Raw genomic sequence first — 56953 nt, forward strand, 5'->3', positions numbered from 1 at the left:
CGAACCCGTGTTTGGGAACTTGCGCGGCAACAAACGCCTGCACCGCTTCACCTTGCGCAGCAAAGCCAAAGTGGACGGGCAATGGAAACTGTTTTGCCTGATGCACAACCTCGAAAAGCTGGCACATTACGGGTATGTCGCATGAAGGGGGAAATGATGCTGCCAAACACGCAAAAATGCACCGTATTGAGCGTATCAGGTGGCATTCAGGGCGTTATGGGGAAGCAGGAAGTCGGCAACGCTGAAAAAAACGCCCGGTCGTTTGGGATGTTCAAAAAAATGACTGCCCGATCTGGATGGGATGATCAGATTCGGGTTTTTCTACACCCTCGTTATCTGGGGTGCGGTGCAGGCGATAGCGCAAATACAATAGGGCTACTGCCAGCGTCAATATAATGAGGAAGACATAAATCATGGGCTTGTTCCTTTATTTCATATCGTTTGGATTGTCCGCTTCAAACACCAGAATATCCCCCGGCTGGCAGTCCAGTACCTCGCAAATCTTTGCCAGTGTTTCAAAGCGGATGCCTTTGACCTTGCCGGATTTGAGCAGGGAGACGTTTTGTTCGGTAATGCCGATGCGTTCCGCTAACTCTTTCGAGCGCATTTTGCGTTTGGCGAGCATCACATCAAGGTTCACAATAATAGACATAGGGGTCACACGATCTGGCGGTTGTCTTCGGCGATGGCGGCGGCTTCTTGCAGGGCATGAGCCAGCATAACCATTAGCGTACCGATTAACACTACCAACACGTCATTCATGACGATACTGATCGCGATAGCCTGATGGCCTGCCGGATTTTCAAGCGTGACCGCCAACACCACCAATAAACGTACCAGTGGGTTAGTCGCCCCAACGACCAATAACACCAGACCAAAACGCCGCAATTGTGCCGCAACCTGCGGGTGGAAATATTCGCCTTGCGCCAATAAGCGAAACACACTCGCCATCGCCCAAATTCCACACGCCATAATGCACAGATGCAGGGTGGAAATTCCCCAACCCATCCACACGGCAAACGGCGTCATCTGAATGGTTTCAGTGGTCAATGTTGCAAAGTTTTTTACCACGATAGCTTGCCCATCTGGCAGCCACCACAGCAGGGCGTTGGACAAGAGCAGCAGTACTGCAATCCATTTCGCCACAGGGGCGAGCCAGTGTTTCAGACGAGTGGTAGTAAAGCGCATGAAGGTAACCTGAGATTCTTGTTGAAAGTGAAAATATTATCGTAATACAATCATTTTTTCAAATGAAACGGTATGCTCTCATGAAGAAACTATTTGCTGTCGGAGCCGCTTTATTGCTGGGTGCTTGCACCTCCATCCCCGTCAAAACCTTGTATAAACTGGCGACCGCTGATTTGATGACGGTTGACCCGAGCGTCTTGCGGGTAGCCGCACAAATGCCGGACTGGGTTGCGCCGCGCCCCGAGGGTGTGAAGCTGGAGCTGGGAATGAAGCGTGACGGCGAAACACCGATTAACGAACGTTTCAACCTCGAAGCCGTCCCATTGGCGTTGGAGGGCAAGACACTTACCGATGCCGCAAAATCGGACTACACCCTGTATGCGTATCGGCTTGCGTCGGTGGACATTCCGCGCTTGCAACACTTCCGCGACACACTGAAAGCGAAAAAAGCTGATGGTGGTAAGAAGCCGGAAAGCACGATGGGGGTGAGTGTGGATGCGTGTCGAAAAACTGAGTTACCAGCGGGGAAAATACTGGCAACGACTTACCTGCAATTGGATAGGGAGTCAGGTTATTTACCCTTGCTGGTGGATTACGACCTCAAGCAAGAGGTGGATGGCAAAGATTTGGCAGCATTAATTCCACCCTGCCAGCCGTCAGGAGGCAGCAGATGAAAGCGATAGTGTGTGAACAATACGGTGCACCCGATGTCCTGCAATTGCAACAGGTAGAGCAGGCTGTTCCGAAGGACAATGAAATTCTGGTGAAAATACACACCACGACAGTCACGTCAGTGGATTGTCGGGTGCGTGGTCTCAATACCCCCAAGGGTTTCAAGTTGCTTATGCGTTTGGCACTGGGCATCAACCGACCCAGGCAAGCGATTTTGGGAAGTGAGCTGGCCGGTACAGTTGCTGCTATCGGTGCTAACGTAAGTCAGTTTCAGGTGGGCGACCCCGTGTTTGCTTTTACTGATACCCGGATGGGTTGTTATGCAGAATACATCTGTGTACCCGCAACAGGGGCAGTGGTACGCAAGCCTGTTAACCTCAGCTTTGCGGAAGCTGCCGCCTTGTCTTTTGGTGGAACGACCGCTCTGTATTTCCTCCACAAAGCAAATTTGCAAGGCGGAGAAAAAATACTCATCAATGGCGCTTCCGGCAGTGTAGGTACGGCTGTGGTGCAACTGGCAAAACATATCGGTGCAGAAGTCACGGGTGTATGCAGTACCGCCAATACGGCTTTGGTGAAATCATTGGGTGCTGATCATGTTATTGATTATACGCAAGAAGATTTTACCCAGCAGGATGAAACTTACCATGTCATTTTCGACACCACAGGCAGGGTATCATACGCCCGCAGCAAACCCATACTCAGGGCAGGCGGTCGTCTTGTACTGGTGGCAGCGAGCTTGCCAGAGATGCTGGCGATTCCTTGGGTGGCGATGGGGGGCAACAGGAAAATCATTGCGGGGGCTGCATTCGGTGATGCCAAAGCCTTGCACTTTCTCGCGAATTTGGCTTTAACAGGGAAATATCGCCCGGTTATTGATCGGTGCTTTCCATTCGAGCAGATTGTAGCCGCGCATCGTTATGTGGAAAGCGGGCGTAAACGGGGCAATGTCGTCATCACAATGCCTGATTGCGCAGTTATTCCTAGCGGCGAAGCAGTTTTTGATGGCATGTAACTTGCACCGATTGGGAGATAACAACCATCACACAAGGTACACATGCACAAACTCATGCTGGTCGATCATGACCCCGACCGTTCCGCCAGCTTGGAAGCGGCACTGTTGGCAGTGGGTTACGCCCACATTATCCGCGTCGGGCAGCACGACAACCTGCTGAATGCGGTGCGCACTCACCAGCCGGACATTATCCTCATCGACATGCAAAGCCCTGACCGCGACACGCTGGAGTCGCTGCGCAATGTCAGTCGTGAAATGCCTAAGCCCATCGTGTTTTTCGCCGCGCAAAGTGACCTCGAAACCACCCGCGCGGCCATCAGTGCCGGGGTTAGCGCCTACATCGTTGATGATTTACCCGGTAAGCGCCTGAAGTCGGTGCTGGAAGTGGCGATTGCCCGCTTTCAGGATCACCAGAAATTGCGCGAAGAACTGGAAGATTACAAAGGCCGCCTGCAAGATCGCAAAGACGTGGACAAGGCCAAAGGCATCCTCATGCAGCACCGCAACCTGTCGGAAGATGAGGCATACCAACTGCTGCGCAAAATGGCGATGGATCGCAACATGAAAATTGGTGAAGCCGCTCGCAATTTCGTCGCCGCAATGGCCTTGCTGGGGGATAAACCATGAAGCAGGCATTACGCATTGGCTTCCTGCCGTTGACCGATTGCGCGGTATTGGTCGCGGCGCTGGAACGCGGTTTCTTCGAGAAACATGGCCTACAAGTGACCTTGCACCGTGAGGTCTCGTGGGCAAACATCCGTGACCGGGTAGCGTTTGGCGAACTGGATGCTGCACACATGCTTGCCCCGATGCCGCTAGCCGCGACGTTGGGCATTGATGGTTTGGGCATTCCTATGCAAGCAGCCTTCAGTCTGGGTTTGAATGGCAGCGCGATTACCCTCGCTAGTTCCCTGATGCAGGCGATTCGCGAACATTTTCCGCAAGATTTATGCACTACACCGATGCGGGCGCACGGTCTCAAGCGTCTTTTAAGTGCACAAACCTCGCGCAAACTGGTTTTCGGCTGTGTTTACCCTTTTTCGCAGCACCACTACCTGTTGCAGGCATGGTTGCAGGATGGTGGGCTGGTATTGGGGCAGGATGTGGAAATCCGTGTTATCCCCCCGCAGCAAATGGTCGAGTCCTTGGCGCAAGGGCAAATTGATGGTTATTGCGCGGGTGAACCGTGGAATCAGCAAGCCGTCAGCCGGGGTATCGGGCACGTCGCCGTCACCAGTTACGATCTGTGGAACAACGGCCCCGAAAAAGTACTGGGTGTGACGCAAGCTTGGGCAGAAGCCAATCCGAAAACGCATCAAGCCTTGCTGTGTGCCTTGCTCGAAGCCGCACAGTGGCTGGATAATGCTCACAATCGGCTGCGTATTGCCGAATTACTGGCACGCCCGGAATATTTGGATGTGCCCTTGAGCTTGGTGCAGCCGCCATTGCTGGGGCGTTATCGCTACGCCCCTGATGAGCCGGAACGTTTGCTGCCCGATTTTAATGTGTTTACGCGTTATGCCGCCAATTTCCCGTGGCATTCGCACGGCACGTATTTTTTGGCGCAAATGCACGCCACGGGGCAATTGCCAACACTGCCCGCCGACCCTGCGACATTATTGGCGAAGGTTTACCGCACGGATTTGTACCGTGTGGCTGCTGAAACCCTGAGCCTGCCGTACCCAACGGTGGATTATCTGCCCGCGCAGCAGTGCATGGCTCCGTGGGTATTGCGTGCTGCCAGCCAGCCGATGGCGATGGGGAATAATTACGTGGCGTTGCAGTGCCTCACTTCGCCAACGCATACAGCAAAGCCAGAATAAGCACGGCTTCCAGCGCCGCCAGCCCTTTCCAGAATGCCAACGGATTGCGCTCCAGCAAGGGGCGGCTGTGCTTGCTTGCCAATAAGCTATCGTTCGGTTTGGTTAAATCCGCAACAAATTCTGAGAGCACTTCGTAGCGTTTTTCGGGGTTGGGGTGCGTGGCTTTTTCCAGTGCAGCATCTACCCATTCTGGTACTTTGGCGTTGAATAGGCAGGCGGAAGTGTAGTTAAAGGTCTTCTTGTGGGCGCGTTCTGGCTCGATCTCACCGTAAGGCAGTTGCCCGGTGAACATTTCGTAAGCCATTACCCCTAGCGAAAAAATATCGGAACGGTTGGTGCCGCGTGCGCCCTGAAAATATTCAGGGGCGGAATAATTGGCTGTACCCACAATATGGTTGTGTTGTAACACGCTTTGAATTTCCATCAATCCGGCAATGCGGGTTGAGCCAAAGTCGATGATTTTCAGGGTATTGTGATGGTCTATCAGGATATTGTCGGGCTTGATGTCTTGATGAATCATTTCCAAACGGTGCATGGCGCGTAAGCCGCGTGCAATCTGGTCAACCGTGGCGCGTACTTGCGTCACGTTGGGGGCGGGGTTATCCAGCATCCATTGGCGCAGGGTTTGCCCTTCGACGTATTCCACCACGCTGTACAGAAAGGTGTGGTGGCGGGCGCTGCGTTCGTGCATCTTGATTAAGTGTGGGGAGTTCAGACGACGCGCCACCCATTCCTCGTGCAAAAACAGGTCGATGTAGGCGGGGTCATCGTTGAAGTTTTGCGACGGGGTTTTAATCACCACCTTGTCACTGCTGGGGTCGAGGGTGTCTTCGGCAAGGTAAACTTGGCTGCGTGAGGTGGCATTCAATTCGCGTAAAATCAAATAGCCATCCATGACTTGTCCTGCTTTCAAGTCGGGGGGGAAGGGCAGTTTGCCGAGCTGTTGGTAGAATTCTTCGCGGTTGACGCGGGGTAATTGGTCAATGCGTACCACTTGGCAGGTAATATTGTCCTGACTGCCTGCTTGCAGGGCAGCTTCCACGAGCTGTTCCGCACAGGTTTGTGGGTCGGGGTGTTCACGTAATAATTCGGCAATCCGCGTATCACTCAGTACGTCGTGGATGCCGTCGGTAGAGAGCATAAATATATCGCCTGGCTGCAACTCCAGCACTCGAAAGTCAATGTCGAGGCGGGTATCAATGCCCAAGGCGCGGGTTAAATAGGAACGTTCCCCACTGAATTGCACGCGATGGTCTTGCGTCAAACAGTCGAGCGTTTGCTGTTGCCAGCGGTAAATGCGGCTGTCCCCAATGTGGTAGATGTAAGCGGTATGCGATTTGAATATCAGTCCGCTAAAGGTGGTGGCCATGCCGCCTGACCCGCCATACTGGCGTTGTCCTTGGCTGCACAGCCACAAATTGAGTGCACCCACGACCTTGTTAATCGCCGTTTTGACCGACCATGAGTCGGGGGTGCTGTAGTAATCGTTGAGGAATTGCTTCACCGCGATTTCACTCGCTTCCTTGCCACCTTCACTGGCACTCACGCCGTCGGCAATCACTACCGCGATGCCTTGGCTGTCGAGGCTGGCTCCTTTAGGGGTCAGTGCGCCGTAAAAATCCTCATTCACGGGTTTGACACCCGCAATTGAGTGTTGGCCTAGCGTGATGGCAAGGGTGGTTTGCATTATTTTACCTCAATCATTTGCACCGTGCCGTCCGGCAGTACTTCGACCATATTACCGCTAGGCTCCCGCAGGAATAGCAGTACAAACGCCAATACCGCGATGGCTGTTGCGCCGATCACCATGAAAAAGCCTTGCGGTGAAGTGCTCGCCAATACAGTAAGAAAGACCACGCCGCCGACATTGCCATACGCGCCGGTCATGCCTGCGATTTGCCCGGTTAAACGGCGTTGAATCAGGGGTACCATTGCATATACAGCCCCTGAGCCTGCTTTGGAGAAAATCCCGCCAAGGGTGGCGGCCGTAATGACCATCAATACTGACCATTCCGGGCTGACTTGCCCCAGCAGCATGAAGCTTGCACCAATGCCGAGGAAGACGATAATCAGGGTAATCTTGCGCCCAAACTTGTCGCTGATCAAACCCCCAGCCGGACGTGCCACTAAGTTGATGACTGCGTAAGAACCCGCCAGCAAACCGGCCGTGACTTTATCCAGCCCAAACATATCCACGTAAAACATGGGCAGCATCGACACGACTGCTAGCTCGGTTCCAAACGTCACCATGTACGCCAGATCCAGAATCGCGACTTGGGTAAAGGAATAGCGTTGCAGTTCTGGCACGGGTTCTTTCAGTACATGCGAATTCAATTGCCAGATTTTCCAGACCTGAAACAAGTAAGTTGCCAGTAATACGATGTAAATGGTGGTGGTGGTGTTGGCTGATAACAATTTCATGCCAGTAGGGGAGAGCTTGTAGGTCAGCATGGCCAGCGCGGCATACATGGGGATGTTCATGATGATGTACAGCACTAAGTCGAAACCGCTGGTGACTTCCAACGCGCCGGTTTTCTTCGGCTTGAAGTAGGTCGAGCCTTTGGGAGTATTGCGGACGCGCCAGTAGAAAATCAAACCGTAAGCAATCGCAATCACCCCAGTCACCGCTACGGCGTAGCGCCAGCCATTATCGCCACCAATCGTGACCGCGATGAAAGGCAGTAGCCCTGCCGCACCTGCTGAGCCAAAGTTACCCCAACCACCGTAGATGCCTTGCGCTATCCCTGTTTGGCGTGCCGGAAACCATTCCGCAATTAGGCGAATCCCGACCACAAAGCCAGCACCGACGAAGCCTGACAGAAAGCGCATGAAAGCCAGTTGTTCATAGCCTTGTGCTAGTGAGAACCCAATGCTTACGATGCCGCCAATGATCAGAATGCCGCTGAACATAATACGTGGGCCGTAACGGTCAACCAGCATTCCCACCACGATACGCGCGGGAATAGTCAGCGCCACGTTCAAGGTCAGCAGGACTTTTGCCTGCAAATCGGTCAGTTGCAAGGCTTCCCGAATGAAAGGCATCAGCGGAGCATGGGCAAACCACACCATAAAGCTGATGAAAAAGGCAAACCATCCCAAGTGGAGGGTGCGGATATTCGCCTTCGATAGATCAAGCAGGTTAAACCGCTCGCTGGCTGTAGTGGCCATGTTTCACCTCAAATTTCCGTTTTCAAAAACAAAAAAGCCCCGCTAAACGTTGGTGGAGGAGGACTCCAACGTTTAGCGGGGCAACATTACCCAGTGGTGTAGCACAAGCGTTGTGCGGATTTTGTGGTGCATTCGCCGTTGAACACACCCCTTGATAGTGATTAAGCAAAAACTGTGCCACTGCGCAAAGCCCAGTCCTAGGGCAATTTGGCGTAAATGTCGGTAAAACTGTGCACCAGCGATAGGCTTAAGCTGTGTTTTCAGCACTGTGATGGGGATGTACCGCGATTTCTCATGCACTATGATGCGGCGCACCAAAAAAGATTATGGGGTAACAGCATTAGTGCAAATTAATATGGTTATATTCAGGGTGATATTATTAAGTATTTGATTTATATTGTTTTTATATGATTGGCACACTGTTTGCTTTACTGAGAGTAAGCAGTCAACGGCGACTGCGTAGTGATGAAGTGACTCCTCTCCTCCTAACCGTGCGATGTAGTACGGCATTTGGGTAAAGCTGCCCTGACCGCTGTTGGTTCCTCCTCCCCAACAGTTGTCAGGGCTTTTTTTTGGTTACGAAAAAGGTTTCAACGATGAGCAAGACACCAACAAGCGGACGCCGCACCTTCCTCAAGAAGGCCACGCTGGCACTGGCATTAAGTATGAGCATGAGCACTGGCCTGCTGATCAATACCACCGTACAAGCTGCTGCGGATACAGACAAAATTGGCAAACCGGAAAAAGCCGACCTGAAATTCGGCTTCATCAAACTGACTGACATGGCCCCCCTAGCCATCGCTTACGAAAAAGGCTTTTTTGAAGACGAAGGCTTGTACGTCAAGCTGGAAGCGCAAGCCAACTGGAAAGTATTGCTGGATGGTGTCATCGACGGCCAGCTTGACGGCGCACACATGCTGGCAGGCCAGCCGCTCGCCGCCACCATCGGTTTCGGCACCAAGGCTGACATCGTGACCCCGTTTTCGATGGATCTGAACGGCAACGGCATCACCGTTTCCAACGCCGTTTGGGAAGAAATGAAAAAGCACGTCGAAATGAAAGACGGCAAGCCTGTCCACCCGATCAAGGCCGATGCACTCAAGCCGGTGGTCGAGGACTTTAAGAAGGAAGGCAAGCCGTTCAACATGGGCATGGTTTTCCCGGTTTCTACCCACAATTATGAGCTGCGTTACTGGCTGGCAGCGGGCGGCATCCACCCCGGTTTCTATGCACCGAAAAAGGATGACATCAAGGGCACTATCAAGGCTGACGCGATTCTTTCCGTTACCCCGCCACCGCAAATGCCCTCCACCTTGGAAGCTGGCACTATCAACGGCTATTGCGTCGGCGAACCGTGGAACCAGCAGGCTGTGTTCAAGGGCATCGGCGTGCCGGTCATTACCGACTACGAAATCTGGAAAAACAACCCGGAAAAAGTGTTCGGCTTGACCAAAGAGTTCACCGAAAAGAACCCGAATACCACTGCCCGTATCGTCAAGGCACTGATTCGCGCCGCTTACTGGCTGGATGAAAACAATAACGCCAACCGTGCTGAGGCAGTGAAAATCCTTTCCAAACCGGAATACGTCGGGGCAGATGAAAAAGTCATCGCCAATTCCATGACCGGCACCTTCGAGTATGAGAAAGGCGACAAGCGTGACATACCGGACTTCAACGTGTTCTTCCGTCATAACGCGACTTACCCGTATTACTCTGATGCGGTCTGGTATCTGACCCAGATGCGCCGCTGGGGGCAGATTGCTGATAAGAAAGAGGATAAGTGGTACGACGAAACGGCGAAAAGCGTTTACCTGCCAGCCATCTACAAGAAAGCGGCTGAAGCCCTGATCGCCGAAGGAAAGATGAAGCAGGAAGACTTCCCTGATTTCGGTGCAGAAAGCGGTTACAAGCCTGCTACCAATGAGTTCATCGACGGCAAAACCTATGACGGTACGAAGCCGAATGATTATCTGGATGAGTTTGAGATTGGCTTGAAGAAAGACGCCGCCGTGTAAGCAACAGGAGGTGGGTATTCCCCACCTCCTCACCCATAGGATAATCCCATGAACACCAAACACATATTCCAGACCTATGCAGCGCCCTTCATCGGCATCTTGTTGTTTCTGGCGATCTGGCAGATAGGCGCACCCAAAATCGTGACCTCGCTCGGCGCTGTTCCCGGCCCGGTGCAGGTGTTCGATCAGTTTGAAGGCTTGGTGGCTGAACATCAGGCCGCCCGCCAGAAAGAGGCTGATTTTTATCAACGTCAGGAAGAACGTAACACCGAGGCGCTGAAAGAAGACCCGAAAGCTGATGTAACGATTCGCCCTTATACCGGCAAAGCGACGTTTTTTGACCAGATTTGGACGAGCATTTTCACTGTGATGACGGGCTTTGTGCTGGCGGGGTTGATTGCGATTCCACTCGGCATCGTCGCGGGGTTGAGTCAGACGGTGTATTCCGCCATCAATCCGCTGATCCAGTTATTCAAACCCGTTTCACCGCTGGCATGGTTGCCGATTGTGACCATTATCGTGAGCGCGGTTTATGTGTCGGATGATCCGATGTTTGCCAAATCATTCGTTACTTCGGCGCTGACGGTACTGCTGTGCTGCTTGTGGCCGACCATTATTAATACCACCGTCGGCGTAGCCAATATCAGCAAGGATTTGCAGAACGTCAGCAAGGTGCTGCGCCTGAGTTGGTGGACGCATGTACGCAAAATCGTGCTGCCTTCCGCCATTCCGATGATTTTCACCGGCCTGCGCCTGTCACTGGGCATTGCGTGGATGGTGTTGATTGCGGCGGAAATGCTCGCGCAAAACCCCGGTTTGGGCAAATTCGTGTGGGACGAGTTCCAGAACGGCAGTTCCAATTCCCTCGGGCGCATTATCGTGGCGGTGATTGTGATCGGCCTGATCGGTTTCGCGCTGGATCGTGGCATGTTGCTGCTGCAACGCCATTTTTCTTGGGATAAAAGCGCCGCGCTGCGTTAATGGATTGAAGGAGAATACACATGACAACCACGACAAACCAAGCAGATCATCTGTTGATTTCACAGGTATCCATCGACTTCCCAACGCCACAAGGGCCGTACCGGGCGCTGGATAAGGTAAATCTACGTATTAACAAAGGCGAATTCGTGTCCATCATCGGGCATTCCGGCTGCGGCAAGTCGACTGTGTTGAATATCGTTGCGGGGCTGTACAAAGCCACTGAGGGCGGTGTGATCCTCGACGGGCGCGAAGTGGATGAGCCGGGGCCAGAACGCGCCGTCGTGTTCCAGAACCATTCCCTACTGCCGTGGCTGACCGCGTATGAAAACGTTGAGTTGGCGGTGAAGCAGGTCTTCAAAGGCAAAAAGTCCAAGGCCGAAATGAAGGCATGGATCGAGCACAACCTGCACTTGGTACACATGGATCACGCCATGCACAAGCGCCCGGATGAAATTTCAGGGGGTATGAAGCAGCGTGTAGGCATTGCGCGTGCGTTGGCGATGGAACCACAGGTGCTGCTGCTGGACGAGCCTTTCGGCGCACTTGATGCCTTGACTCGCGCTCATTTGCAGGATTCTATGATGGAAATCCAAGCCGACTTGGGCAACACCGTGATCATGATTACCCATGATGTGGATGAAGCCGTGCTGCTTTCCGACCGTATCGTGATGATGACCAATGGCCCTGCGGCGTCTGTGGGTGATATTCTGGAAGTGAATCTGCCGCGCCCGCGTAATCGTGTGGAGATGGCGGAATTGCCTGAATACATTCGTTGCCGTCATGCGGTGCTGAAATTCCTCTACGAGCGCCACGGACGCAAAGAAGAGGCTATCCCTTCCACAAAGAAGGAAGAGGGTGAACTTGAGAAGGGGAATATTGTGGCGTTGAAGTCTGTATTAACTAAAGCTGCTTAAAAAAAACCACATTAAGTCTTGACATGAATGGGAATAATACGTAAAGTTCGCGCTCTTGATTGAAGAACAACACAACACTTGATTTGTTCTTTAAGCATCGGAATATAGCGCAGCCTGGTAGCGCACCTGTTTTGGGTACAGGGGGTCGGGGGTTCGAATCCCTCTATTCCGACCATTCGATTTTTACCTCTTACTTGCGCCCGTAGCTCAACGGATAGAGCAACGGCCTTCTAAGCCGTAGGTTGCAGGTTCGAGCCCTGCCGGGCGCGCCATTTTGTAGCCCAGCAGAAAATAAAGTTTTAGTGGTGACTGTAGCTCAGTTGGTAGAGCACTGGATTGTGATTCCGGTGGTCGTGGGTTCGAGTCCCATCAGCCACCCCACTTTTTCCCGCTTCAAATATTATACAAAAGCCTAAAGGCTGTGTATAATTGCCCCCTTCGTGATTCCCCACTGTTGCTGACGGGGCGGATTCCACGGTTAGTAGATACATGCGAAAATGGCGGAATTGGTAGACGCACTGGTTTTAGGTACCAGCGCCGCAAGGCGTGAGAGTTCGAGTCTCTCTTTTCGCACCACCCTTATCCCTTTGATTTTTAATGACAATCTGCCCTGAAAAGGTGGATGTCAGGCCCGTAACGAGGTTTTTACATGCAATTTTCTGTCGAAACAACCGGTAATATCGACCGCAAAATGACAGTGGCAGTTCCTGCCCAACAGATTGATCAAGAAGTCGAAAAGCGCCTAAAGGGGATGGCTGGTCGGGTCAAAATTGACGGTTTCCGTCCAGGTAAAGTCCCTTTTACTGTCGTGAAAAAACGTTATGCAGATTCCGTGCGTTACGAAGTGGTTGAGAAATTGCTGGGTTCCAGCTTTCAAGATGCGGCGAATCAAGAAAAATTACGTGTCGCTGGCTTACCAGAAATTGACCTGAAAACGATGGAAGAAGGCAAGGACTTAGAGTTCGTTGCTAGCTTCCAAGTCTATCCTGATGTGGTGATTGCGGGTGTGGAAACACTAAGCATTACTCGTCCCATTGCCGAAATTGCGGATGCAGATCTGGATAAGATGATCGATGTCATTCGCAAGCAAAATCAAGAGTGGAACGACGTTGAACGTGCTGCTGCTGTCGGCGATATGGTTAATGTTGACTTTGACGGTTCTGTTGATGGCGAAGCCTTTGAAGGTGGCGCTGCTCAAGATTACTCAGTAGAACTCGGTGCAGGCCGCATGTTGAAAGACTTTGAAGAAGGTCTGGTTGGCATGAAAGCTGGCGAAGAGAAAACCATTGATGTGGCATTCCCTGAAAGTTACCACGCTGAGAACCTGAAAGGCAAAACTGCCCAGTTCAAGCTTACCCTGAAAAAAGTACGTGAATCTGTACTGCCGGAAGTCAATGCTGACTTCATTACCAAGTTTGGTTTGGATGGCGGTTCTGTTGACGAATTTCGTGCTGAAGTGAAAAAGAATATGCAGCGTGAACTCGACAATGCTATCAAGTCACAGCTTAAGCAGCAGGTAATGGATGGTTTGTCTGACTTACATACCATCGATATTCCTAAAGCACTGGTGACGGATGAAATCCGCTACGTTCGTGATGAGTTCTCGCAAAACACTGGTTCTAAGCCTGATAATATCCCTGACGAGTTGTTTGCTCCACAAGCAGAGCGCCGCGTGAAGTTAGGTTTGATTGTCGGTGAAGTGATTCGCCAGAACAGCCTACAGCGTGACCCTGCACGCGTAGAAGCTATGTTGGAAACCGTAGCGGCCAGTTACGAAGACCCACAAGAGCTGAAAGACTACTACCGCAGCAACCGTCAAGCCATGCAGACCATTGAAGCCGCTGTCATGGAAGAAATGATTGTGGACTGGGTGATGGAAAAAGCCACTGTGACGGATGAACCCCGCGACTTCGATAGCGTCATGAACCCTAAAAAGCCAGAACAGGCACAAGCCTGAATTCCAGCACGCAAATAAGGTAGGTTGTAATGTTTGTAAGAAACCCAGATGAACCACGCGCCGTTGGCGTTCCAATGGTTATCGAGCAATCTGCTCGTGGCGAACGCGCATTTGACATTTACTCGCGCTTGTTGCGGGAACGGGTCATTTTCTGCGTGGGTGAAGTCGAAGATTACATGGCGAACCTCATTGTGGCGCAATTGTTATTCCTCGAATCCGAAAACCCAGAAAAAGATATTCATTTGTATATCAATTCTCCGGGTGGGGTGATTACCGCAGGTATGGCAATTTACGACACTATGAAGTTCATCAAGCCGCATGTCAGTACGTTATGTATTGGTCAGGCAGCCAGCATGGGCGCTGTGTTGTTGGCAGCGGGTGAACCCGGCAAGCGTTTCGCATTGCCACATTCCCGCGTCATGATTCACCAGCCATCGGGTGGTTCACGTGGCCAAGCATCAGATATTGAAATACAAGCGCGTGAAATTCTTAAAATGCGTGAAGTATTGAATAGAGTATTGGCTGGTCATACCGGGCAAACGGTCGAGCGTATCGAGCAAGATACCGATCGTGACAACTTTATGGATGCGGAAGCAGCACGTGCATACGGCTTGATTGATGAGGTCTTGATGGTTCGCACGTAGTCATTTTGGTGTTACTAACCACCATTTGTCAGAAAACAGCCTGTCTTTACAGGCTGTTTTCGTGTCTGGACAGGTGTTTTTCAGGAAAAGAAGCGTAAAATACTTGCGAAAGCCGAGTATTCTTGTCACCAGACAAGTTTATTAGAATAATAGCGCTTGAAAATAAGCATACGGACACAACATAGTCCTTTGGTTTACATCGTTGATGTGTCGAGAAACGGCACAGGATAGAGGTTCTGATGAGTAAAGATAGAAGAGGCGATCAAGATAGCGGCAAATTGCTGTATTGCTCTTTCTGCGGAAAAAGCCAGCATGAAGTGCGTAAATTGATCGCTGGCCCTTCGGTATTCATTTGCGATGAATGTGTCGATCTGTGTAATGACATCATTCAAGAGGAAATGCACACCGCCCAAGGGGCTGATGAACAATCTTCCCTGCCGACGCCGCGTGAGATCAAGGGAAATCTTGATGAATACGTTATTGGTCAGGAATTGGCGAAGCGGGTACTGTCCGTTGCAGTTTACAATCATTACAAGCGCCTGTATAAAAAATCCGGCGGTAAGGACGATGTTGAACTAGCAAAAAGTAATATTTTGCTGATTGGTCCAACTGGTAGCGGTAAGACCTTGCTGGCAGAAACCTTGGCGCGTTTACTGAATGTGCCCTTTACTATCGCCGATGCGACCACTCTGACCGAGGCGGGTTATGTAGGCGAGGATGTGGAAAACATCATCCAGAAACTGCTGCAAAAATGTGATTACGATGTGGAAAAAGCCCAGACTGGGATTGTTTACATCGATGAAATCGATAAAATTTCTCGCAAAGCAGATAACCCTTCCATCACACGTGATGTTTCCGGCGAAGGTGTGCAGCAAGCATTATTGAAGCTGATCGAAGGCACGATTGCTTCTGTTCCACCACAGGGTGGGCGTAAACATCCACAGCAAGAATTCCTGCAAGTGGATACCCGCAATATTCTGTTTATTGTGGGTGGAGCTTTCTCGGGAATGGATAAAGTCATTCGCCGTCGTACTGAAAAAGGCAGCATTGGTTTCTCTGCTAAAGTTAAGCCACCTGAAGAGGGGCGTAGTTTTGGTGAAGTGATCAAGGAAATCGAAGCAGAAGACTTGGTGCACTATGGGTTAATTCCTGAGTTCGTTGGGCGTCTTCCTGTGATTGCTACATTGGAAGAGTTGGATGAAACCGCGTTAGTGCAAATTCTGACTGAACCGCGTAATGCTTTGACCAAACAATACGGCAAGCTGTTTGAGATGGAAGGGGCAGAATTAGTCTTCCGTGATGATGCGCTGCATTCTATTGCCCGCAAGGCGATGGAGCGCAAGACTGGTGCACGTGGATTACGTTCTATTCTGGAAAAAATCTTGCTAGATACCATGTATGACCTACCATCAGAGCAAAATGTTAGCAAAGTAGTGGTAGATGAGTCAGTGGTTAAAGGTGAATCTCAACCTTACTTAATCTATGAAAATATCGAACCGCAGCAACAAATGGCTTCTGGCGAATAATTTCGCTCAGTAACATTTGTGGGTGTATCAGGGTTAGACACCCCGATACACCGCCCTTCTATCCTCCACAGTGAGTGCTTATTATGGCTGAATCAATCATCGTTCCTGTTTTACCTTTGCGTGATGTCGTGGTCTATCCACACATGGTTATTCCCCTGTTCGTAGGGCGCAATAAGTCCATCCAGGCGCTGGATATGGCCATGGATAGCAATAAGCAAATCCTGTTGGTTGCACAAAAAAGTGCTGAGGTTGACGCCCCAGATCTTGATGATGTGCATACCATGGGAACGTTAGCCACCATTCTGCAATTATTGAAGCTGCCAGATGGTACGCTGAAAGTATTGGTAGAAGGGTTGGAGCGTGCTGAAATTATCTCTATTGATAATGACGGTGATTTCTCTGCTGCACGGGTTAAGGTATGCGCTTCCGCAACAGGTGATAGTCGCAAGATTGATGTATTGAGTCGTTCACTGGTTAGCCTGTTTGAACAATACGTCAAACTGAATAAGAAAGTTCCACCGGAAATTTTATCTTCACTGTCGAGCATTGATGATCCTGTGCGTTTGGCGGATACCATTGCTGCCCACCTCGGTCTGAAAATTGCCGAAAAACAAAAGATTCTGGAAATGCTGGATGTGGAAGAACGCATTCAGTACTTGATGGAATTAGTCGAGGGTGAAATCGATTTATTGCAGGTAGAAAAGAAAATTCGTGGACGCGTTAAGCAGCAAATGGAGCGCAGCCAACGCGAGTACTACTTGAATGAGCAGATCAAGGCCATCCAGAAAGAACTCGGCGAGATGGATGATGCCGCGCCCAATGAAATGGAAGATTTGGCACGTAAAGTCGATGCTGCTGGTATGCCGAAAGAGGCGAAGGATAAAGCAGAAGCTGAGTTGAAAAAGCTCAAAATGATGTCGCCAATGTCAGCCGAAGCGACTGTTGTGCGCAATTACATCGACTGGTTAGTTAATCTGCCGTGGAAGAAAAAATCCAAAGTTAATAATAACTTGGGTGATGCAGAGAAAGTCCTCAATGAAGATCACTACGGTCTGGAAGAGGTCAAAGAACGCATCCTCGAGTTCCTTGCTGTGCAACAGCGAGTTAAAAAAATCAAAGGGCCAATTTTGTGTTTAGTTGGACCTCCCGGTGTAGGTAAAACTTCTTTAGGGCAATCCATTGCTCGTGCTACCGGGCGTAAATTTACCCGTATGGCATTGGGCGGCGTGCGTGATGAAGCGGAAATCCGTGGACATCGCCGTACTTATATCGGTTCATTGCCGGGCAAAATCGTTCAGAATTTAACCAAGGTGGGAACCCGTAATCCACTGTTCCTGTTGGATGAAATTGACAAAATGTCCACCGATTTCCGTGGCGACCCATCTTCGGCGTTGCTGGAAGTACTTGATCCTGAACAAAATCACACGTTTGCTGACCATTATCTAGAGGTGGATTTCGATCTGTCTGATGTGATGTTTGTGGCGACGTCTAACAGTATGCGTATTCCTGGTCCATTGCTGGATCGTATGGAAGTGATCCGCATCCCCGGTTATACCGAAGATGAAAAACTCAATATCGCCAAAAATTATCTGGTACCTAAACAGCTCAAAGCCAATGGCTTGAAAAAGGGTGAGTTGACGATCAGCGATAGTGCGATTATGGATGTTATCCGCCACTACACGCGTGAAGCAGGGGTACGGAATTTAGATCGTGAAATCTCCAAACTGTGCCGTAAAGCTGTTAAGGATCACTTGTTGAATGACAAGAAAAAGACTTCAGTTACTCCGCGTAATATCGAAAAATACCTTGGTGTGAAACGTTTTGACTATGGCCGTGCTGACAAGACCAACCAAGTGGGTCAAGTGACGGGTTTGGCATGGACATCCGTGGGCGGTGAATTATTAACGATTGAAAGTGCGCTGCTGCCGGGTAGTGGCATGATCAAAAGTACCGGGCGTTTGGGGGAGGTCATGAAAGAGTCCATCCATGCGGCTGAGACAGTGGTAAAAAGCCGGGCACGTTCATTGGGCATTACCCGCAAGTCTCTGCGAAAGAATAACGTTCATATTCATGTGCCAGAAGGTGCAACGCCTAAAGATGGCCCTAGTGCGGGTGTTGGTATGGTAACGGCTATGGTGTCAGCGATGACGCGCATTCCGGTACGTGCCGATGTGGCGATGACCGGCGAAATCACCTTACGTGGTGAAGTGTTGCCTATCGGTGGCCTGAAGGAAAAGTTGTTAGCAGCACACCGTGGTGGCATCAAGTTGGTACTCATTCCCAAGGAGAACGAAAAAGACCTTGCAGAAGTACCAGACAACGTTAAAAAAGGTTTGGAAATACGTCCAGTTAAGTGGATCGATGAGGTATTGGCACTTGCTTTAGAACATGCACCCATACCATTGGCCGCTGATGAAGACCTTGATGATGAGGATAATCCGCCTTCTGGTGTTGCTGCGAGTGCGGAAGATGAGGAAAATAGCGCTGCTCGGCAGCATTAATATGTTTACTTTGGACTTCAAATGCTTCTGTGTCGTTGAAGTCCGTCATTTTGTTGACATATTTTAGATGTCGCTGGTATAACTGTCGGGCGTATCCGCATGGGTGGCTCTGCTGACTGTTGTAGCAGGAGTGTTTTGGTTTTCCCCTATAATGAATTCATAAGGAAAGTTTCTATGAATAAATCAGAATTGATTGATGCAGTAGCAGAGAAGTCCGGTTTGACTAAAACTGATACTGATAAAGCATTCAAAGCGTTCGTTGAAGTCATCAGTGATACACTGAAAAATGACGACCAAGTGGCGTTGGTTGGCTTCGGTACGTTCCTCGTGCGTGAGCGCCAAGCGCGTTCTGGTCGTAATCCACGCACTGGCGAAACAATTTCTATCGCTTCTGCGAAAATTCCTTCATTTAAAGCTGGTAAAGCACTTAAAGATGCCGTAAACTAGGCGCTCTTTCAATGACGGGTAGTTAGCTCAGTTGGTAGAGCGTCGCCCTTACAAGGCGAATGTCGGGGGTTCGAGCCCCTCACTACCCACCATCATTGTTAACAGTTTTATCGCGGAGCGGTAGTTCAGTTGGTTAGAATACCGGCCTGTCACGCCGGGGGTCGCGGGTTCGAGTCCCGTCCGCTCCGCCAACTATTTAGATTAAGGATGCTCATGTAGCATCCTTTTTGTTTCCTTTTTCAAGTTGTTTACAACATCGCGGAGCGGTAGTTCAGTTGGTTAGAATACCGGCCTGTCACGCCGGGGGTCGCGGGTTCGAGTCCCGTCCGCTCCGCCAACTATTTCCATTTCATCCCCCTCTTTCTTCCTGTATGATTGCGTTCTTGCGTGCGTGGGGCGTGCGCATTAATCGTTCATCAATCAACACTAAACACAAAAACGTAAAAGACCATGCTGCAATCAATTCATGACAAAGCCAAAGGCTGGATTGCTTACGCTATCGTAGGCATTATCATCGTTCCATTCGCACTGACCGGCATTTATGATTACCTGCAAGGAGGTGGTGGTAAATTGTCTGCGGCAGTGGTTGACGGCGAAGAGATTCCGGTGAAAACCGTACAAAATGCTTTATTGCAAATAAAGCAACAATTTGGCGGCAAGTTACCGGAGGGTATGGATGAGGCATTGAAGGGTAATGCCCTAGACTCTGTGATCAATCAGACGCTCATCCAGCAAAAAATTCATCAAGGTGGTTACCGAGCCAGCAACCAAGAAGTTGCAGATGCTATTTCCAAGATAGAAGTTTTCCAAAAAGATGGAAAATTTGATCAAGTGACTTATGAAAATTTCCTCAAAATACAACGCCGTAGCCCGGTCGAGTTTGAAGCGCAAGTACGTACTGATTTGACTCAGCAGCAATTGCGTGGTGCTGTGATGAATACTGCTTTCCTGCCAAAAGCTGAGGCAGAGCAATATCAAGCATTGCGTAACCAACAACGTGATATTGAAGTATTTACGTTGAAACAGGCTGATTTTCAGGCGAAAGCACAAGTGACTGATGATCAGATTGCGAAGTACTACGAGCAAAACAAAGCTGCGTACATGACCGATGAACGTGCCCAGTTATCCTATGTAGAGCTTAAGCGTGATGATTTAGCGGCTAAGGCAACGGTTGATGATACAGCTTTGAAAACATGGTTTGATAACAATGCTGATCATTACGTACAGCCCGAAGAGCATATCACTAGCCATATTTTGGTGGCTGTTGATGATCCGGCCAAAGATGCCGATGCCAAAAAACGCATTGATGCACTCTATGCTGAAATCAAAGCTGGAACCCGTACCTTTGAAGCGATTGCTCGTGCGGATTCCGACGATAAAATTACTGCTGAGAAAGACGGTCAAATGGGTGCTGTTGTCGCAGGCGATTGGGGAGCTGAGTTTGAGAAAGCTGTTTTCGCTTTGAAAGCAGGTGAAATGTCTGAACCGGTGAAAACTGAAGCCGGTTATGAAATTATCCGTGTTGCTACGATTAACCCCAGCAAATCAAAGACGTTCGAAGAAGCACGTGCTGCGGTTGAAGATGATTATCGTAAAGATCAAGCAGAAAAAGCATTCCTCGATAAAGGTGAAGTATTGGGACGTCTGGCTTATGAGCAAGACGGTGATTTAGCTCCGGCAGCCAAAGAAACTGGCTTAACGCTGCAACAAACTGATTGGATCACACCAGTACAAGGTCAGGGTATTGCTGCTAATGATAAAGTGCGTGCTGCTGCTTTCAGCGAAGATGTGCTGAAGTCGGGTAAAAACTCTGATCTGCTAGAGCTTGAAGATGGTAGTGCAGTGGTTATTCGTGTGATCAATCATGAAGCGGCCGCCCAGAAGCCTTTGGATACTGTGCGGGAAGATATTCGCACCGCCTTAGTGGCACAGGAAGCCCGCAAGCTTACTGCTCAGAAGGGCGAAGAGTTGCTGAAAAAACTACAAGAGACTCAAGCCTGGGGCGCTGCTTTGGCAGCTACCGGTTTGGGTGCAGAAACAGCGGTTGAAAAATCTGGTTTGATAGGACGCACTGATACCAAGTTTTCCCCTGACATATTGGATCAAGCGTTCTCTTTGGATCATCCAGCTAAGGATAAGTTGACATGGGGAAGTGTCGCTTTAGCGAATGGTGATTATGCATTGCTTGCCGTTAAAGCCGTTAAAGTTGGTGATGCTAGCTTAGGTTCCGATGCTGGTGCTGTTTATAGTCAAAGTACCGGTACGCGTGAACTGGATGCCTTCTTTAAAGGCTTGCGGGAAACAGCTAAGGTTGAGACTCACCCTGAAAATTTGTAAAGTAGGTTCATGAAAGTCCATCTAAAAGCATTAGGATGCCGTCTGAATGAGGCGGAGTTGGAACAGTGGTCACAACAATTCCGCAGCGGTGGGCATGATATTGTCCCTGATGCGCTTGATGCTGATGTACTGGTGCTCAATACCTGTGCTGTGACCAATGAGGCGTCGAGTAAGTCTCGGCGTCTCATGCATCGCCTCTACCGTGAAAACCCTACTGCCAAATTGGTCGTGAGTGGTTGTTACGCTAGTCTGCAAGCCGCCGAGGTTGCCGAAACGCTGGGTGTTGATTTGGTTATCCCCAATACCGAAAAAGATCAACTTCCTCAAACCGTTATGCAACATTTTGAATTACCCGTTATGCCTGCTATTGCAACCGAGCCGGGTGAAGCACCGTTGTTCATTCGTGGGCGTCATCGTGCTTTTATCAAGATTCAGGACGGTTGTCGTTATCGCTGCACCTTTTGCATTGTCACGGTGGCACGGGGTGATGAGCGTAGTCGCACTGAAGACGATATTATTTCTGAAATCAATACACTGTATCAGCAGGGTATTCAGGAAGTCGTCTTAACTGGGGTGCATGTTGGTGGATATGGCAGCGATACAGGTACCTCTCTGTATGCCTTAGTGCAGGCGATTTTGCGAGAAACGGATATTCCTCGCATCCGCTTTGCTTCAGTCGAGCCATGGGACTTACCAGACGATTTCTTTGCCTTGTTTACCAACCCACGTTTGATGCCGCATATGCATTTACCGTTGCAAAGCGGTGCAGATTCGGTACTGCGACGTATGGCGCGGCGTTGTAAAACCACCGAGTTTGCGGCATTAGTGGCAGAAGCACGGCGCAGTGTACCCGGTTTTAATGTGACGACGGATATTATCGTGGGGTTCCCCGGTGAAACGGATGAGGAATGGGCGCAAACGTTGGCTTATGTTGAGTCGGTAGGCTTTGGTCATTTGCATATCTTTAGTTACTCCATTCGTGAAGGCACTAAGGCAGGGCGTTTGCCTGATCAAGTGGCGGAAACAGTCAAGAAAGCTCGCAGCCAAGCACTTCATAGTCTTGGTGAACGCTTAAAACACGATTGGTTGCAGCAGCAGATTGGTCAGACTGTCCCCGTATTGTGGGAGTATGGGCGGTCAAGTGATGATGGGCAGCAGATTTATACCGGTTACACGCCTAATTATTGTAAGGTGAGGGTATCTGTAGCGGATAATATCGCTTTGGAAAACACCGTCGGGCAAACTCTGTTGACGGGCGTTGATGATAATGCTGTGCTGACTGGAGTCTAAATCATGAATATCAAATACTGGTTTTCTATCGTCTATTTATTCACTGCTAGTATTTGTTTGTCTGGTTGTCTTTTTTCTTCAGAATCACAACAAGCACGCGAGGTCGTGAATCAGTTCTGGCAAGCTGTTCTTAATGATGACATGGATACAGCTAAAAATCTGACAACTTGGGACAGTACTCAATACTTGCAATTTCTCAATAGTAAAAGTGTTTTTGCTAAACGTTTTGAAACAGGTGAAATCAAGATTGATGGCACAATAGCTGAAGTAGCCACTTTATTATATGGTGGTGAAAAAGGTGACATGGCGATTCCTGTTCGAACAGTGTTAGTGCGTAATAAGGATGTCTGGCAGGTTGATGTGCAAAAGACGATGGGATCAATGGTCAGTGGTGCAATGGATGCTGTGGCAGATCAGTTAAATATTTTTATGGAAAATGGCTTGAAAGACTTAGATAGCGCACTCTCTAAAAGTGTGGATGAGTTAAATCAAAGCCTAAAACAGGGTATTGATGAGCTAAAAAATGAACTTTCCTCTCCCCCCAGTTCTCCTGTTAATCCCAGTCCTCCCTCTAATGGGCACGCCATTTAAGATTATAATTTAACCAAAAAGTCGTCTTCTCTGGTGACTTTGCTTATTTGTATTGCATTCATTGCATATTCAGGTTTATATAAGCCTTATATCCCGTATACACGTAAAAAGCCTCGTTTTGTCAGTCAGTCTCTGGCAGAAAAATAGAGAAATGTTATGTTGGTATCATGTTGTTACGGTAAGTCATGATCAACCAGATGGAATACCCCGATGTCAAAATTAGTTATTAAACAAGACCTTCCAGTGCCTTCCTTTCAGGAAAAACTGGAGGGTGTTTTGCGGGTTATTCTGCCATTATTATTATTGGGTATTGTAGTCATTACTGCATTGTCGCTTTATGTGGCAAGAGATTCGACGGTGCCAGAAGCTATTGTTCAGGATTCTCCATACAACATAAAAGTGCTGCCACTCGCCTATAAACAACAATATGAACGCCTAGATGTTTTGAGGCGTGAGTTTGATTCGCAAGATAAAACGGTGTTAGAAGGTTATGATAAACATTCTAGCTTAGTCGCTAAAGCGGAAGCTATTTTGTTACAGCTGTCTACCATGGATCGTTTGCTAGACAGTTTGGATTTGTCTTCTAAAAATCGTCAGGAATTGTTGGCTCGACATCAATATCAAAAGGATTATTGGGAGTCGAAACGTGTTTTTCAGAATTTACGTTTATCGCGTTTTAATGAAGGTAAGTCGCCACTTACTGTAGTGACAGAACCCCAACCAACATTGACCAATACCTCAGAACCTTTACCTGCGGTGGTTGATAATCATCAAGCGATGATCGATGCAGCAGCTAAAACTGCCCCAAAGATTGAATTACCCGCAGACTTTTGTCCATTGTTTGGACCCGGTGCAGCCGCTTGTAAACCAGACGCTGATGACAAAAAACCCTAGAGGTTGATCAAATCATTCTCGTGTAAGGATAGCCTGCCATTCATCAGTGGTCACTGGCATGATAGAAAGTCGGCAGCCTTTGCGTACCAGTGGCATATTTTCCAGAATAGTTTGCTCGCGCAATTCATGCAAACTGATGGTACGTGAAAGCTTGCGTATGAATTTTACATCGACTCGGTACCAACGTGGATTCGCTGGATCACTTTTTGGGTCAAAGTATTTAGCTTCGGGATTTACTGCTGTGTCGTCAGGATAGCCTTGAGTGACAATCTCGGCGATACCTACAATGCCGGGTACGTCACAGTTGGAATGGTAAAAAAAGACCTGATCGCCGACTTGCATTTGATCTCGCATCATATTGCGAGCTTGGTAATTACGCACTCCGTCCCACGGTTCGACAGTGACTCTTTTTAAGTCATCAATGCCGAACACATCAGGTTCTGATTTCATCAGCCAGTATTGCATGTATTTATCCTTTAGTCTGTCAGGTATTTTTTGCAGGCTTGATGTCAGTCACGGTGAAGTGCCCGTTGGCATCCGCCATTTGTTGGTGTAACCACGGTAATAGAGTTTGCATCTGTTTAGCCAATAACCACGGTGGATTGATGACGAACATGCCACTACCGCTCATGCCTAGCCCTGGACTATCGGCTACTGGGCAGAACTCAATCTGCAAGATGTCTGCAATACCCGTCTGCTGCAAGCCTTGAATCATTTGTTTGACCCGCTGGCGTTCAATCACCGGATACCATAGCAAGTAAGTGCCTGTCGCAAAGCGTTTGTAAGCTTTGGCAAGGGTGATTACAACATCGCTGTAATCTGTTTTTAGTTCGTAGGATGGGTCAATCAGGGTAACAGCACGTCGGCTAATCGGTGGTAATAAGCCTAGCAACCCCTTCAGACCATCCTGTTTGCTAATCTGGATGCGTTTATCATGCCCAAGATTGTTGTTTAGTGTGTTGAAATCGTTGGGGTGTAATTCAAACAGACGCAACTGATCCTGCTTGCGCAGTAACTGTGCCGCTAGCCACGGGGAGCCAGGGTAATAGTCGAGTGAGGGTTTCGGGTTGATTGAGCGAATCAGATTGACATAAGGCAGTAATGCGTCAGGCAAATCACTAGCATTCCACAGTGTCTGAATACCGTGGGCAAATTCTTGGGTTTTTTGAGACTCCGCACTGTTTAGCCGATAAAGGCCACTACCAGCGTGAGTATCAATGTACCAAAAGGGTTTATCTTTGCACTGGTAATAGTCTAGCGTTAACACTAACACCACATGTTTGATGACATCAGCGTGGTTTCCAGCGTGAAAGGCATGTCGGTAGCTTAGCAAGGTATTTCCTTCCTTGGAAAATAGAGGGCGTATTTATTTGCACGCCCTCAGTGTTACCGGGTTAGTGTGCAATAGGTCCGGGTGTGGATGTTGTGCTCGGTGCTGCTGTGGCAGGTGTTGCATCCAACAGAGGCATCGTCGGGATTGTCGCAGGAAAAGGTGCCGGAGGTGTTGGTGCACCGGAAACTTTACTCTCAGCTACTGGTTCTGAAGGTATGGCACTGGGAGCAATAGGTGCGACAGGTGGTGTAGGAGGAATCATGAATGGCGGTAAGCTATTATTCATAGTCATCCCATTCATAGGCTGCATTCCAATTGGTGCTGCTTGGTGCATGTAGCGCTGAGGGTTGTTATTGCTCCAACCCATGCCAGGGAAACTGGAACTGTTGAAGGATGGGCCATTATTCCAGTTAAAAGGCATACTTGGCCCGTTGTTCCAAAACGGCATACTGGAGCCATTATTCCAGCCGTTATTATTCCACGGCATACTATTGTTGCCCCATGATGGGCCATTGTTCCAGTTGAATGGCATATTGGAGCCGTTACCCCAGCCCATATTCGGGTTGCTACCCCATGATGGGCCGCCATTGCCCATGTTGAAACCATTGCTTGGGCTATTGCCCCATGATGGGTTGTTGCCCCAATTCATATTCGGGTTCATGTTAAAATTATCCATGCCCCAGCCGCCAGCATTGGCGCTACTGACGATGCCTGCCAAAACGATGCCTAAAATCATTTTTTTCATGGTTTTCCTCTTCCTTCTAGTGGGTCTTGCTAATACGCAAACAGGCCGGATAAACCGGCCTGTTTAGTATAACTGCTCTTGCTGGAATTAGTTAGCAGCAGGGCCAGGTGTTGCGCCCGGTGCGGTTGGCATTGGTTGCTGCATCTGTGGCATTGGCTGCATCATAGGTGCTTGCATTGGAGCCATTGGCATTGGTTGCATCATAGGTGCGCCATAACCCATCGGAGCGCCATAACCCATCGGAGCGCCATACCCATCGGAGCGCCATAACCCATCGGAGCGCCATAACCCATCGGAGCGCCATAACCCATTGGTGCGCCGTTACCCATCATTGGGAAGTTGTTATTCCCCATCATTGGGAAGTTATTATTGTTACCCATGAATGGCATACCACCCATGAAGCCGTTATCGTTATTATTGTCATCAAAGCTGTTCATCATTTCATCCATCCAATACATTGGAGTCCATTCTGGCCAGTCGCTTTCTTCATAATAAGGGCCGTAAGGACCCATTTTCCATTCGCCATTGTTACCGCCAAAAAAGTCGTTTGCACTTGCGGTAGCTGTCAGAGCCAACAGGCTCAAGCCAATTAATAATTTTTTCATTTCCATGATCTCCTATGCGGTTACTAGTATCAGGTCTTTGCTGATGATGAAAACACTATATCAGCATATTCTAATATATTCCAGTGCCAAACCGCAAAAAACTAGCATCAGAAGTGGCATCATCCAGTGGAATATCCCATCGTTGTCGTTCGATATGATCTATTTTTTGAAAGTCATAGGCAAATCCACACAAGCGAGGGCGCATTTGATGTCGTTGGGTGCGTTTGAATGCAAAGGTCCGATCATAGAAGCCCCCGCCCATACCCATGCGTGTGCCGTGCATATCAAAAGCAACCAGTGGCGTGATGACCATATCTAGCCAGCGGGCAGGGCGACTGTGTCGGTAATAAGGATAAGGTTCGGGAATACGAAACCGATTCAGGCGGAAGCGGGTCTGTGCATTCCAGCGTACAAACCATAGGCGATTATCATGAAAAGGTGACAACACAGGTAGGTAAAACTGTTGATGAGGTAAGGGGCGGTAACGTAACTGCCGGGGATCTGCTTCCCCTCTCACCGGTAAGTAGAGGGCAATATGTTTGGCATTACGAAAGGTAGGTTGTGTTTTGAGGTGTTGTACGGCCTGTAGCGATAGGGTTTTTTGTTGATGAGTGGAGAGAGAGGCACGTTGCTGTTGTAAAGCGCGTCGTGTGGAACGTTTAGCCTGATCACTCGTGGGGAGAGTGCTGCTTGTCATGAGTGTTTGACTCCTTCAGGCAAAATTGGAAGGTGGTGTCTTCCACTTTGAACAGATCTCCGGGGGAGAGATTTTGTGTGCGATGATTATTCATCGTACCATTTTCCCGCTTAATATAGTCTCCTGATGGTGTCCGCTCAACTAAGATTTGCCCAAGCGTTTGGTTACCCAACACGATGCGGGCTTCTTTTAAGGGAATAATATACCCTGCCTTATGGCCATCTCTGATCTGTAGCCATGCCTCGTACCCTGAGTCCATCAATTTTGGATGCAGGGTTAGTCGTTTGAGTTGTGCAGATAAGCCTTGCTCTGAACGAAACACAATATGGTACTTACCTAAACCAATAATATCCCCATCTTCCAGTAGATGGCGCTCCACTATGTGCTGATTGACGTAAGTGTTATTGGTGCTTTGTAGGTCTTCTAAAAAGCAGTCATCCCGTATCACCGTAATGCGGGCATGGTGAGCACTAATAGTGCGATCGGGAAGCGTAATGTCACTTTTATTATTGCGCCCCAAGGTAATACTGGTCGTTTTAAGGGTAACACGTTTAAGAATTTGCTTTTCCAGCATGACAATTAGCTGATTCATGATGCTCGCCGCTCGTTTGATAGTGTTGCTATGACTTCTAAGCGTTCTCCCTCTTTTACTTGGGATGAATGCTTGCTGTTATTTTGCATCAAGGCTTGTACTGTTGTGCCGTGTTTTTGCGCGATTGCCTGCAAGGTGTCACCTCTACGCACAGTGAGAATGGTCTTTTTGGTTTTTGCTTGGGCGTAGACGCGGCTCTTTTTCTTGATGCGAGTGGTGGCCAATTTATTGTAGTTGGTTGTCGATTTGCTGGCATAAACACCTTGTCGGTTAGCGGGGGGCAGCGCTTCGATCACTTGAGCGATGGTATTAGCATTTTGACGGGGTGTGACAATACGATTGGAATATTCTGGGGTAGTGATACCTCGGCGGAAGCAGGGATTTAAATCCAGAAGTGTCTCGGGTTCTAGTCCAGCTTGTATGGCCGCTTGACGCAAATCGACAGGCTTATTAACCCGTAATTGTGCAAGACGAGCGCGGTTAGGTGTGTTCGGAAGTGTGATGCCATAACGAGGGGCATTGCCGATCAGTTCTTTGAAAGCCAACAAGCGTGGAACATACTCACGGGTTTCCTTAGGTAATGATAGGTGCCAGAAGGTGGTGGGTAAGCCCTTAGCACGATTGCGATCAATTTCCCGCTGAACACGGTTTTCGCCGCAGTTATACGCGGCTAATGCTAGAAGCCAGTCGCCATTAAAGTCTGCATTGAGTTTTTGCAGGTAACTCAATGCCGCACCTGTAGCTGCAAAAGGATCCATTCTTGCATCGTAATACTTGGCTTGTTGCAGCCCGTAGCGTCGCCCGGTGTCTGGAATAAATTGCCAGAGACCCGCTGCTCCCGCATGAGAAAATACATCAGCGTCAAAAGCGCTCTCTACAAAGGGTAGTAAGGCCAGTTCGCTAGGCATTCCGCGCCGCTCTGTTTCATCAACAATCATGTGCAGAAAGACACTAGCGCGTTCCGACAATAGGTTGAGTTGTGCAGGATTGCGCCCGTAATAGTTCACGAAGCGTTGAACGGTAGGGTGTTTGCTGTACTGATTACTCAATTTGAACCCTTGAAAAACCCGATCCCATGTATCAAAGTCTTCATCTACCAAGGGCTTTTGAGTGTTTTCTAACGCTTCCTGTTCGGAGCTGGTGTGTAACGATGCTTTAAGTAGCATGGGTTTACTGCTGGCTTGATCCGCTTTCCCCAGCGTGCTGGAGCAACCTGACGTCGTTAATACTGCTATAGCAGACGCCGCAAGGAGCGTATATTTGCTTATTGTTATCATGTTTGAAACCCCGTGAACCTTTGTAATTCTTATATTGGTTCAGATTCATCGTTATAATGCTGCTGAGGATCACGTAGGAGCAAGCCACGTACTGCGTATAAGTTTTTATAATGAATAGAACTGACGCGAATATAATATGTATCATCCAGATGGACAAGGAAAAATCGCTGAACGTTACATCTACAACATCATTATCCCCAGCGGCTATCAATGCCTGTCGCGATTGGTATGCCAGCGCTGCTGGGCAGATTACCTTGGCGCGAGTACAACGTATTGTCAGTGGCATGAGTACGGATATCTTCGGCTACTATGCACTGGAAACCGGCGTATTGGCAGGTAAGCATTCCTTTTTGGAAGAGTCGCGTATCGCCAGTCAGTTCTCCTTGGGGGCAGTAGAAGGTGAGCCTGTCAGTGTCAGAGGGACCCCCGAGCATTTGCCTTTTTCTTTAAGTAATCTTGATTTGGTGATTGCTAGCCATGCGCTGGATTGTACGGATCATCCACATCAAGTATTGCGTGAAATTGAGCGGGTATTAGTGCCAGAAGGGCACTGTATCCTCATTGCCTTTAATCCGATAAGCTTCCGGGGCTTGGGGCAATTACGCTATCTATTTAAACCTCATGCTCGGCATTGTCAGTTTTATTCAACTTTTCGCGTGCGTGAATGGCTGAGTGTGCTGGGGTTTGAGGTGTGCGAAATCGTATCGACAGGTTTTTGCCCTGTATTCAATGGTCATTATGTTTTTAAACAGGATCGCTGGTTAGATCGTTTGGGCAGCAAGTTTCGCCTGATGACAGGGAATGTGACGATTATTCATGCCCAAAAGAAAGTTTCCAATATGACACCGCTTTTGCCTTCCCGTAAGGTCAAGCCCGTACTGAGATCGGGAATGGTCGTTAATCCGGGAGTAGGGCGTTTTGTCCGCAAAGAGAGTAATGATGCCAAGTAAGATAGTTGAGATTTTCACTGATGGTGCGTGCCGGGGGAATCCTGGGCCAGGTGGTTGGGGTGCGTTGCTGCGTTATAATGGCACAGAACGTGAACTCTATGGGTATCAGCCCGTTTCTACGAATAATCAGATGGAACTGATGGCGGCTATTCAGGCGTTGGAGACACTTACCCGTCCCTGTGATGTGATACTGACCACCGATTCACAATATGTGCGCCAAGGCATTACCGAGTGGATGGCAGGTTGGAAACGTAAAGGTTGGAAAACGGCCGCTGGGAAGCCTGTCAAAAATCAGGATCTTTGGCAGCGTTTGGATGCCGCAGCGGCTCAACATCAAATCGACTGGCGCTGGGTGAAAGGTCATAGTGGGCATGATGAAAATGAAAGGGTTGACCAACTGGCTAACAAAGCCATTGATGAGAAAAAATTATGAGCCGTCAGATTATTCTTGATACCGAAACCACTGGCCTCGACCCCAAAGATGGTCATCGCATTATTGAAATCGGTTGTGTGGAAATGGTGAATCGTCGTTTGACGGGCAGAAATTTCCATGAGTATTTACAGCCAGATCGTGAAATTGATGCTGGGGCTATTGAAGTCCATGGCATTACCAATGCTTTTCTTGCGGATAAACCGCGTTTTGACGAGATCATGGGTGATCTACTGGATTACTTGCGTGGGGCAGAGTTAATTATCCATAACGCGCCCTTCGATATCGGTTTTCTCAACCATGAACTGCGTTTGGTGAATGCCAAACACCAGCCGCTTACCGATTTATGTACCGTCACCGATACGTTGCGGATGGCGCGGCAACTGTTTCCAGGGCAGCGTGCTAGCTTAGATGCACTGTGTAAGCGCTACGAAATCAACAATGCCCATCGTACTTTGCACGGCGCTTTGCTGGATGCTGAGATATTGGCAGATGTCTATCTAGCTATGACAGGTGGGCAAGTCAATCTGCTACTCGGTGGTGAAGAAGATAACACTAGTGGCAGCGTTGGTGGAGCTGGCATACGTCGCGTGACGGCTGATGTGAGTCGCTTGCGTGTTATTTCAGCGAGTGGCGACGAATTAGCCGCACATGCCGAGCGCTTAAGCGCTATCACCAAAGCGGCAGGGGGCAAGTGTTTGTTTGCCCCTGATGCTTAGAAGTTAAAGGTTGCACCAACATAAACCATGTCTGTGTCTGTTTTTACGCTACGTAGATCAGCATAGTTTTTATTCTGATCTAGGTGTAGGAACTGGTTGCCTTTACCATTGTTAAAGGTGCGGTCCCAACCGACTTGAATGCTCACATGGTCCGTGATTTCATGCTCAAGACCGATGCCGAGTTTTGGGCTAACCCCCTCATCCTTGGTTTTGTAGGTTTCGCTAATACCATCAAGGTTGGTGTAATCCATTTGGTTTTTGTTTTCCCAAGCGAATGCCCCGGCTTTGCCGTAGACAGATGTTTTGCGGGTAACACGACGGTTAACCTTGGCACTCACGCCAATACCACGGGTTTTTTGCCAAGCATGTGCGCGTTCAGCGCGTCCATCCAGTGTTGGACGATACATGTCAGCATCGTAGGTTTTGCCTAAATCGGTGTAGTCTATTTCGACACCAATGTTTTGGGTGAGATTGGCTCCCCCATAAACCTTGTAACCTCGGTTATCCCTTTTATCGTTACGCATCTTGAACTGCGAGCCTTCACATGCCGGACAGAACTGGCTTTCGTTGCCGTTATTGCCTGTTGCACCAAGACCGGCACCAACGTAGTAGGGTGAGTATCCCGCTTCAGCCATGCCTGAGCCCAACAAGGCAGCAAGACCAGCATTTACAACCAGTAATTTTTTCATGAGAATAATTCCTGATGGCTTTTAACCAAAAATATTTTTATCAATATGGATTGTAAAGCTGATTAATCAGGATATGAATTTCTGATAGGGATGAATGGTTTGATCTGACTGATGAGGCGTATGGGGGCATTTCTTATCTTTGCCCCCTTGCTTTATTTTTCCAAAGATTTGGCGTTAACTTAAATCAGAGGCTACTTTCCGCGCCGATCCGAAGTCCGTCTTGCCACTCCCCAACTTCGGAATTTCCGCCAGACTGCGGATAGTCGATGGAATCATCAGCGGATTCATCCCACCCGCCAGCAACTGGCGTTTCACTGCTGCTTCATCATGTGCCCCAGCCATCAGCAACACGATCTTTTCGCCTTTTTTGTCATCTGGCAAATTGACCGCCACCATTTCCAGTTCCGCATCGCCCAGTATCTGCCGTACTTGCTGCTCCACTGCCGTTAAACTGACCATTTCCCCGCCCAGCTTGGCGAAGCGTGAATAACGGTCGACGATGGTGAGGAAGCCATCTTCATCCACATGCCCTTTGTCGCCGGTTTTGTACCAGCGTTGCCCGTCGATGTCGGCAATGGCTTGCGCGGTTTTTTCCGGCGCATCCAGATAGCCCTTCATGACTTGGGGGCCACCGATCAGGATCAATCCATCTGTTCCTGTTGGCAAGGTTTCCAGCGTGTCCGGGTCAACGATACGGAAACTAGTGCCGGGTAAGGGTAAACCTACCGTGCCTTCCTTGTTAGCAGATTGCACTTTCCAGTAGCGCATATCGAGCTGGTCGGGCAGGTTGACGGCAGCAACGGGCGAGGTTTCAGTCGCCCCATAGCCTTCCAGCAGCTTCTTGCCGAATTTGTCGAGGAACAGGCGGCGGACTTCCGGCGCAAGCTTTTCCGCACCCGCGACCACGTAGCGCAACGATTGGAACATCAGTGGGTGCACACGGGAATTTTTCGCGTATAAACGCAGGAATGTACCTGTGCCAAACAGTAAGGTCGCTTCGTAACGCGCCACGCCTTTGGCGATATTCACCGCATCGGTCGGGTCAGGGTGGCACACGACGGGGATGCCTTCTGATAGCGGCATCAGCGTACTCGCCAGCAAACCGAAGGCGTGGAAGGTTGGCAATGTGCCCATGATCACGTCGTTATCCAGCGTATTCAGCGCATCCGCCACCTGCCGCGCATTCACCGCCAAGTTGCGGTGTGAGAGTTCAATGCCTTTGGGCGCACCTTCACTGCCGCTGGAAAACAGAATGGCAGCCGTCGCTTCCAAATCAATGTTAGGAATGTACAGCCATTGCAGCAAACGGGTCGGCAATAACATAGACATCAAAAGTGTGAGCAGCAATTGGTGTTTAGGGATTTCGGCCTTCAAGTCTTCCAGAAAAGTCAGCGGGGTATTGGGCAGTATGGCCACAATATCAATGCCGCGTTCCTTGAGTTTGTCGAGGAAACGCTTGGAGGTGTAAACCCGTTGCAAACCAGCTTGTTGAACCGCGCTGTGTATCGACTCAGCGCTGGCTGTGTAATTCAAATTCACAATGGTTTTACCCAGGCTCAACACGGCCATATTCGCAATCGCCCCGCCCGCACTGGTAGGCAATAACAGGCCAATATTCTGTTCCGGGCTAAGTTTCTTGATCAGCACGGCAAAGCGGAACACGGCTGTCATGAAGCGGTGGTGGCTCAACGGCTCGCCGATCACATCCGCCGCTGCCATGCGGAAACTCTGCCGTTTGGCGGAGCGCAACCAGTTCACAGGGATAGGGTCGATCAGGTGTGAATAGGTATCCCATGACGTAAACGACAGGTCGAATACTTTTTGCTTCAACTCATGCGCTGGGATATTTTCAGGCAAGGCTTTGCCAAACGCCACCACGATGTCACGCTTGAACCCAGACTGACGGTTTTCGCGCAAAAAGCCGCTGGAACGTGAAAAGCGGCTGCCCCACAAACCGTGCAGGTAAAACGGCACAATCACCGCCCCGGTATTTTTCACCGCTTTCTCATAGCCGCGTTTGAAGTCGGACAATTGCCCGGTGCGGCTGATCGAACCTTCCGGGAACAAGCAAACCACTTCGCCTGCTTTCAGCATCTCGGTCACTTTTTCCAGCGAATCGGCGCTCGCACCGCTGCTGATGGGAATCACCCCGAACCAGTTGAGGAAACCTTTCAGATACCAGCGTTCGTAATAGCCTTTTTCAATCACAAAATGCAGTTGGCGCGGTGAAGCCATTTGCACCAGCGCCCAGTCGATAAAGCTGATGTGATTGCCCAAGAGCAAGACGCCACCCTTGGCAGGTAAATGTTCAAAACCCATCACTTTTAGGCGGTAACGCGCCCGGAACAGGCGGCTGAATACAAAGCGCAGTAAAGATTGTGGCATGTGATAGAGGGTATACACTGCACCTGCTACCGTGGTGGCGGTCAGTACCGTCATCAACAGCGTACTGCCCAAGTCTTGCCAAGAGAGCAGGGCAGCCGCCCCCACAAACCCCAGCATCACCACGCTTTGCGCCAGATGGTCAATAGGCGTGGCCTTGGGTAATTGTTCTTCTGGAACGTGGTAGCGCAGCAAGGCGTGTAACGGTGCAACAAACAGCCCGCCCATAATGCCCAAAAACAGCAGCACGGCCGCTTGCAAGGTGGCGGAAGATTGCCAGCCCAGTACGATAATACTGGCCATGATGCCCAATGCGCCCACCGGAATCAGCCCGGTTTCGATATGGGTGACGGACATACGTTGCGCAATTTGCATCCCGATCAACAGGCCAGCAGCCGTTAGCGCGAGTAATGCCCAGTGTGCCGGGTAAACTGCCAGCAGCGCCAGCATAATGCCCCAGAACACCGCTTTGCCCATAATGGTCAGCCACAGATCAGCGTGATGGCGCACCCCCTGCCAATCCTTACGGGTACAGCCTACCCGCCGATACTGAATGACGCTGAATAGGGCAAAGGGCAGGGTGATCAAGAGCACTGCGAGTGCTTGCCCCGTCCACTGTTGAAGAATGGGGGTGAAAAATAGTGCGGCAATAAAAACCATCAACCCGTAGACGCGCATAGCTGGCAACATGGGTTTGCTTCTCCTCTTCTGATGTTTGTTTCTGATGTCATTGTTATATGCTTGAACGATAGCGTTTAATGGATTTGTTATGCAAGGGAAACGCGGAAAGTTGCGTATGGCACAACGTGAAGTATCAACAGCAACCAAATACCAGCGGATAGCAAGACATTGTTTCAGTCGGCGACTTAATGGATACTATCGCAGTAGGTAATTTATTAAACAATATCTTCATAGGAGAATCGATCATGGCAGAATGGCGTAAAGTAGCAAAAGGCTTCGTACTGGGTGATGGTCACATCAGTACCAAGGAAGTTGATATGCTGCGTGAGCTAGTGCTGAAAGACGGTGCTGTCAGCAAAAGCGAACTGGATTTCCTGAAAGAAATCAAAGCAGAAGCCAAAACCGCAGTCAAAGTATTGGATGATTTGATCACTGAATGTGAAGCAATGGTTAAAAGCTAACGCTTGCCAATGTCCTGTGGAGGTGATGTTGCATTGCCTCCATAGGAAATATTTTCGTTAAAATTACCCCTCTCTGAAAATAAACGTTAGAATGATGGTCTATAAATAAACTTATAACTTGCTGGGGATCATCATGATGAAGCTTTCATTCATGCTGCGTGCTTTATTCTTGTTTCTGCTGTTGGCAGGGATAACAAGTTTGAGCGGTTGCAATACTGACACGCCCGCTGATACCGTCGCGGCCAAGCCTGATGCCGCTCTACAAGATCGCACGCGATTACTCACCGAATTGTTTAGCCAGCGCCCGCCCAGCATCCAACTGCGTCATCAGCCACTGGCGATTGGTTTTCGCCAAGCTGTGATTAGTGCTGATAAAGTGGGCAGCAGTGCAGCGGCTTACTTGCAACTCTCCCCAGATGTCGCAGGCAACGCACAATTCGACACCACCAGCAGCATCGTCTTTGTACCCGCCACGCCGTTGGCTTCTGGGCAAAGCTACACGCTCACCGTGAAACCGGCGGGTTTGCTGAATATCCCTGCTGATACCCCACCGATCGACTTCGCCTTCAAAACCGCTCCGCTGGAGTTGGATGTGCAAACTGAAGGGCTTGAACCCATCCCCGATCAGCCGACCCAAATGCGTTTGGCAGGCCGGGTATTCACCTCTGATTACGTCGCCCCAGAGATGCTGGAAAAAATCCTGCAAGCCACTTCTCAGAAGAAGCCGCTGTCACTGACGTGGGAACACAACGACAAGGGCACAGAACACCGTTTTACTGTCAACGCGATTCCGCGTGAAACCTTCGCCACCGATTTGCATCTGAGCTGGGAGGGTAAAAGCCTGAACGCGCAAGGTACTTCGAGTGGTTCTAAAGACATCGCTATCCCTAGCCAACAAACCTTCAGCATTACCCGCATCGACACCGCCAGCGAAGACACGGAAGGTAAGCCGCACATCACGGTGAGTTTTTCTGATGCACTTGATACCCAGCAAGACCTGAAGGGCTTGGTACAGCTCGGCAGTGGCGAAGTCAGTACCCAAATCGTCGGCAACCGCCTGTTGGTTTACCCCACCGGTGCACTGGAACCGGGCGAACAAAAACTCATTCTGCAAGCGGGTATCAAGGCCGCTGCCGCTTCTCTGGGCAAACTGGTCGAGCGTACTGAACAATCCATTACTCTCGGTGCTCCCAAACCTGCGGTGCGCTTTGTTGGCAAAGGCAGTATTTTGCCCGACAACCAACAGATGACCATTCCACTGGAAGCGCGTGGTGTGAATGCCGTACAAATCACCGCTATCGAAGTGTTCCCGGAGAATATCGAGCAATTCCTGCAAGTGAACGGGCTGGAGGGCGATCGTGAAATAGAACGGGTCGGACGTTACCTGTGGCGTAAAACCATCCCGCTCACCGCCGCCAACGCCAACCAGTGGAATCGTTACGACATTGATGCTAGCGAATTATTCAAAACCAAACCCGGCACACTCTACCGACTGGCATTATCGGTAGACCGTCGCCATTCCACCTACCCTTGCCCAGCGGGTACACCCGCGCCACAAATTACCGATAAACCCTTGGCGAGTGCCGAAGATGACGAGGGCACGCAAGCCAGCGGTTGGGATGGCATTGAAGAATACGCTGTCAACAGCGACGCCCCAGACTACGACTGGGATAAACGTGATGATGCTTGCAACGACAGTTATTTTGCCAACAGCGAACAAACCAAAGCGAGCCACAACTTCATGGCCAGCAACCTCGGCCTGATTGCCAAACAGGACGGCAACGGCAAAGTGCATGTGATCGCCACCGATTTGCGCACTGCCGAAACAGCCGTCGGTGTTAACCTGACCTTGCGTAATTTTCAGGGCAAAACCCTTGCCACCGCGATCACCGGCGGGGATGGCTTTGCGGAGCTTGATAGCCCCACTACCAGTTTTCTACTGGTCGCGGAAAAAGCGGGCGACCGTGCTTATCTCAAGCTCAACGCCAATACCGCACTCGAAACCAGTCAGTTCGATATTGGTGGCGAAACTGTGCAAAAAGGCTTAAAAGGTGTGCTCTACGGCGAGCGCGGTGTCTGGCGTCCCGGTGATGATATTCACCTCACCTTTGTTTTGCAGGATCGTGCTAACACCTTGCCACCTAAGCACCCGGTAACCGTGCAATTGTTTGACCCCACCGGCAAACTCAAGCAAACCGTCACCAACAACCAGCCGACGGGCGCTTTTTACCCCTTCACGCTGAAAACAGCGGACAGTGACCCCACCGGCGACTGGTTGGTGAAAGCGGTACTCGGCGGCAGTACGTTCGACAAAACCCTGAAAATCGAAACCGTGCGTCCCAACCGTCTCAAAGTCGAACTCAATTACGGCGTGGATACGTTGCACGGCTACCGCGAACTGCCGGAAGCAACCCTGTTTGCCCAATGGCTACACGGTGGCACGGCCAGCCATCTGAAAGCCGATGTCAGCGTGCGTTTGCGCGAAAAAACCACCGAATTCGGGCGTTATGCCGATTACACCTTCGACGACCCCACCCGCAAGCTGGACAGCGAAGAGCAGCAATTGCTGGAAGGGCGCACGGATGAGCAAGGCTATTTACGTTTTAATAAAGCTTTCCAACCGAAGCAGCCTGCACCGGGTATGCTCAGCGCCTGGTTTACCAGTCGCGTACACGAAGAAGGTGGCGGCTTCAGTATCAGTAAACAGGAGATTGATTATCACCCGTTTGAACACTACGTTGGCATGAAACTGCCCAAGGGCGATGACGAGCGTGGCATGTTGCTCACCGACACTGAACACACTGTCGACATTGCCAGCCTGAACGCGGAGGGTCAGGAAGTTTCCCTGCCGCAAGTTGAAGTCACCCTCTACAAAATCGAGTGGAAATGGTGGTGGGATAAAACCCCTGATTCGCTGGCCGAATACGCCGATTCCAGCCACAGCAGCAAATTGCAGCAGTCCATCGTCAACACCACTAACGGCAAAGGCGAGTGGAAATTTCAAATCAAATACCCGGAATGGGGGCGTTATTTGATCCGCGCCTGCGACTTGGAAGGCAAGCATTGCACCGGTAAAACCCTGTACGTCGATTGGCCGGGTTGGGCAGGTCGTGCGCAGGAAGAAGGCAGTGGTGCTGCTGCCATGTTGCGTTTCAGCAGCGACAAAACCAACTATCAGGTGGGCGAAACCGCGCAAATTCAATTGCCGGAAGCCCAAGCTGGGCGAGCCTTGTTCACGGTCGAAACCAGCAGCCAGATTCTGGAGCAACGCTGGATTGAGTTTAATGGCCAGCGCACTCAAATTCCGTTACCTATTACGGCGGCCATGGCACCGAACGCCTACGTTAGCGTGACGTTATTGCAGGCGCACCAGAACAAGCAAAATGACCGCCCGCTGCGTTTGTACGGCATCATTCCGCTCTTGGTCGAAGACCCTGCCACCAAGCTGCAACCCGTCTTGAAAGCAGCGGAAGAATGGAAGCCGGAAAGCACCCAAACCTTCAGTATCAGCGAACAATCTGGTCACGCTATGGATTACACCCTGGCGGTGGTCGACGAGGGTTTGCTCGGTTTAACCCGCTATGAAGCCCCCGATCTGCACAAGGCGTTCTACCGCAAAGAAGCCTTGGGGATCAAAACATGGGACTTGTTCGATAACGTGATAGGGGGATACAGCGGTAATCTGGAACGTATTCTGGCTATCGGTGGTGGTGACGAGGCACAAATCGACGATGCCGCCAACAAGCCGAAGCGTTTCCCGCCGGTGGTGCGTTTCCTTGGGGCTTTCCATCTGAATGCCGGGGAAACCAAGGAACACAGCGTTGAGTTGCCTTCCTATCTCGGTGCAGTGCGCATTATGGCGGTGGCCTCTGACGGCACGGCTTATGGCAAGGCGGAACAGCCTGTGTTCGTGCGCCAACCGTTGATGTTGTTATCGTCCTTGCCGCGTACCCTGAAAGTCGGTGAACGCATCGAAGTGCCCTTAACCGTGTTCGTTGCTGACCCAGCGGTTACATCGGTGCAAGTCAAGGTCGAGGCGGATGGCGCATTCGCCAGTGTTGGCCCCGCACTCACCGTGCCCTTCACGCAAGCGGGTGAAAAAGTGGTGACCCTGTTTGTGAAAGCAGGCGACAAGCCGATGCAAGGTAAGCTGACATTTACTGCGACCAGCGGCACACTCAGTAGCAGCCACGCAGTGGATTTGGCCATACAAGCGCCCAATTTACCCAGTTTGCGCACGGTGAGCCACACGTTGGAACCGAAAGCGGATTGGCAAACGGCGATTACTCCACACGGCATGGCCGGTACAAATCAGAGTATGCTGGAACTAGCCAGTATTCCTAATCTGAATCTGGAACAACATCTGGATTACCTGATCAACTACCCACACGGTTGCTTGGAACAAACCACATCGGCAGTCTTCCCGCAATTGTATTTGCCCAAGTTGCTCAAGCTTGACCCTGAGCGCCAGCAGAAAATTGAACATTATGTGAAACGTGCCATTGCTAAATTGGCTGATTTCCAAAGCAGTAATGGCAATTTGATGTACTGGCCGGGTTCGACTGAAGCCAACGATTGGGCGAGTTTGTACGCAGGGCACTTCCTGATTGAAGCGCAAAAGCAGGGTTACAGCGTGCCACTGGGGATGATGACCGCATGGCAAGCCTATCAAGTGAAACAGTCGCAAAACTGGACCGCCAGCACGGGCGAAGACACCAGTTCCACCCAAGCCTATCGCTTGTATGTGCTGGCCGTCGCCGGTAAACCACAGATGGGGGCGATGAACCGTTTGCGTGAGTCCGGCAAGGCTAACCCGCAGGCACGTTGGTTGCTTGCTGCCGCGTATGTGCTGGCGGGGCAACCCGAAGCGGCGCAACAAACCACGGCTGGATTGGTCGCCACTGAGCTGAATACACCCACTTCTGAGCAAACCTTCAGCCAGACACTGGGGCAACTCGGTTTGCAGTTGGAAACCTTGCTGGCACTGCAAAAAACGCAGGATGCCGATTTAGTGGTGCAGCAAATGGCGACAGAACTGGGCAGTACTACCGTGCAGAATACCCACGACATTAGCTGGGCATTGCTATCCGTCGCGCATTACCTGAGCACGAGTCAGCAGCCGCTGGCCGTGAGTTTTAGCCTGGATCAAGCCGCCGCAACGCCGTTGAACAGTGCTCAGCCGCTGCTGAGTCAGTTGCTCACTGTGCAGGATGCAGCCTTCCAGCTTGCCCTGCACAATGATGGCGACCGCAAGCTCTACGCCACGGTAACGCAACGCGGTATTGCTCCGGCAGGCAATGAACAGGCGGAAGCGCAGGGCATGAGCTTGCAAGCGGAGCTATTCGACAAGCAAGGTAACAAGGTTTGGGATACCGAGACACCGCTGACAGAAGCCTTGAAATTGCAGCAAGGTCAGGACTATGACCTGAATGTTAAGGTGACCAACGCCGACAGTGCAGCCCTGAAGCATGTGGCACTGTCTACGTTGCTGCCATCGGGTATGGAAATTGGAACAACCGTGACGACCTCAGAGGAAAAGCCCGCTGCCAATAACACGGCTGGATTGACCTATCAGGACGTGCGTGATGATCGCGTATTGAGTTATTTCGATTTGGCGGTGGGTGAAACCAGAACGGTCAACATCAAACTCAATGCTGCCTTCCTCGGCGAGTTTTATTTCCCAGCCATCAGTACCGAAGCCATGTATCAGCCTGCCATCCGGGCGCGGACAGCAGGGTTGGCCGTGAAAATCATGAAGGTCGTCCCCATGAGCGCACCCTTGGAGGTTAAGCCGGAGCTGACCAACTGAAGCTTGTATTGAAGGGGATTGTCCTTCTGGTCGTAACGGGGTTGGTGGGGTGGTGGTATTTCTACAGCCTTCCCACCGCGTTATTCCTTACTACCCACTCGCACTTGCTGTTGGATCGCCACGGCAAGTTGTTGAGTGCACACATTGCTGCCGATGGGCAGTGGCGTTTTCCTGAAATGGATAGCGTACCGGATAAATTTACCACCGCCTTGATTCAGTTTGAGGATAAGCGTTTTCAACAACACAGTGGCGTAGATTTTCTCGCCTTGGCACGTGCTACTTACGATAATCTGTACCAACAGCGTGTGGTCAGCGGTGCTAGCACCCTGAGTATGCAAGTGATTCGCCTATCACGTAGCAATCCCCCGCGTACCTTGAGCGAAAAAGTTGTGGAACTGTTACGGGCGTGGCGTCTGGAAAGTCGTTACAGCAAAGATGAGATCCTCAAACTCTACGCCAGTCACGCGCCGTTTGGCGGTAATGTGGTTGGACTGGAAGCCGCCGCGTGGCGCTATTTTGCTCGTAGTCCTGAGCAGTTGTCGTGGGCGGAAAGTGCGCTGTTGGCAGTATTACCCAACAATCCTGCCCTGATTCATCCCGGACGTAACCGTGAGCGTTTGCTGAGTAAGCGTAATCGTCTGCTTAAGCAATTGTTTACCCGGAATTTACTGTCCAAGCTGGATTATGAGTTGGCTGTCGCTGAACCGTTGCCTGATGCGCCCCATGTATTGCCCCGGCTTGCGCCGCATTTGTTGGATACGCTGGCAGCACAACATCCTACAGGGCAACGTTTCCGCACTACCTTGGATGTTAATGTACAGCAGCAACTCAATACGCTGGCACAACGCACGGGCGAACAGTTGGCGCTGGAGGGTGTGCAAAATCTGGCGGTGCTCGTGCTGGATAACCGTACCTTTGAGGTGGTGGCGTATGTGGGGAATCGTCCTGATATGGATTTCAGCACCGATCAAGGCCATGCGATTGACATGATTCAACGTCCACGCAGTACGGGCAGTACCCTCAAACCGTTGCTATTTGCCGATATGCTTGAGCAAGGGTTGATCACGCCCGATTCGCTGGTGGCAGATGTGCCGGTGAATTACAGTGGTTTTACCCCGCAGAATTACAATCGTCATTACCACGGTTCGGTGAGTGCGCGGGAAGCGTTGGCGCGTTCGCTGAATATTCCGCTTGTCAATTTGTTGAGCTTACGGGGTGTCGAGCCGTTTTTGATGCAATTGCGCCAATTGGGTTTCACGCACCTGACCCGTTCAGCGCAGGATTATGGTTTGAGCCTGATTCTGGGTGGGGGGGAGGCTTCCTTGTGGGATTTAAGTGTGGCCTACGCCAATCTTGCGCAGCGTGCGTCACAAGACCAGCAGCATCAGCAAACCTTTTGGCAGCAGGGCAGGGTGTTGTTGACAGACAAGGCCGACAGCGGGCGCATTGCCACCTTGTCCAGTGCCGCCGCTTGGTTGACGGTGGACGCACTGTTGGATGTTGCCCGCCCCGGTGATGATGGCTATTGGGAAAAATTCAGTAGTAGCCGTAAGGTCGCGTGGAAAACCGGCACGAGTTATGGGCAGCGCGATGCGTGGGCGATTGGCACAACCCCGGATTACACGGTGGGGGTGTGGGTGGGCAATGCGGCGGGTGAAGGCCGTGCCGGGTTGACCGGAACACAAAGTGCCGCCCCGATTTTATTTAATACTTTCAGCTTATTGCCGCCGAATCGTGGCTGGTTCCAACGCCCTGATTGGCAAATGAGTCAGGTCGATATTTGCCGTGATGATGGTTATCTTAGCAATGGTAGCTGTGTGACGAAGACGCTACATCTGCCGCTCAGTAGCCACTTTGCACGGATTACGCCTTATCACCAACTGATCCATCTGGATGCCAGCGGCCAATGGCGTGTCACCAGTGATTGCGAATCGGTGGCAAACATGCAAACCCGCGATTGGTTTGTATTGCCGCCGGATCAGGCCAGTTTCTATCAGCAATTTCATGCCGATTATTTGCCGTTACCGCCGTGGCGTGCTGATTGTCAAAGCAGTGAAAGTGGTCAACAGGAGGCGCTTAGTGTGGTTTACCCGCAAGAGGGAATGCAAATTTACCTGCCGCGTGAACTCGATGGTAAGTTGGGGCAAACTATTTTTCGTGCCGTTCCCAGTCATCAGGAAGCCCTGTTGTATTGGCATTTGGATAACCAGTTTATCGGTACGACGCAGACGTTCCATCAACAAGCGGTACAACCGTTGGCTGGCAAACATCGACTGACCGTGGTGGATGAGGCGGGCAATCGGGTGGAGCGGGCGTTTGAGGTGTTGGTGACGGCAGAGTCGGCGGGCAAGCGGCGTATTTCAAAATGATTCAGGAGATTGTATTATCGTATTCAATTGATGATGAGTTGTGCCAACCGTGGTACGAAGATGGCGGACAAGATCCGCGCTTTGCTGGAAGCCCATTTTAGCCCATGACCGAAAAAACAAAACGGGTGGTAAAATCACCATCAGCCACTACACCACCCAAACGTGGGGGTAAAGCCCCATCAGCTGCTACGCCACCCAAACGGGTGGTGAAATCGCCAAAACAGTTAACCAAGCCATTGTCCGCTAAGGCCAAACCAAAACCACGCCAACCACGCAAGCAGCAGGCTAGGGTGGATGAGGTGATGCTACTGAGTAAGACCCTGAGCTATCTGGGGCGCTACCTGTTGATCGTGTTGGTCTCAGCTGCTGTTGTGGGGTTGGCGTACTTGTTTATGGATGTTTTCAATGGGTGATGTTTGATCTAGCGTAACAATTCCTCTAGTTCTTTGCGGAGTTGATCACGTTGCTTTATTAACGTGTCTATGCTTGTTTTTTGTTTGTTATTAGATGAGGTTAAATGCTGTTCTTGTTTATCAAGTTTGGCTATTTCTTGATGCAGTCGTTGCTTCTCCTTGCTAGTAAAGTTTAATTGTTGTTCGATAACAGTGGTTGATTTTTTTAATTGTTGTTTTTTGTTATCTAAATTATCGATTTTAGGTATTAAATTTTCAGTTTTTTCCTGAAGAATTTGGTATTCTTTTTGGGTTCGGCTGAGTTTTTGTTTTTCAATGTCTTGTTGATTTTTAAGTGTTTCTAATTGGCTTCTTTTTGCCTCAATGCTTTTTTCGTAGTCATGGTTGTAGATATTGTTTAATGTGTCCACTAGCCCAGCATCTTCCTGCTTAGAGGAAGATACTGTACAGGCTGATAAAAATGTACTGATGATGGCAGACACTACCATCACCAGCGACTTCTGTGGTTTCACTGTGTATTAGCTGCAAACGTCTCTTTTATATCACGCAGAGACTTATTGTTTTCACGTAGTTTTTTGATATTGTCGATAAGTGATTTTATCTCATTGGTGAGCATGTCTATTTTTTCCTTCTCAAGTTTTGCTTGCTTTGCTTTATTGACGGTTTCTTGTTTGAATTGCCGTTCTTCTTGCATTTGTGTCAATAAGTACTGTTCTTTCTCCAGTTGTTCAGTAAGGGATTCTTGCATTTTTTGCAATGCGACTTTATCTGCGCTGGCTTTTTCTTTTGCCGTTAGCAATGCTTCTGCTTGAGCTTGTTGAAGCTTTAAGTTTAGGTCTTGCTCTATAAAGAATAATGCGAAAGTACCATTGGTTTTGCTGGTATGGGCAATTTCTCCATCCAGTTGATTGGCAATGTTTAGATAGCTACACTTTCTCTCTGCTACGCTATCCCCCAATACAAACCCAGCACCTCCACCGGCTACACACATCAGTGCGGCAGGGTTTTCTTGGCCTATTGCTTTCCAGAACACTAGGCTGGCTAAGCATCCGTATGTCACTGCTTCTTTTTTTATTTTTTTGCTACTGGGTAGGTTTGTTTTACAAGCTTGAATGTCTTTTTCTTGTTCAGGTGTGATTGTTGATTTTGTAGCATTCATGCTGCAACCGGCACTAACAGATAATGCCAAAATGATAGAAGTTATTTTACTAGCATGATTTAGTTTTTTGATCATGGTTTGATACTCTTAAGGTTAAGTTGTTTAAAGTAGTCGTGCTTGAGGTTTAATGTGATCTTCTCTGAAGATGTAGAGGGTTGGCATTGCTTTAAGTGAATAGTGAATATATCAAATGCAGCTTCTTCGATACCTAGACTTTGGCTGTTGATAGTATGGATAGACTTGAATGCTTTTTCTGTGTATGTATCTTTTATATAACAAATTTTTTCTAGTTGATTGGTATATTCAGTTGATGAGTCTTGCAGTTTTTTTTCTATGTCTAGCAGCTTTGATGAAATGATGTCTTTCTTCTTCTGATAAAAATTATCGTGACTTACTTTGGATAGTTCATTTAGTGAAGTGATTTCTTGTTCTTTTTTGAAGATTGAAAGGCTCATATAGCCTGCATCTATTGATGTAAAGATAGCGTCTTGCATAAGTTTAGTGGCGAGGATAACTGCTTTCTGATTCTCCTCTTCGATAGTATTTTTTGCAGGTGCAGGTGCAGGTGCAGGTGCAGGTGCAGGTGCAGGTGCAGGTGCAGGTGCAGGTGCAGGTTGTTTTAATTTGTTGGGAGTATTAACAATAAACATCAAGGTTATAGGGATAAGTGCGACTACTAAAAGTGCTGGGTATTTGTATTTACCAATAATATTAAATTGTGACCAAGTAGAATGCTTGCCGGTGATGGCGTAATTCCATGTGTCTTTAGCCCATGTTTGTTGCGTTCTGCTGGAAAAGAAAGGGCGTTGTAGTTTGGGAAAAGTGAAAATTTTTCTTGTACGATAAGCTTCTAGTGGTTGGCCTGCGAGTACGCCTTGAGCCAAAATTTTACATTCCTCACGGTATTGGCGTGGTAATTCAGTCAGTAGTGCAGTACATGACTTATGATTCAGCGTCAGATGGATGCCGCGCTTCAGGATTATATTGCGAAGCTCTTCATGCACAGCTTGCATAGATTGCGTACCACTCAATAATGAAGTTTTATGAAACTCCAGGCAACTTACGACAGTACAATCAGAATGGGGGCGTTCTAGTTGCACATTAATTATACAATATCAATGGTTTATCAAAAATGAGTCGTCAATCATCATAATTAGGTTCAATCATTCATCTGAATTTTATTTAAGTTGGTGTAGGGCTATTTCAATATTGACGCACTGGCACAGTGTTTGCTCTGTTAGTATGTCAGTGTCTTTATGATGGAAAGCAAGTATCCAGCCCATGCAGCCTTTGGAACAATTGGTCGGTCAATTACAACTTGCGCTGCATTATGTCAGTGAGGGTCGTTTGTGCCGGGTCAAGACCCTAACGATTAGTTCCACGCGCTTGCGCCTGAATTCAGGTTTACTGGCGGGAAAGCCTGTCGATCTGGCGCCTAAGCTTACTGGCGTATTGTTTAGCTTGTGCGGTACAGCACAAACCATTACCTCCACCCAAGCCTGTGAACAGGCCACGGGAAAACAGCCTGATGCGGTCATTGAGCAGCAGCGCATTCGCCAGATTGGTATCGAAACCCTGTTTGAACACCTGTTGCGCTTATCGCAAGACTGGCCTGTGGCGTTGGGCAATGAGTCACTTTCCGCCCACGAACTGCAAGCACTCTTTAAACTCAAACGTGAACTGCTGAAAGTGCCCAACCCCGCTGTAATGGATGACATCCAGCGCTGGTTTGAAGCCCGCCTACTGGGTTTGCCATTACAACGCTGGCTGGATTACTGCACCCGTGGCGATGCTAAGAAACTTTCCATTCGTGGACTGATTGGCAATCTGATGACCAATGTGTGTCGCCATGATTGGGAGCATCTGGGGGCTTGCCCTCAGCAACCTTTGCCCGAACAGTCCTTCGAATGGTGGCGGCAACGTTTGGCTGCTGCTGATGCGGAACACTTTATGGCAGTGCCTGATGTGGAGGGCAGGGCATGTGAAACGTCCAGTTTGACCCGCCAATGGGACAATCCCGCTTTGCAAGTCTGGCGCGAACGCTATGGCAGCGGTTTGATGACACGCCTGCTTGCACGGGTATTGGATATGCTGGCGTGTTGGCTTCGGCTACGTTCAGCCAGCGAGGCTGGCTTTTCCCTGCGTGGAGTCGAAGGGCATGCAGGGGAGGGAATTGCGCTGTTGCAAACGGCACGCGGTCTATTAGTCCATCGCGTCGTGCAGCAACATGGCTTGATTCTCGAATACCAGATTGTTGCGCCCACTGAGTGGAATTTTCACCCGCAGGGTTCGCTGTATCACATGCTATCCGGTCTGCACGCGACCAGTGAAGTGGCATTGCGCAATCAGGCTCAAGCCCTGATTGCCGCCCTTGATCCCTGTGTGACATACCAACTGGAGATTACCCGCGATGCATGAAATGTCCCTGTGCGAAGGTGTGTTGCAAATACTGGAAAGCGAAGCCAAACGTCAACATTTCACCAAAGTGAAAACCGTGTGGCTGGAAATCGGCACGATGTCAGGGGTAGACATTGAGGCGATGCGCTTTTGTTTTGACGTAATCGTGCGACATTCGCTGGCAGATGGGGCTAGACTGGAGATTATCGAAGTCCCCGCGCAGGCATGGTGTCTGGATTGTGCCCAAACCGTGACTGTGCAACAGCGTTACGATGCCTGCCCACAGTGCGGCAGCTATCAGCTACAAGTGACCAGCGGGGAGGAAATGCGTATTAAAGAACTGGAGGTGGAATAATGTGTACTGTCTGCGGCTGCGGCGAAGGCGAAGTCAAGATTGAAGGCCAACCTCAACGCCATACACTGATTCGCGGGTTACAGCCTGCACCTGAACATTCTCATGGACATACCCACGATTACGGGCAAGGTGCTGCTCACGCTCATGCACCCGGTATGACCCAATCCCGCATGGTGCAAATCGAGCAAGACATTCTTGGTAAAAACAACCAGTATGCTGCACAAAACCGCCAGTGGCTGGCTGAGCGTTCTATCCTTGCGCTCAATTTAGTATCCAGCCCCGGTTCGGGTAAAACCACTCTGCTGACTGAAACCCTCACGCGCTTGCAGGGTATCGTGCCAATGGCAGTGGTGGAAGGCGACCAGCAAACCAGCAATGATGCTGACCGTATCCGCGCTACGGGTGTTCCTGCGCTACAAATCAATACGGGTAAGGGCTGCCATCTGGATGCACACATGGTCGGACACGCACTCGAATCGTTGCCCATCGAACAAGGCGGTATTCTGTTCATCGAAAACGTTGGTAACCTGGTTTGCCCAGCTGCCTTCGATCTCGGTGAGGCGCACAAGGTCGTGATCCTTTCAGTGACTGAAGGCGAAGACAAGCCGATCAAATACCCCGATATGTTTCACGCGGCGGATTTGATGATCCTCAACAAGGTCGACTTGCTGCCGTATTTGCGCTTTGATGTGGCGAAATGTGAGGAATATGCCCGCCGGGTTAACCCGTCTATCCAGATCCTACATGTTTCAGCCACCAGTGGCGAAGGCATGGAGGGTTGGCTTGACTGGCTGCAACAGCAACGCCTCGGAAGAACTGATACAATTTTGCCATAACAACTGTCATAAGGAGTTTCCATGCAATCATCTCTTGTCCTCACTGTTCTTGGCTCTGACCGCGCAGGTCTGGTCAAATCCATTGCCGAAGCCGTCAAAGCCCACCAAGGTAACTGGCAGGAAAGCCGCATGGTGCACCTTGCCGGACAGTTCGCCGGGCTTGCCCATGTCACCCTGCCGGAAGAACAACTGGCTGGCCTGAAACAAGCCCTGCAAGCCTTGCAAAATAACGGCCTGCAAATTTTGGTGACGCACAGTGAAGTCAGTGTTCCGCGCACGATTACCCAGCTGACACTGGAACTCTTGGGGCTGGATCGCTCTGGCATTATCCATGACATTACCCGCCAGCTCGCCGCGCTCAACGTCAATATCGAAGAGCTGGAAAGTGAGCAACGTGCTGCGCCCATGTCCAGCGAAATGCTGTTCTATGCGAACTTGCGCCTCGGTTTGCCGGATGGCGTGACGGCAGATGATGTACGTGGCGTGTTTGAAGCCATGCCCGACCCACTTACCGTGGACATTACTTTCAGCTAACAGGAAATCATCATGTGCCTTGGAATCCCCGGACAAATCACCGAATTGGTCGACCTTGACCTCTTGGTTGCCAAGGTGGACATCGGCGGTGTGAAACGCGATGTGATCATCACCTGCGTGGTGGATGACGAACACCCAGCGGAAGAGTGCGTCGGCGCTTGGGTACTGGTTCACGCCGGTTTCGCCATGAGCCGTCTGGATGAGGATGAGGCCGCCCGCACCCTCGCTTATCTGGCGGCGATTGGCGATATGGATGCAGAGCTGGAAGCCATCCGCAACATTGCTGATGCGCTGGAACGTTCGGCATGAAATACATCGACGAATTCCGCGACCCTGCCACCGCCAAAAAGCTGGTGGAAGAAATCAACCGACTGACTTCGGGCATGTTCCCTTCGACTTCGCTCAGGGAACGGAGCTCCCCGCTGGCTGAGCGTAGCCGAAGCCAGCCTCTGCAAGTCATGGAATTCTGCGGCGGTCATACCCACACTTTGTTCAAATACGGCATCGAAGGCATGTTGCCCGCCGACATTGAAATGGTACACGGCCCCGGCTGCCCAGTGTGTGTGTTGCCGATGTCGCGGGTGGATGATTGCGTCACGATTGCGGAACAGCCCGGCGTGATCTTCACCACTTTTGGCGATGCGATGCGTGTACCCGGTACGCGCAAAAGCCTGTTGCAAGCCAAGGCTGACGGCTGCGATGTGCGCATGGTGTATTCGCCGATGGATGCGCTAACCATTGCCCGCAAAAATCCTGAGCGTGATGTGGTGTTTTTCGCGCTGGGGTTTGAAACCACCATGCCCAGCACCGCGCTCACCTTATTGCAGGCGCACCGCGAAGGGCTGCAAAACTTTTCGCTATTCTGCAATCACATTACTACGCCTGCGACCATGCGGGCGATCCTCACCGACCCCGACTTGAAACTTGACGGTTTCCTCGCGCCTGGACACGTCAGCATGGTGATCGGCGTACATCCGTATGATTTTGTGACCCGTGACTACCACAAGCCGCTGGTGATTACCGGCTTTGAACCGCTCGATATTTTGCACGCCCTGTGGATGCTGATGAAACAGCTTGCCGAAGGCCGTTGCGAAGTCGAAAACCAGTATGCGCGGATTGTGCCGGAAGCGGGTAATGTCGCAGGCTTGAAAGCCATTGCCGAAGTCTACGAAACGCGGGAACACAGCGAGTTTCGTGGCTTGGGGAATATCGGTGATGCTGGCGTGCAGATTCGATCAGCCTACGCGGCTTACGATGCCGAGAAGAGATTCAACCTACAAGCTGCGGCCAGTTCCCACGACCCGGAACACCTCAAGTGTGCCGAAGTATTGCGTGGGGTTATCAAACCGTGGGATTGCCCCGCGTTCGGCAAGGATTGCAACCCGCAACATCCGCTGGGGGCGCTGATGGTATCGCCGGAAGGTTCGTGTGCGGCGTATTACGCTTACGGCAAATTGGCAAAACGTAAGGAAACCGCATGAACCTCACCGGAACCATCACCCTCGCCCACGGCAGCGGCGGACGCGCCATGCACCAACTGGTCGACGACCTGATCCGCCGCACCTTCAGCAATCCGCTGTTGGAAGAGGGCGAAGATCAAGCCCGTATCCCGTTGGCAAAGTTGGTTACACAAGGCGATCGTTTGGCCTTCACCACCGATTCCTACGTCGTCACGCCGCTGGAATTTCCCGGCGGTAATATCGGCACACTCGCCATCAACGGCACGGTCAACGACCTCGCTGTCGGGGGCGCGAAACCCTTGTACCTGAGCTGCGGTTTCATCATCGAAGAAGGCTTACCGCTGGAAACGTTCGCCCGCATCCTGCAAGCCATGCGCTTGGCGGCGGATGAGGCAGGCGTGCAAATCGTGACCGGCGACACCAAGGTGGTGCAACGTGGTGGGGCGGATAAGCTGTTTATTAATACCGCTGGTGTGGGGGTGATTCCGGCAGGCTTCAACCCGTCCGCCGGAGGTGCACAGGTGGGCGATGTGGTCATCGTCAACGGTTGGTTGGGTGATCATGGTGCGGCGATTCTCAATGCCCGTGGTGATTTAGCGTTGGATGCCGACATTGAAACCGATTGCGCCCCGCTCAATCGGCTGGTGGAAGCCATGTTTGCCGCCTGCCCGGACATCCATTGCTTGCGCGATGCGACCCGTGGCGGCTTGGCGACGGTGCTGAATGAATTTGCGGAACGTTCCGGCGTCGATATGTTGCTCAAGGAAGCCGCATTGCCGATCCGCACGCCCGTGCGCGGCATGTGTGAAATCCTCGGCCTCGACCCGCTATACCTTGCCAACGAAGGCAAACTGGTGGCGGTGGTTCCGGCAGACGCAGCAGATGCCGTATTGGCAGCGATGCAACGTATCCCCGAAGGTTATCACGCCTGCATCATCGGCACGGTGGAAGAGGGCGATGGGCATGTTATCCTGAAAACAGCCTTCGGTGGGGAGCGGATTGTTGATATGCTACCGGGAGAGCAGTTACCCCGCATCTGCTGAATGCACCCCGGAGTCTGACATGAAAGCCAAGAAAGCCGCCTACGGCAAACCCCAACGCCTGAAATTTCCTGCCGAACAAGCCGCTAACCCTTGGTTGGCTTACGCCTTCGAGGCTTATTACCATGCTGATGTGGGCGTCGCCAAAGGTATCCAGCAAGAAGAGCATAATGGCAGGAAACTCGCCTGCGCCAAGGGTTGTTCCAATTGTTGCAAGAGCCACACCACCATCCCTATTTTTCCGCTGGAACTGTTGGGCTTGTATTGGTATGTGACCAAAATCATGCCTGCCGACACCCGTACCCGCCTCAAGCCGCAACTTGCTAATCATGTGGCGGGCACGCCTTGCCCGTTTTTGCTGGAGGGGGCGTGTTCGGTTCACCCGATGCGTCCGCTAGCGTGCCGCCATTTCAATGTGTTTGGCAAAACTTGCGCGGAGGGTGAAGATGCTTTTTACACGCGCCGTGAAGATGTGCTGACCCCGCTCAAGTTTCATCAGGATGCCGCTTATGCAGCCATGCTGCCGTTTCATGGAATGGTGACACCTGAGCAGAAACAAGCAGCTATGCAACAATCTTACGTGCAACAACAGGCGCGGGTCTTGCAGGAAATCGACTGGGCGCATCTGGCAGCGCGTATCGACACCTGAAAATGCTGTAACGCTTCCTTGATCTTTGCACAATCCGCGCATAATTGTTGCTTGATTGGCGCATAAAGTTACACCTGTCGAAAGGGGAAACCTTAAACGAAACCTAATAGAAATCAACAGGAGTAATATCATGAAAGCAACATCTATTTTTTCAGGCGCACTGGTTGCCAGCGTACTGTTTGCCTCTTCTGCGGCGATGGCTGCACCACAAGGCAACCATAACCGTATTGATGTGAATATTCCCAAGCTGGACATGCGCATTGATGCGGGTGTAAAAACCGGCAAACTGACTTCGACAGAAGAGCACCAATTGCGTACCGAACTGCGCCAACTGGGTGTTTCCATCAAGGCAGCGATGAAAGACCGTCAAGTCAGCAAGTGGGAACGTAATAGCCTGGAAAATAAAGAAGCAGCGTTGAACAAGCACATCACCAAGCTGACCAACAACAATGTGGTTGTTAAAAAGCAGGATCATGATCACAAAGGTTCAGACAAGCGCGATCAGAATGACCATAAAGCGCAATCCAAGTTCGATAACAACCAGAAAGCACCAAACGTACAATATAAGCATTAATTTTCGGCACAAAATAACAGGGCTAGGGGTCAACCTGCATTAGTGGGTTGGCCTTTTTTGTGTGCAGTGCGGTACTATCCCCTCAGTTTTATAAACGCTTAGGGGAATAATAGAATGGTAGCCTGCCACATTCGCATCACTGGTTTGGTTCAAGGCGTCGGCTTTCGCCCCAATGTTTGGCGCTTGGCGCAGGCGTGCGGTATTGTTGGAACAGTACGTAATGATGGCGCGGGTGTGCTCATTGATGCGTGGGGTAGTGAAGCTGCACTGGATGCTTTCCAGCAACAACTCCAGACAGATATTCCCCCCTTGGCGCGGTTGGATGCTCTGCACATTAGCCCGTTGGCAACGGTTTGCCCGCATCCTGATTTTCGTATTATCGCCAGTGCATCCGGCGAGATTCATACTGGTATTGTGGCGGATGCGGCGATGTGTCCGGCGTGTCGTGCCGATATTTTTGATCCAAAAAACCGCCGTTACCGCTATCCCTTTACCAATTGTACTCACTGTGGTCCACGCTTGAGTATTGTTCAGCGCATCCCCTATGACCGCGCTAATACCAGCATGGCAGATTTCTCGCAATGCCCGGAATGCTTGCACGAATACACTGACCCTGCCGAGCGCCGTTTTCATGCTCAACCCAATGCTTGTGCTAGTTGTGGCCCTCATGTTTGGCTGGAAAATAGTGCAGGGCAGGGCATTAGCCTCGCCATTACGGAGCGTGATTGCCTCGATACTGCCAGCCGTTTGTTACGCGAGGGCAATATTCTGGCGGTAATGGGTTTGGGGGGGGTACATCTAGTGTGTGATGCCAGTAATGAAACAGCCGTGGCGACGTTACGGCAGCGTAAACGCCGTTATCAGAAACCATTAGCACTGATGGCGCGTGATTTGGATGTGATCCAGCGTTATTGCCATGTCAGTGAAGCTGAAGCCATTTTGCTACAAAGCAAATACGCGCCGATTGTATTACTGGAGCGTAGGGTGAGTGGAGTGCAAGCGATACCCAGCGTTGCCTTATCCATCGCCCCTAAGCAACATTCCCTTGGCTTCATGCTCCCCTACACCCCACTCCACGCCCTGCTGCTGGAGTCGTGGGATACGCCCTTAGTCATGACCAGCGCCAACCTCAGCGAAGAGCCGCAATGCATCAGCGTCGCCGAAACCCGTGAGCGGATGCAGCCCATCGCCGATTATTTGCTGTTACATAATCGCCCGATCGTCAACCGCGTCGATGATTCCGTGACCCGTATTCTCGCCGGTAAACCGCGCTTGTTGCGCCGTGCCCGTGGTTATGCGCCGGAAACGCTGGCGTTACCTGCCGATTTCGCCACGGCTACCGCCCTCCTTGCGATGGGCGGCGAACTCAAAAATACCTTTGCGCTGCTACGTGATGGTCAAGCTATTCTTTCCCAGCATTTGGGTGATTTGGAAGAGGCTCGTACTTGGCGTGAGTATGAACACACCTTGCAGCTTTATCGCGATTTGTTTGAACACCAGCCGCAAGCGATCGTGGTGGATAAGCACCCCGGCTACCGTTCCACCCAATGGGGGCAGCAATGGGCAAAGCAGCAAGGTTTACCCCTGATCGAAGTGCAACACCACCATGCCCACGTCGCGGCGTGTCTGGCAGATAACGGCTGGGGGCGTGATGACGGCAAAGTGCTAGGCATCGTGCTCGATGGGCTGGGTTACGGGGATGACGGCACGCTGTGGGGCGGTGAATTCCTGTTGGCAGATTACGCCACTTACCAGCGGGTAGGGCATTTCAAACCGATGGCTATGCCCGGTGGTACGCAAGCCATTCTGCAACCGTGGCGCAATACGTGGGCGCATTTACATGCACTTGGCTGGCCTGAAGTTGTTGAGGAATTTGCCGATCTGGAGCTGATCCAATACCTGCAACAACAACCGCTGGCAACGTTGGAAACCATGCTGGCACGCGGCCTGAATGCGCCATTGAGCAGTTCGTGCGGGCGTTTGTTTGATGCAGTTGCCGCTGCGCTGGATTGCAACCGCGCTAGCATCAGCTACGAAGGGCAAGCGGCGATTGAACTTGAAGCGCTTGCCCCCGCTTGTTTGCTTAACATTGTTCCGGCTTACCCTTTTACCATCGCTAAGAATGCTGCTGACCGTTGGGAAATTGACCCTGCGCCGCTGTGGTATGCCTTGCTCAAGGACTTGCAAACCGGCTATTGCCGCGAAGCCATCGCCGCACAGTTTCACCAAGGTTTAATCCACGTTGTCGTGGATTTGGCACAGCGTGTGTGTGTGGAATACCCGGACATTCAGGCTGTTGCGCTGTCTGGAGGCGTGTTTCAGAACGCCCCATTATTCGTGGGGGTGCAACGGCGCTTGGAAAGTGCTGGTTTGCGGGTATTGACCCACCAACACGTACCGTCCAATGACGGGGGTATTGCCTTGGGTCAGGCCGTGATTGGCGCAACGACACAGATGTAGGCATACTAAGCAGCCCAATTCGCCACAGCCTGAGGAACCGCATGTTCGAGCGTATCCGTGAAGACATTAACTGCATTTTTGACCGCGACCCAGCGGCTCGTAATGTGTTTGAAATTGTTACGACTTACCCCGGCTTGCACGCCATTTTCATTCACCATCTTAGCCATTGGTTGTGGAAAAACGGTTTCAAATGGTTGGCGCGGGTATTGTCGAATGTGGCTCGTTTGTTCACAGGTATTGAAATTCACCCTGGCGCTACCGTCGGGCGGCGTTTTTTCATCGACCACGGCATGGGCGTGGTGATCGGTGAAACCGCTGAAATCGGTGATGATTGCACCCTCTACCACGGCGTTACCTTGGGCGGAACCAGTTGGCAAAAAGGCAAGCGCCACCCGACGTTGGGTAATGATGTGGTGGTTGGTGCGGGTGCAAAAATTCTGGGGCCGATTACGCTCGCAAGAGGGGCGCGGGTTGGTTCTAATGCCGTGGTGGTTAAAGATGTGCCAGAAGGTGCAACGGTCACGGGCATTCCGGGGCGCATTGTTACGCCGCGTAAGCAGCAAGAAAAACGCCGCGAGGAAATTGCCCAGAAGATGGGTTTTGACGCTTATGGGGCAACGCAGGATATGCCTGATCCAGTCTCCAATGCAGTTAACCGAATGCTGGATCACATCCACCTAATGGATGAACGCATGGATAAATTATGCGAAGAAGTTCACCGTTTGGGTGGCCAGTTGGACATTGTGCCATTGCCTGTATTACAAACGGAAGGGTTTGGTGGTATGAGTGGTGGTAATCAGGATTCCGCCAAAAGAGATAAATAAAACCTTAATACTTGACTAGTTTTGTCGGGTATTGGTAGGATGCACTCAGCTTGAATGGAGAGCATCAATATGAAACTGACTACCAAGGGTCGCTATGCGGTGACAGCCATGCTGGATCTGGCCTTGCATAATGGGGATCAGCCAGTGTCGCTGGCGGAGATTTCTGAACGGCAGGATATATCACTTTCCTATCTGGAACAACTGTTTGCCAAGTTGCGCAAAGCCGGTTTGGTGGTGAGTATGCGCGGCCCCGGTGGTGGCTATCAGTTGAACGGTGCACCGGAAGCCATCGTGATTGCTGACATCATCAGTGCTGTTGATGAAAGTGTCGATGCCACCCGTTGCGGTGGTATGGGTGATTGTCAGGACAACAAGCGTTGCCTGACCCACGATTTGTGGATGGACTTGAGTAACCAGATTCGTGTGTTCCTGTCGGAAATTACCCTAGCCGATATGACAGCGCGAATGGAGGTGCAAGAAACCGCCGCCCGCCAAAAAGACAAACGCATCGATTTCCGCTCCCATTCACATTCCCATTAATGCTAGTGCA

54 protein-coding genes and 7 tRNA genes are annotated in these 56953 nt (G+C 50.5%); 43 read left to right on the forward strand and 18 right to left on the reverse strand.

Features of this window, described 5'->3' with window-relative positions; all coding sequences use genetic code 11:
* The first annotated feature begins 7 nt into the window (after nucleotides 1–7).
* A complete protein-coding gene (locus Q394_RS23095) occupies nucleotides 8–145 on the forward strand; it encodes a transposase (RefSeq protein WP_084260302.1) in 138 nt (45 codons plus the stop codon).
* Between the two features lie 126 nt (nucleotides 146–271).
* On the opposite strand, the gene Q394_RS22475 is transcribed toward Q394_RS23095, so the two are convergent.
* Genes Q394_RS22475 through Q394_RS0113265 form a run of 3 tightly spaced genes read right to left on the reverse strand, consistent with a single transcriptional unit; the run spans nucleotide 272 to nucleotide 1188 of the window.
* Entirely contained in the window at nucleotides 272–415 is a 144-nt protein-coding gene (locus Q394_RS22475) for a hypothetical protein (RefSeq protein WP_156946872.1), read from the reverse strand.
* Nucleotides 416–427: 12 nt separating this feature from the next.
* Nucleotides 428–652, reverse strand: a complete 225-nt coding sequence (locus Q394_RS0113260; protein ID WP_028489699.1) for a helix-turn-helix domain-containing protein — start codon at nucleotides 650–652, stop codon at nucleotides 428–430.
* Between the two features lie 5 nt (nucleotides 653–657).
* Nucleotides 658–1188, reverse strand: coding sequence for a DUF2975 domain-containing protein (locus Q394_RS0113265; protein WP_028489700.1), 531 nt, complete (start codon nucleotides 1186–1188; stop codon nucleotides 658–660).
* A gap of 80 nt (nucleotides 1189–1268) precedes the next feature.
* Here Q394_RS0113265 and Q394_RS0113270 point away from each other — a divergent pair, with 80 nt between their 5' ends.
* From Q394_RS0113270 to Q394_RS0113285, 4 genes are read left to right on the forward strand one after another with little or no spacing between them, the layout of a single operon-like run.
* Complete coding sequence (locus Q394_RS0113270) at nucleotides 1269–1862, forward strand: hypothetical protein (protein WP_028489701.1); 594 nt, start codon at nucleotides 1269–1271, stop codon at nucleotides 1860–1862.
* Nucleotides 1859–2875 carry an NAD(P)-dependent alcohol dehydrogenase gene (locus Q394_RS20365; protein ID WP_051543439.1) on the forward strand — a complete coding sequence of 339 codons (1017 nt, stop codon included), beginning with the start codon at nucleotides 1859–1861 and terminating at the stop codon, nucleotides 2873–2875. Before Q394_RS0113270 ends, Q394_RS20365 begins: the two co-directional genes overlap by 4 nt.
* A 42-nt stretch (nucleotides 2876–2917) precedes the next feature.
* On the forward strand, nucleotides 2918–3502 hold the full coding sequence (locus Q394_RS0113280) for an ANTAR domain-containing response regulator (RefSeq protein WP_028489702.1): 585 nt from the start codon (nucleotides 2918–2920) through the stop codon (nucleotides 3500–3502).
* Nucleotides 3499–4698 (forward strand): CmpA/NrtA family ABC transporter substrate-binding protein, encoded by a 1200-nt coding sequence (locus tag Q394_RS0113285; RefSeq protein ID WP_028489703.1) that lies wholly within the window; start codon nucleotides 3499–3501, stop codon nucleotides 4696–4698. Before Q394_RS0113280 ends, Q394_RS0113285 begins: the two co-directional genes overlap by 4 nt.
* Here Q394_RS0113285 and Q394_RS0113290 read toward each other — a convergent pair.
* Nucleotides 4664–6385 (reverse strand): bifunctional protein-serine/threonine kinase/phosphatase, encoded by a 1722-nt coding sequence (locus Q394_RS0113290; protein WP_028489704.1) that lies wholly within the window; start codon nucleotides 6383–6385, stop codon nucleotides 4664–4666. The two genes, Q394_RS0113285 and Q394_RS0113290, sit on opposite strands and share 35 nt — an antisense overlap.
* Nucleotides 6385–7866 (reverse strand): MFS transporter, encoded by a 1482-nt coding sequence (locus Q394_RS0113295; RefSeq protein ID WP_038141558.1) that lies wholly within the window; start codon nucleotides 7864–7866, stop codon nucleotides 6385–6387. The genes Q394_RS0113290 and Q394_RS0113295 overlap by 1 nt, the downstream gene beginning before the upstream one ends.
* 596 nt (nucleotides 7867–8462) lie before the next feature.
* On the opposite strand from Q394_RS0113295, the gene Q394_RS0113300 reads away from it, so the two are divergent.
* From Q394_RS0113300 to Q394_RS0113390, 19 genes are all read left to right on the forward strand, one after another.
* The gene (locus Q394_RS0113300) at nucleotides 8463–9881 is read left to right on the forward strand and encodes a CmpA/NrtA family ABC transporter substrate-binding protein (protein WP_028489706.1); all 1419 of its coding nucleotides are present in this window, start codon (nucleotides 8463–8465) and stop codon (nucleotides 9879–9881) included.
* Nucleotides 9882–9929: 48 nt separating this feature from the next.
* A complete protein-coding gene (locus Q394_RS0113305) occupies nucleotides 9930–10862 on the forward strand; it encodes an ABC transporter permease (protein ID WP_028489707.1) in 933 nt (310 codons plus the stop codon).
* Nucleotides 10863–10882: 20 nt separating this feature from the next.
* Entirely contained in the window at nucleotides 10883–11776 is an 894-nt protein-coding gene (locus Q394_RS0113310; RefSeq protein WP_028489708.1) for an ABC transporter ATP-binding protein, read from the forward strand.
* Between the two features lie 98 nt (nucleotides 11777–11874).
* Nucleotides 11875–11951: transfer RNA gene (locus tag Q394_RS0113315), tRNA-Pro, on the forward strand.
* A gap of 21 nt (nucleotides 11952–11972) precedes the next feature.
* Nucleotides 11973–12048, forward strand: a tRNA-Arg gene (locus Q394_RS0113320).
* Between the two features lie 33 nt (nucleotides 12049–12081).
* Nucleotides 12082–12157, forward strand: a tRNA-His gene (locus tag Q394_RS0113325).
* Nucleotides 12158–12267: 110 nt separating this feature from the next.
* Nucleotides 12268–12352, forward strand: a tRNA-Leu gene (locus Q394_RS0113330).
* Nucleotides 12353–12425: 73 nt separating this feature from the next.
* Nucleotides 12426–13733, forward strand: a complete 1308-nt coding sequence (gene tig, locus Q394_RS0113335; protein ID WP_028489709.1) for a trigger factor — start codon at nucleotides 12426–12428, stop codon at nucleotides 13731–13733.
* Nucleotides 13734–13762: 29 nt separating this feature from the next.
* Nucleotides 13763–14377 carry an ATP-dependent Clp endopeptidase proteolytic subunit ClpP gene (gene clpP / locus Q394_RS0113340; protein ID WP_028489710.1) on the forward strand — a complete coding sequence of 205 codons (615 nt, stop codon included), beginning with the start codon at nucleotides 13763–13765 and terminating at the stop codon, nucleotides 14375–14377.
* 239 nt (nucleotides 14378–14616) lie between these two features.
* Complete coding sequence (gene clpX, locus Q394_RS0113345) at nucleotides 14617–15903, forward strand: ATP-dependent Clp protease ATP-binding subunit ClpX (protein ID WP_028489711.1); 1287 nt, start codon at nucleotides 14617–14619, stop codon at nucleotides 15901–15903.
* 83 nt (nucleotides 15904–15986) lie between these two features.
* Entirely contained in the window at nucleotides 15987–18404 is a 2418-nt protein-coding gene (gene lon / locus Q394_RS0113350) for an endopeptidase La (RefSeq protein ID WP_028489712.1), read from the forward strand.
* A gap of 99 nt (nucleotides 18405–18503) precedes the next feature.
* The gene (locus Q394_RS0113355; protein ID WP_169735900.1) at nucleotides 18504–18851 is read left to right on the forward strand and encodes an HU family DNA-binding protein; all 348 of its coding nucleotides are present in this window, start codon (nucleotides 18504–18506) and stop codon (nucleotides 18849–18851) included.
* 16 nt (nucleotides 18852–18867) lie between these two features.
* Nucleotides 18868–18943, forward strand: a tRNA-Val gene (locus Q394_RS0113360).
* A gap of 22 nt (nucleotides 18944–18965) precedes the next feature.
* Nucleotides 18966–19042 (forward strand) — tRNA-Asp (locus tag Q394_RS0113365).
* 69 nt (nucleotides 19043–19111) lie between these two features.
* Nucleotides 19112–19188, forward strand: a tRNA-Asp gene (locus Q394_RS0113370).
* 113 nt (nucleotides 19189–19301) lie between these two features.
* Entirely contained in the window at nucleotides 19302–21188 is a 1887-nt protein-coding gene (locus tag Q394_RS0113375) for a SurA N-terminal domain-containing protein (protein WP_028489714.1), read from the forward strand.
* A gap of 9 nt (nucleotides 21189–21197) precedes the next feature.
* Nucleotides 21198–22478 (forward strand): tRNA (N(6)-L-threonylcarbamoyladenosine(37)-C(2))-methylthiotransferase MtaB, encoded by a 1281-nt coding sequence (gene mtaB, locus Q394_RS0113380; protein WP_028489715.1) that lies wholly within the window; start codon nucleotides 21198–21200, stop codon nucleotides 22476–22478.
* A gap of 3 nt (nucleotides 22479–22481) precedes the next feature.
* Nucleotides 22482–23069, forward strand: coding sequence for a hypothetical protein (locus Q394_RS0113385; protein WP_028489716.1), 588 nt, complete (start codon nucleotides 22482–22484; stop codon nucleotides 23067–23069).
* A gap of 210 nt (nucleotides 23070–23279) precedes the next feature.
* Nucleotides 23280–23963, forward strand: a complete 684-nt coding sequence (locus Q394_RS0113390) for a hypothetical protein (RefSeq protein ID WP_028489717.1) — start codon at nucleotides 23280–23282, stop codon at nucleotides 23961–23963.
* Between the two features lie 12 nt (nucleotides 23964–23975).
* Here Q394_RS0113390 and Q394_RS0113395 read toward each other — a convergent pair whose 3' ends face one another.
* From Q394_RS0113395 to Q394_RS20375, 8 genes are all read right to left on the reverse strand, one after another.
* Complete coding sequence (locus tag Q394_RS0113395) at nucleotides 23976–24428, reverse strand: EVE domain-containing protein (protein ID WP_028489718.1); 453 nt, start codon at nucleotides 24426–24428, stop codon at nucleotides 23976–23978.
* 19 nt (nucleotides 24429–24447) lie between these two features.
* Entirely contained in the window at nucleotides 24448–25296 is an 849-nt protein-coding gene (locus tag Q394_RS0113400; RefSeq protein WP_028489719.1) for a 23S rRNA (adenine(2030)-N(6))-methyltransferase RlmJ, read from the reverse strand.
* Between the two features lie 61 nt (nucleotides 25297–25357).
* A complete protein-coding gene (locus Q394_RS0113405; RefSeq protein WP_028489720.1) occupies nucleotides 25358–26041 on the reverse strand; it encodes a hypothetical protein in 684 nt (227 codons plus the stop codon).
* 87 nt (nucleotides 26042–26128) lie between these two features.
* Nucleotides 26129–26281, reverse strand: a complete 153-nt coding sequence (locus tag Q394_RS23100) for a hypothetical protein (protein WP_211248813.1) — start codon at nucleotides 26279–26281, stop codon at nucleotides 26129–26131.
* The gene (locus Q394_RS22755) at nucleotides 26242–26652 is read right to left on the reverse strand and encodes a hypothetical protein (RefSeq protein WP_211248814.1); all 411 of its coding nucleotides are present in this window, start codon (nucleotides 26650–26652) and stop codon (nucleotides 26242–26244) included. The genes Q394_RS23100 and Q394_RS22755 overlap by 40 nt, the downstream gene beginning before the upstream one ends.
* Before the next feature lie 64 nt (nucleotides 26653–26716).
* The gene (locus Q394_RS0113415) at nucleotides 26717–27343 is read right to left on the reverse strand and encodes a 5-formyltetrahydrofolate cyclo-ligase (protein ID WP_028489722.1); all 627 of its coding nucleotides are present in this window, start codon (nucleotides 27341–27343) and stop codon (nucleotides 26717–26719) included.
* Complete coding sequence (locus tag Q394_RS21580) at nucleotides 27315–27935, reverse strand: FHA domain-containing protein (protein ID WP_051543440.1); 621 nt, start codon at nucleotides 27933–27935, stop codon at nucleotides 27315–27317. Before Q394_RS21580 ends, Q394_RS0113415 begins: the two co-directional genes overlap by 29 nt.
* Nucleotides 27932–29101, reverse strand: a complete 1170-nt coding sequence (locus tag Q394_RS20375; protein ID WP_051543441.1) for a transglycosylase SLT domain-containing protein — start codon at nucleotides 29099–29101, stop codon at nucleotides 27932–27934. Before Q394_RS20375 ends, Q394_RS21580 begins: the two co-directional genes overlap by 4 nt.
* Before the next feature lie 221 nt (nucleotides 29102–29322).
* Here Q394_RS20375 and Q394_RS0113430 point away from each other — a divergent pair, with 221 nt between their 5' ends.
* From Q394_RS0113430 to dnaQ, 3 genes are read left to right on the forward strand one after another with little or no spacing between them, the layout of a single operon-like run.
* Entirely contained in the window at nucleotides 29323–30162 is an 840-nt protein-coding gene (locus tag Q394_RS0113430) for a class I SAM-dependent methyltransferase (RefSeq protein ID WP_084260477.1), read from the forward strand.
* Nucleotides 30152–30595: a ribonuclease HI gene (gene rnhA, locus Q394_RS0113435; RefSeq protein WP_028489724.1), complete on the forward strand. Its 444-nt coding sequence runs from the start codon at nucleotides 30152–30154 to the stop codon at nucleotides 30593–30595. Before Q394_RS0113430 ends, rnhA begins: the two co-directional genes overlap by 11 nt.
* Nucleotides 30592–31311 (forward strand): DNA polymerase III subunit epsilon, encoded by a 720-nt coding sequence (gene dnaQ / locus Q394_RS0113440; protein WP_028489725.1) that lies wholly within the window; start codon nucleotides 30592–30594, stop codon nucleotides 31309–31311. Before rnhA ends, dnaQ begins: the two co-directional genes overlap by 4 nt.
* On the opposite strand, the gene Q394_RS0113445 is transcribed toward dnaQ, so the two are convergent.
* Entirely contained in the window at nucleotides 31308–32000 is a 693-nt protein-coding gene (locus tag Q394_RS0113445) for an outer membrane beta-barrel protein (RefSeq protein WP_028489726.1), read from the reverse strand. The genes dnaQ and Q394_RS0113445 overlap by 4 nt on opposite strands.
* A gap of 174 nt (nucleotides 32001–32174) precedes the next feature.
* Nucleotides 32175–35072, reverse strand: a complete 2898-nt coding sequence (locus tag Q394_RS20380; RefSeq protein WP_038141562.1) for an AMP-binding protein — start codon at nucleotides 35070–35072, stop codon at nucleotides 32175–32177.
* A 236-nt stretch (nucleotides 35073–35308) separates the two neighbouring features.
* On the opposite strand from Q394_RS20380, the gene Q394_RS0113455 reads away from it, so the two are divergent.
* The 4 genes from Q394_RS0113455 (at nucleotide 35309) to Q394_RS22485 (ending at nucleotide 44115) form a co-directional block, all read left to right on the forward strand.
* Nucleotides 35309–35524 carry a hypothetical protein gene (locus Q394_RS0113455; protein ID WP_028489727.1) on the forward strand — a complete coding sequence of 72 codons (216 nt, stop codon included), beginning with the start codon at nucleotides 35309–35311 and terminating at the stop codon, nucleotides 35522–35524.
* Nucleotides 35525–35657: 133 nt separating this feature from the next.
* Nucleotides 35658–41333 (forward strand): alpha-2-macroglobulin family protein, encoded by a 5676-nt coding sequence (locus Q394_RS0113460; RefSeq protein WP_028489728.1) that lies wholly within the window; start codon nucleotides 35658–35660, stop codon nucleotides 41331–41333.
* An 8-nt stretch (nucleotides 41334–41341) separates the two neighbouring features.
* A complete protein-coding gene (pbpC, locus tag Q394_RS20385; RefSeq protein WP_245606793.1) occupies nucleotides 41342–43702 on the forward strand; it encodes a penicillin-binding protein 1C in 2361 nt (786 codons plus the stop codon).
* Nucleotides 43703–43806: 104 nt separating this feature from the next.
* Nucleotides 43807–44115, forward strand: coding sequence for a hypothetical protein (locus Q394_RS22485; protein ID WP_156946873.1), 309 nt, complete (start codon nucleotides 43807–43809; stop codon nucleotides 44113–44115).
* A gap of 8 nt (nucleotides 44116–44123) precedes the next feature.
* Here Q394_RS22485 and Q394_RS0113480 read toward each other — a convergent pair whose 3' ends face one another.
* Genes Q394_RS0113480 through Q394_RS22490 form a run of 3 tightly spaced genes read right to left on the reverse strand, consistent with a single transcriptional unit; the run spans nucleotide 44124 to nucleotide 46287 of the window.
* The gene (locus Q394_RS0113480) at nucleotides 44124–44597 is read right to left on the reverse strand and encodes a hypothetical protein (RefSeq protein WP_156946874.1); all 474 of its coding nucleotides are present in this window, start codon (nucleotides 44595–44597) and stop codon (nucleotides 44124–44126) included.
* 26 nt (nucleotides 44598–44623) lie between these two features.
* Complete coding sequence (locus tag Q394_RS0113485; RefSeq protein WP_028489731.1) at nucleotides 44624–45349, reverse strand: hypothetical protein; 726 nt, start codon at nucleotides 45347–45349, stop codon at nucleotides 44624–44626.
* Nucleotides 45346–46287: a hypothetical protein gene (locus Q394_RS22490; RefSeq protein ID WP_028489732.1), complete on the reverse strand. Its 942-nt coding sequence runs from the start codon at nucleotides 46285–46287 to the stop codon at nucleotides 45346–45348. The genes Q394_RS0113485 and Q394_RS22490 overlap by 4 nt, the downstream gene beginning before the upstream one ends.
* Before the next feature lie 268 nt (nucleotides 46288–46555).
* Between Q394_RS22490 and Q394_RS0113495 the strand changes: the two genes are divergently transcribed.
* The 12 genes from Q394_RS0113495 to Q394_RS0113550 all read left to right on the forward strand — a co-directional run bounded on the left by Q394_RS0113495 (nucleotide 46556) and on the right by Q394_RS0113550 (nucleotide 56943).
* The gene (locus Q394_RS0113495; RefSeq protein ID WP_028489733.1) at nucleotides 46556–47692 is read left to right on the forward strand and encodes a nickel-dependent hydrogenase large subunit; all 1137 of its coding nucleotides are present in this window, start codon (nucleotides 46556–46558) and stop codon (nucleotides 47690–47692) included.
* Complete coding sequence (gene hypA, locus Q394_RS0113500) at nucleotides 47685–48026, forward strand: hydrogenase maturation nickel metallochaperone HypA (RefSeq protein WP_028489734.1); 342 nt, start codon at nucleotides 47685–47687, stop codon at nucleotides 48024–48026. Before Q394_RS0113495 ends, hypA begins: the two co-directional genes overlap by 8 nt.
* Nucleotides 48026–48862, forward strand: coding sequence for a hydrogenase nickel incorporation protein HypB (hypB, locus tag Q394_RS0113505; RefSeq protein ID WP_028489735.1), 837 nt, complete (start codon nucleotides 48026–48028; stop codon nucleotides 48860–48862). Before hypA ends, hypB begins: the two co-directional genes overlap by 1 nt.
* 21 nt (nucleotides 48863–48883) lie before the next feature.
* A complete protein-coding gene (locus Q394_RS0113510) occupies nucleotides 48884–49396 on the forward strand; it encodes a glycine cleavage system transcriptional repressor (RefSeq protein ID WP_028489736.1) in 513 nt (170 codons plus the stop codon).
* A 12-nt stretch (nucleotides 49397–49408) separates the two neighbouring features.
* Nucleotides 49409–49705 carry a HypC/HybG/HupF family hydrogenase formation chaperone gene (locus tag Q394_RS0113515; RefSeq protein WP_028489737.1) on the forward strand — a complete coding sequence of 99 codons (297 nt, stop codon included), beginning with the start codon at nucleotides 49409–49411 and terminating at the stop codon, nucleotides 49703–49705.
* Complete coding sequence (hypD, locus tag Q394_RS0113520) at nucleotides 49702–50877, forward strand: hydrogenase formation protein HypD (protein WP_028489738.1); 1176 nt, start codon at nucleotides 49702–49704, stop codon at nucleotides 50875–50877. The genes Q394_RS0113515 and hypD overlap by 4 nt, the downstream gene beginning before the upstream one ends.
* Nucleotides 50874–51899, forward strand: coding sequence for a hydrogenase expression/formation protein HypE (gene hypE, locus Q394_RS0113525; protein WP_028489739.1), 1026 nt, complete (start codon nucleotides 50874–50876; stop codon nucleotides 51897–51899). The genes hypD and hypE overlap by 4 nt, the downstream gene beginning before the upstream one ends.
* A gap of 19 nt (nucleotides 51900–51918) precedes the next feature.
* A complete protein-coding gene (locus Q394_RS0113530) occupies nucleotides 51919–52545 on the forward strand; it encodes a YkgJ family cysteine cluster protein (protein ID WP_028489740.1) in 627 nt (208 codons plus the stop codon).
* Between the two features lie 130 nt (nucleotides 52546–52675).
* Nucleotides 52676–53119 (forward strand): hypothetical protein, encoded by a 444-nt coding sequence (locus Q394_RS0113535; RefSeq protein WP_028489741.1) that lies wholly within the window; start codon nucleotides 52676–52678, stop codon nucleotides 53117–53119.
* 114 nt (nucleotides 53120–53233) lie between these two features.
* Nucleotides 53234–55579 carry a carbamoyltransferase HypF gene (gene hypF, locus Q394_RS0113540; RefSeq protein WP_028489742.1) on the forward strand — a complete coding sequence of 782 codons (2346 nt, stop codon included), beginning with the start codon at nucleotides 53234–53236 and terminating at the stop codon, nucleotides 55577–55579.
* Nucleotides 55580–55620: 41 nt separating this feature from the next.
* Nucleotides 55621–56403, forward strand: a complete 783-nt coding sequence (cysE, locus tag Q394_RS0113545; RefSeq protein ID WP_028489743.1) for a serine O-acetyltransferase — start codon at nucleotides 55621–55623, stop codon at nucleotides 56401–56403.
* A 69-nt stretch (nucleotides 56404–56472) separates the two neighbouring features.
* Nucleotides 56473–56943 (forward strand): Rrf2 family transcriptional regulator, encoded by a 471-nt coding sequence (locus Q394_RS0113550; protein ID WP_038141568.1) that lies wholly within the window; start codon nucleotides 56473–56475, stop codon nucleotides 56941–56943.
* Nucleotides 56944–56953 lie beyond the last annotated feature (10 nt).

This window comes from Thiothrix lacustris DSM 21227, assembly GCF_000621325.1.
Classification (GTDB): domain Bacteria; phylum Pseudomonadota; class Gammaproteobacteria; order Thiotrichales; family Thiotrichaceae; genus Thiothrix; species Thiothrix lacustris.

Excerpts from the sequence above, each read along its gene's own strand:
- Q394_RS22475 (WP_156946872.1), bottom strand. The coding sequence starts at position 415 with ATGATTTATGTCTTCCTCATTATATTGACGCTGGCAGTAGCCCTATTG.
- Q394_RS0113260 (WP_028489699.1), bottom strand. The coding sequence starts at position 652 with ATGTCTATTATTGTGAACCTTGATGTGATGCTCGCCAAACGCAAAATG.
- Q394_RS0113265 (WP_028489700.1), bottom strand. The coding sequence starts at position 1,188 with ATGCGCTTTACTACCACTCGTCTGAAACACTGGCTCGCCCCTGTGGCG.
- Q394_RS0113270 (WP_028489701.1), top strand. The coding sequence starts at position 1,269 with ATGAAGAAACTATTTGCTGTCGGAGCCGCTTTATTGCTGGGTGCTTGC.
- Q394_RS20365 (WP_051543439.1), top strand. The coding sequence starts at position 1,859 with ATGAAAGCGATAGTGTGTGAACAATACGGTGCACCCGATGTCCTGCAA.
- Q394_RS0113280 (WP_028489702.1), top strand. The coding sequence starts at position 2,918 with ATGCACAAACTCATGCTGGTCGATCATGACCCCGACCGTTCCGCCAGC.
- Q394_RS0113285 (WP_028489703.1), top strand. The coding sequence starts at position 3,499 with ATGAAGCAGGCATTACGCATTGGCTTCCTGCCGTTGACCGATTGCGCG.
- Q394_RS0113290 (WP_028489704.1), bottom strand. The coding sequence starts at position 6,385 with ATGCAAACCACCCTTGCCATCACGCTAGGCCAACACTCAATTGCGGGT.
- Q394_RS0113295 (WP_038141558.1), bottom strand. The coding sequence starts at position 7,866 with ATGGCCACTACAGCCAGCGAGCGGTTTAACCTGCTTGATCTATCGAAG.
- Q394_RS0113300 (WP_028489706.1), top strand. The coding sequence starts at position 8,463 with ATGAGCAAGACACCAACAAGCGGACGCCGCACCTTCCTCAAGAAGGCC.
- Q394_RS0113305 (WP_028489707.1), top strand. The coding sequence starts at position 9,930 with ATGAACACCAAACACATATTCCAGACCTATGCAGCGCCCTTCATCGGC.
- Q394_RS0113310 (WP_028489708.1), top strand. The coding sequence starts at position 10,883 with ATGACAACCACGACAAACCAAGCAGATCATCTGTTGATTTCACAGGTA.
- tig (WP_028489709.1), top strand. The coding sequence starts at position 12,426 with ATGCAATTTTCTGTCGAAACAACCGGTAATATCGACCGCAAAATGACA.
- clpP (WP_028489710.1), top strand. The coding sequence starts at position 13,763 with ATGTTTGTAAGAAACCCAGATGAACCACGCGCCGTTGGCGTTCCAATG.
- clpX (WP_028489711.1), top strand. The coding sequence starts at position 14,617 with ATGAGTAAAGATAGAAGAGGCGATCAAGATAGCGGCAAATTGCTGTAT.
- lon (WP_028489712.1), top strand. The coding sequence starts at position 15,987 with ATGGCTGAATCAATCATCGTTCCTGTTTTACCTTTGCGTGATGTCGTG.
- Q394_RS0113355 (WP_169735900.1), top strand. The coding sequence starts at position 18,504 with ATGGGTGGCTCTGCTGACTGTTGTAGCAGGAGTGTTTTGGTTTTCCCC.
- Q394_RS0113375 (WP_028489714.1), top strand. The coding sequence starts at position 19,302 with ATGCTGCAATCAATTCATGACAAAGCCAAAGGCTGGATTGCTTACGCT.
- mtaB (WP_028489715.1), top strand. The coding sequence starts at position 21,198 with ATGAAAGTCCATCTAAAAGCATTAGGATGCCGTCTGAATGAGGCGGAG.
- Q394_RS0113385 (WP_028489716.1), top strand. The coding sequence starts at position 22,482 with ATGAATATCAAATACTGGTTTTCTATCGTCTATTTATTCACTGCTAGT.
- Q394_RS0113390 (WP_028489717.1), top strand. The coding sequence starts at position 23,280 with ATGTCAAAATTAGTTATTAAACAAGACCTTCCAGTGCCTTCCTTTCAG.
- Q394_RS0113395 (WP_028489718.1), bottom strand. The coding sequence starts at position 24,428 with ATGCAATACTGGCTGATGAAATCAGAACCTGATGTGTTCGGCATTGAT.
- Q394_RS0113405 (WP_028489720.1), bottom strand. The coding sequence starts at position 26,041 with ATGAAAAAAATGATTTTAGGCATCGTTTTGGCAGGCATCGTCAGTAGC.
- Q394_RS23100 (WP_211248813.1), bottom strand. The coding sequence starts at position 26,281 with ATGGGTTATGGCGCTCCGATGGGTTATGGCGCACCTATGATGCAACCA.
- Q394_RS22755 (WP_211248814.1), bottom strand. The coding sequence starts at position 26,652 with ATGGAAATGAAAAAATTATTAATTGGCTTGAGCCTGTTGGCTCTGACA.
- Q394_RS0113415 (WP_028489722.1), bottom strand. The coding sequence starts at position 27,343 with ATGACAAGCAGCACTCTCCCCACGAGTGATCAGGCTAAACGTTCCACA.
- Q394_RS21580 (WP_051543440.1), bottom strand. The coding sequence starts at position 27,935 with ATGAATCAGCTAATTGTCATGCTGGAAAAGCAAATTCTTAAACGTGTT.
- Q394_RS20375 (WP_051543441.1), bottom strand. The coding sequence starts at position 29,101 with ATGCTACTTAAAGCATCGTTACACACCAGCTCCGAACAGGAAGCGTTA.
- Q394_RS0113430 (WP_084260477.1), top strand. The coding sequence starts at position 29,323 with ATGAATAGAACTGACGCGAATATAATATGTATCATCCAGATGGACAAG.
- rnhA (WP_028489724.1), top strand. The coding sequence starts at position 30,152 with ATGCCAAGTAAGATAGTTGAGATTTTCACTGATGGTGCGTGCCGGGGG.
- dnaQ (WP_028489725.1), top strand. The coding sequence starts at position 30,592 with ATGAGCCGTCAGATTATTCTTGATACCGAAACCACTGGCCTCGACCCC.
- Q394_RS0113445 (WP_028489726.1), bottom strand. The coding sequence starts at position 32,000 with ATGAAAAAATTACTGGTTGTAAATGCTGGTCTTGCTGCCTTGTTGGGC.
- Q394_RS20380 (WP_038141562.1), bottom strand. The coding sequence starts at position 35,072 with ATGTTGCCAGCTATGCGCGTCTACGGGTTGATGGTTTTTATTGCCGCA.
- Q394_RS0113455 (WP_028489727.1), top strand. The coding sequence starts at position 35,309 with ATGGCAGAATGGCGTAAAGTAGCAAAAGGCTTCGTACTGGGTGATGGT.
- Q394_RS0113460 (WP_028489728.1), top strand. The coding sequence starts at position 35,658 with ATGATGAAGCTTTCATTCATGCTGCGTGCTTTATTCTTGTTTCTGCTG.
- Q394_RS22485 (WP_156946873.1), top strand. The coding sequence starts at position 43,807 with ATGACCGAAAAAACAAAACGGGTGGTAAAATCACCATCAGCCACTACA.
- Q394_RS0113485 (WP_028489731.1), bottom strand. The coding sequence starts at position 45,349 with ATGATCAAAAAACTAAATCATGCTAGTAAAATAACTTCTATCATTTTG.
- Q394_RS22490 (WP_028489732.1), bottom strand. The coding sequence starts at position 46,287 with ATGCAAGCTGTGCATGAAGAGCTTCGCAATATAATCCTGAAGCGCGGC.
- Q394_RS0113495 (WP_028489733.1), top strand. The coding sequence starts at position 46,556 with ATGCAGCCTTTGGAACAATTGGTCGGTCAATTACAACTTGCGCTGCAT.
- hypA (WP_028489734.1), top strand. The coding sequence starts at position 47,685 with ATGCATGAAATGTCCCTGTGCGAAGGTGTGTTGCAAATACTGGAAAGC.
- hypB (WP_028489735.1), top strand. The coding sequence starts at position 48,026 with ATGTGTACTGTCTGCGGCTGCGGCGAAGGCGAAGTCAAGATTGAAGGC.
- Q394_RS0113510 (WP_028489736.1), top strand. The coding sequence starts at position 48,884 with ATGCAATCATCTCTTGTCCTCACTGTTCTTGGCTCTGACCGCGCAGGT.
- Q394_RS0113515 (WP_028489737.1), top strand. The coding sequence starts at position 49,409 with ATGTGCCTTGGAATCCCCGGACAAATCACCGAATTGGTCGACCTTGAC.
- hypD (WP_028489738.1), top strand. The coding sequence starts at position 49,702 with ATGAAATACATCGACGAATTCCGCGACCCTGCCACCGCCAAAAAGCTG.
- hypE (WP_028489739.1), top strand. The coding sequence starts at position 50,874 with ATGAACCTCACCGGAACCATCACCCTCGCCCACGGCAGCGGCGGACGC.
- Q394_RS0113530 (WP_028489740.1), top strand. The coding sequence starts at position 51,919 with ATGAAAGCCAAGAAAGCCGCCTACGGCAAACCCCAACGCCTGAAATTT.
- Q394_RS0113535 (WP_028489741.1), top strand. The coding sequence starts at position 52,676 with ATGAAAGCAACATCTATTTTTTCAGGCGCACTGGTTGCCAGCGTACTG.
- hypF (WP_028489742.1), top strand. The coding sequence starts at position 53,234 with ATGGTAGCCTGCCACATTCGCATCACTGGTTTGGTTCAAGGCGTCGGC.
- cysE (WP_028489743.1), top strand. The coding sequence starts at position 55,621 with ATGTTCGAGCGTATCCGTGAAGACATTAACTGCATTTTTGACCGCGAC.
- Q394_RS0113550 (WP_038141568.1), top strand. The coding sequence starts at position 56,473 with ATGAAACTGACTACCAAGGGTCGCTATGCGGTGACAGCCATGCTGGAT.